The 47,129-nt window shown below is 61.6% G+C and carries 39 protein-coding genes and 1 pseudogene; 19 read left to right on the plus strand and 21 right to left on the minus strand.

All coding sequences use genetic code 11. The features are described 5' to 3' along the window. Positions 1-1,066 (minus strand): hypothetical protein (locus tag ACROHD_RS16125; protein ID WP_432679312.1); only part of this gene is annotated, 1,066 nt, incomplete at its 3' end. Between the two features lie 133 nt (positions 1,067-1,199). Between ACROHD_RS16125 and ACROHD_RS16130 the strand changes: the two genes are divergently transcribed. The 3 genes from ACROHD_RS16130 to ACROHD_RS16140 all read left to right on the plus strand — a co-directional run bounded on the left by ACROHD_RS16130 (position 1,200) and on the right by ACROHD_RS16140 (position 4,111). Then, entirely contained in the window at positions 1,200-1,502 is a 303-nt protein-coding gene (locus tag ACROHD_RS16130) for a DUF4389 domain-containing protein (RefSeq protein ID WP_432679314.1), read from the plus strand. Positions 1,503-1,658: 156 nt separating this feature from the next. After that, positions 1,659-3,629: an AsmA family protein gene (locus tag ACROHD_RS16135; RefSeq protein WP_432679316.1), complete on the plus strand. Its 1,971-nt coding sequence runs from the start codon at positions 1,659-1,661 to the stop codon at positions 3,627-3,629. Between the two features lie 2 nt (positions 3,630-3,631). Beyond that, positions 3,632-4,111, plus strand: coding sequence for a transglycosylase SLT domain-containing protein (locus tag ACROHD_RS16140; RefSeq protein ID WP_432679318.1), 480 nt, complete (start codon positions 3,632-3,634; stop codon positions 4,109-4,111). A 117-nt stretch (positions 4,112-4,228) separates the two neighbouring features. Here ACROHD_RS16140 and ACROHD_RS16145 read toward each other — a convergent pair whose 3' ends face one another. From ACROHD_RS16145 to metF, 8 genes are all read right to left on the minus strand, one after another. Continuing rightward, entirely contained in the window at positions 4,229-4,813 is a 585-nt protein-coding gene (locus tag ACROHD_RS16145; protein WP_432679320.1) for a GcrA family cell cycle regulator, read from the minus strand. Positions 4,814-4,895: 82 nt separating this feature from the next. After that, entirely contained in the window at positions 4,896-5,792 is an 897-nt protein-coding gene (locus ACROHD_RS16150; protein ID WP_432679322.1) for a DMT family transporter, read from the minus strand. 32 nt (positions 5,793-5,824) lie between these two features. Further along, positions 5,825-6,277 (minus strand): c-type cytochrome, encoded by a 453-nt coding sequence (locus ACROHD_RS16155; protein WP_432679324.1) that lies wholly within the window; start codon positions 6,275-6,277, stop codon positions 5,825-5,827. Between the two features lie 32 nt (positions 6,278-6,309). Beyond that, complete coding sequence (locus ACROHD_RS16160) at positions 6,310-7,260, minus strand: alpha/beta hydrolase (RefSeq protein WP_432679326.1); 951 nt, start codon at positions 7,258-7,260, stop codon at positions 6,310-6,312. Positions 7,261-7,442: 182 nt separating this feature from the next. Beyond that, positions 7,443-8,369, minus strand: coding sequence for an ornithine carbamoyltransferase (argF, locus tag ACROHD_RS16165; RefSeq protein WP_432679328.1), 927 nt, complete (start codon positions 8,367-8,369; stop codon positions 7,443-7,445). 97 nt (positions 8,370-8,466) lie between these two features. Continuing rightward, positions 8,467-9,669, minus strand: coding sequence for an aspartate aminotransferase family protein (locus ACROHD_RS16170; RefSeq protein ID WP_432679330.1), 1,203 nt, complete (start codon positions 9,667-9,669; stop codon positions 8,467-8,469). Positions 9,670-9,861: 192 nt separating this feature from the next. Continuing rightward, the gene (locus ACROHD_RS16175; RefSeq protein WP_432679332.1) at positions 9,862-10,350 is read right to left on the minus strand and encodes a PaaI family thioesterase; all 489 of its coding nucleotides are present in this window, start codon (positions 10,348-10,350) and stop codon (positions 9,862-9,864) included. A gap of 130 nt (positions 10,351-10,480) precedes the next feature. Continuing rightward, positions 10,481-11,353, minus strand: a complete 873-nt coding sequence (gene metF, locus ACROHD_RS16180; RefSeq protein WP_432679334.1) for a methylenetetrahydrofolate reductase [NAD(P)H] — start codon at positions 11,351-11,353, stop codon at positions 10,481-10,483. A gap of 96 nt (positions 11,354-11,449) precedes the next feature. On the opposite strand from metF, the gene ACROHD_RS16185 reads away from it, so the two are divergent. From ACROHD_RS16185 to ACROHD_RS16200, 4 genes are all read left to right on the plus strand, one after another. Further along, positions 11,450-12,358, plus strand: a complete 909-nt coding sequence (locus tag ACROHD_RS16185) for a LysR family transcriptional regulator (protein ID WP_432679336.1) — start codon at positions 11,450-11,452, stop codon at positions 12,356-12,358. Between the two features lie 280 nt (positions 12,359-12,638). Continuing rightward, positions 12,639-19,715, plus strand: a complete 7,077-nt coding sequence (locus tag ACROHD_RS16190) for a choice-of-anchor L domain-containing protein (protein ID WP_432679338.1) — start codon at positions 12,639-12,641, stop codon at positions 19,713-19,715. Between the two features lie 144 nt (positions 19,716-19,859). Continuing rightward, positions 19,860-20,660, plus strand: a complete 801-nt coding sequence (locus ACROHD_RS16195; RefSeq protein WP_432679340.1) for an inositol monophosphatase family protein — start codon at positions 19,860-19,862, stop codon at positions 20,658-20,660. Between the two features lie 80 nt (positions 20,661-20,740). Further along, positions 20,741-20,992, plus strand: coding sequence for a Flp family type IVb pilin (locus ACROHD_RS16200; RefSeq protein ID WP_432679342.1), 252 nt, complete (start codon positions 20,741-20,743; stop codon positions 20,990-20,992). 644 nt (positions 20,993-21,636) lie between these two features. Here ACROHD_RS16200 and ACROHD_RS16205 read toward each other — a convergent pair. Further along, positions 21,637-21,759, minus strand: a complete 123-nt coding sequence (locus ACROHD_RS16205; RefSeq protein WP_432679344.1) for a hypothetical protein — start codon at positions 21,757-21,759, stop codon at positions 21,637-21,639. 405 nt (positions 21,760-22,164) lie between these two features. Beyond that, entirely contained in the window at positions 22,165-22,854 is a 690-nt protein-coding gene (locus ACROHD_RS16210; RefSeq protein WP_432679346.1) for a CDP-alcohol phosphatidyltransferase family protein, read from the minus strand. 142 nt (positions 22,855-22,996) lie between these two features. Here ACROHD_RS16210 and ACROHD_RS16215 point away from each other — a divergent pair, with 142 nt between their 5' ends. Further along, complete coding sequence (locus ACROHD_RS16215) at positions 22,997-23,653, plus strand: hypothetical protein (protein WP_432679348.1); 657 nt, start codon at positions 22,997-22,999, stop codon at positions 23,651-23,653. Between the two features lie 6 nt (positions 23,654-23,659). Here ACROHD_RS16215 and ACROHD_RS16220 read toward each other — a convergent pair whose 3' ends face one another. The 3 genes from ACROHD_RS16220 to fsa are packed head-to-tail and all read right to left on the minus strand — an operon-like array spanning position 23,660 to position 26,008. Beyond that, positions 23,660-24,583, minus strand: a complete 924-nt coding sequence (locus ACROHD_RS16220) for a tyrosine recombinase XerC (protein ID WP_432679350.1) — start codon at positions 24,581-24,583, stop codon at positions 23,660-23,662. 5 nt (positions 24,584-24,588) lie between these two features. Then, the gene (locus ACROHD_RS16225; protein WP_432679352.1) at positions 24,589-25,302 is read right to left on the minus strand and encodes a DUF484 family protein; all 714 of its coding nucleotides are present in this window, start codon (positions 25,300-25,302) and stop codon (positions 24,589-24,591) included. A 52-nt stretch (positions 25,303-25,354) separates the two neighbouring features. Further along, on the minus strand, positions 25,355-26,008 hold the full coding sequence (gene fsa / locus ACROHD_RS16230; protein WP_432679354.1) for a fructose-6-phosphate aldolase: 654 nt from the start codon (positions 26,006-26,008) through the stop codon (positions 25,355-25,357). An 89-nt stretch (positions 26,009-26,097) separates the two neighbouring features. Here fsa and ACROHD_RS16235 point away from each other — a divergent pair, with 89 nt between their 5' ends. Then, complete coding sequence (locus tag ACROHD_RS16235) at positions 26,098-28,305, plus strand: primosomal protein N' (protein ID WP_432679356.1); 2,208 nt, start codon at positions 26,098-26,100, stop codon at positions 28,303-28,305. Between the two features lie 129 nt (positions 28,306-28,434). Here ACROHD_RS16235 and ACROHD_RS16240 read toward each other — a convergent pair whose 3' ends face one another. The 5 genes from ACROHD_RS16240 to ACROHD_RS16260 form a co-directional block, all read right to left on the minus strand. After that, the gene (locus ACROHD_RS16240) at positions 28,435-29,352 is read right to left on the minus strand and encodes an ABC transporter permease (protein ID WP_420397183.1); all 918 of its coding nucleotides are present in this window, start codon (positions 29,350-29,352) and stop codon (positions 28,435-28,437) included. Continuing rightward, positions 29,345-30,355, minus strand: a complete 1,011-nt coding sequence (locus tag ACROHD_RS16245; RefSeq protein ID WP_432679359.1) for an ABC transporter permease — start codon at positions 30,353-30,355, stop codon at positions 29,345-29,347. Before ACROHD_RS16245 ends, ACROHD_RS16240 begins: the two co-directional genes overlap by 8 nt. Positions 30,356-30,447: 92 nt before the next feature. Next, a complete protein-coding gene (locus ACROHD_RS16250; RefSeq protein WP_432679361.1) occupies positions 30,448-32,154 on the minus strand; it encodes a peptide ABC transporter substrate-binding protein in 1,707 nt (568 codons plus the stop codon). A gap of 68 nt (positions 32,155-32,222) precedes the next feature. Further along, positions 32,223-33,215 (minus strand): ABC transporter ATP-binding protein, encoded by a 993-nt coding sequence (locus ACROHD_RS16255; protein ID WP_432679363.1) that lies wholly within the window; start codon positions 33,213-33,215, stop codon positions 32,223-32,225. Continuing rightward, positions 33,208-34,215, minus strand: coding sequence for an ABC transporter ATP-binding protein (locus tag ACROHD_RS16260; protein ID WP_432679387.1), 1,008 nt, complete (start codon positions 34,213-34,215; stop codon positions 33,208-33,210). Before ACROHD_RS16260 ends, ACROHD_RS16255 begins: the two co-directional genes overlap by 8 nt. A gap of 224 nt (positions 34,216-34,439) precedes the next feature. On the opposite strand from ACROHD_RS16260, the gene argE reads away from it, so the two are divergent. From argE to ACROHD_RS16290, 6 genes are all read left to right on the plus strand, one after another. Then, positions 34,440-35,603, plus strand: a complete 1,164-nt coding sequence (gene argE, locus ACROHD_RS16265) for an acetylornithine deacetylase (RefSeq protein ID WP_432679365.1) — start codon at positions 34,440-34,442, stop codon at positions 35,601-35,603. Further along, positions 35,600-36,946: an NAD(P)/FAD-dependent oxidoreductase gene (locus tag ACROHD_RS16270; RefSeq protein WP_432679367.1), complete on the plus strand. Its 1,347-nt coding sequence runs from the start codon at positions 35,600-35,602 to the stop codon at positions 36,944-36,946. The genes argE and ACROHD_RS16270 overlap by 4 nt, the downstream gene beginning before the upstream one ends. Positions 36,947-37,047: 101 nt before the next feature. Continuing rightward, on the plus strand, positions 37,048-38,217 hold the full coding sequence (locus ACROHD_RS16275; protein WP_432679369.1) for a M20 aminoacylase family protein: 1,170 nt from the start codon (positions 37,048-37,050) through the stop codon (positions 38,215-38,217). A gap of 18 nt (positions 38,218-38,235) precedes the next feature. Beyond that, a complete protein-coding gene (locus tag ACROHD_RS16280) occupies positions 38,236-39,402 on the plus strand; it encodes a M20 aminoacylase family protein (RefSeq protein ID WP_432679371.1) in 1,167 nt (388 codons plus the stop codon). 20 nt (positions 39,403-39,422) lie between these two features. Continuing rightward, positions 39,423-40,586 (plus strand): M20 aminoacylase family protein, encoded by a 1,164-nt coding sequence (locus ACROHD_RS16285; protein ID WP_432679373.1) that lies wholly within the window; start codon positions 39,423-39,425, stop codon positions 40,584-40,586. Then, positions 40,547-41,188 (plus strand): class I SAM-dependent methyltransferase, encoded by a 642-nt coding sequence (locus ACROHD_RS16290; protein ID WP_432679375.1) that lies wholly within the window; start codon positions 40,547-40,549, stop codon positions 41,186-41,188. Before ACROHD_RS16285 ends, ACROHD_RS16290 begins: the two co-directional genes overlap by 40 nt. Here ACROHD_RS16290 and moaA read toward each other — a convergent pair whose 3' ends face one another. Beyond that, the gene (moaA, locus tag ACROHD_RS16295; RefSeq protein WP_432679377.1) at positions 41,189-42,199 is read right to left on the minus strand and encodes a GTP 3',8-cyclase MoaA; all 1,011 of its coding nucleotides are present in this window, start codon (positions 42,197-42,199) and stop codon (positions 41,189-41,191) included. A 74-nt stretch (positions 42,200-42,273) separates the two neighbouring features. Here moaA and ACROHD_RS16300 point away from each other — a divergent pair, with 74 nt between their 5' ends. From ACROHD_RS16300 to ACROHD_RS16310, 3 genes are all read left to right on the plus strand, one after another. Beyond that, the gene (locus ACROHD_RS16300) at positions 42,274-42,735 is read left to right on the plus strand and encodes a D-galactarate dehydratase (protein WP_432679379.1); all 462 of its coding nucleotides are present in this window, start codon (positions 42,274-42,276) and stop codon (positions 42,733-42,735) included. 1 nt (position 42,736) lies between these two features. Beyond that, positions 42,737-44,356, plus strand: a complete 1,620-nt coding sequence (locus tag ACROHD_RS16305) for an AMP-binding protein (protein ID WP_432679381.1) — start codon at positions 42,737-42,739, stop codon at positions 44,354-44,356. 192 nt (positions 44,357-44,548) lie between these two features. Further along, positions 44,549-45,004, plus strand: a complete 456-nt coding sequence (locus ACROHD_RS16310) for a hypothetical protein (RefSeq protein ID WP_432679383.1) — start codon at positions 44,549-44,551, stop codon at positions 45,002-45,004. Between the two features lie 276 nt (positions 45,005-45,280). Here ACROHD_RS16310 and ACROHD_RS16315 read toward each other — a convergent pair whose 3' ends face one another. Further along, a complete protein-coding gene (locus ACROHD_RS16315; RefSeq protein ID WP_432679385.1) occupies positions 45,281-46,564 on the minus strand; it encodes a DUF3422 family protein in 1,284 nt (427 codons plus the stop codon). Positions 46,565-46,863: 299 nt separating this feature from the next. On the opposite strand from ACROHD_RS16315, the pseudogene ACROHD_RS16320 reads away from it, so the two are divergent. Continuing rightward, positions 46,864-47,129: pseudogene (locus ACROHD_RS16320) on the plus strand (Re/Si-specific NAD(P)(+) transhydrogenase subunit alpha); the annotation flags it as partial.

A 47,129-nucleotide genomic window follows, 5' to 3' on the forward strand; every position in this document is an offset into this window, starting at 1 on the left:
CCTTGATTTCTTCTAGCGCTCCCCTTGCGTCGCCACAATTGACCATACACTGGGCCAGCAAGTGCCTGCTGGACAACACATGAGGGTGTCGGGTTCCCTGCATCTCAGTTCGTCGTCTCAGCAAGTCCCTGATTTCGGGCAGGGCCCCACCGGCGTCTCCGGCGTTCACCCGGCATTCGGCCATCAGTTCGAGCAGATACAAGGTTTCCGGATCATCTGGCCCGAAAACACTTGAAAAGGAGTCGGTTAGAGAGGCGAGCAGGGATCGTGCTTCGTCGTTTCTTTCTAGAAAGAACAGGGCTTCCGCACGGTGCCTTGCGAACAAGAGATGTTCTTTAGAACCCACTCCAAACGGGGGGCGTCGGGCAATTGTCTGTCCATGCTCTGCCAGAAACTGCATCAGCCGAAATTCCCCCTGACTAAGGGCAGTGAAATAGGCGGTGCTCAGAGCCTCTAAATCCATTGGCAGGCGTTCGTTGCGGGCCAGCCGTTTGGCGCGGTTGTCGTCGTCTTTCAGTTTGACGCGGGCACCTGATGTGGCAGCGGAGGCGGCGCTTTTCAGGTCTTCGATCAGCATCAGCAGTTGCCGGTCTTGCGGGTCGAGTGCCTGGGCCGCCCGCGCCCAGAGGAGCGCGGTTTCAAAGGCCGGTGCTCCGTCTTGCGGGGATTGGCGGATGGCCTCGTCCATGCGGGTGCGGAAGGCGAGCGACAGAGCGTCCTGCTGCTCAGCAACATAGCTTTCCGCCAGTGCCATGGCGCGTTCCTCGTTGTGGTCGCGCATTTCGGTGGCATGGGCGGTCAGGAATGCCTCCGGCAAACGGACCAGTGCGGCATCCCGCTCGGTCGTCAGCCGTTTGTTGGCGGCCTCTGCCGTTTCGGCGCGGCCCTGAAGCTGTTCGATCTTGTTCAGAGTCGATTCCGCCCGGCGGCGCATCCGGCGCACCGGAAAAATGAAGATCGCTGATAGCAGGCCGATGAAGCCAAGAACGCTCATTACCTGATTGATCAGCGACGCCGCGCGCAGTTCCGTCAGAAATGCGCTCAGAAGATCGAACAGCCATGTCATGCATCACCCCTTACCCGTGGTCCGGCAACTGTGGCAAAGGGGACGCCACCCGGCAATGCTGTTAGCTGCTCTCTTGCGCTGCCGTTTGGCTTGCCCATGTGTTAGGGTCAGGACAGTTTGGACGGGGATCAAGATGACCGGCGACGACGACGACAGATATCAGGGCCGCATTCACGGCGAGCAGTTCGAGGCCGAAGAGGATTCGATCGGGATGCGGCTGCTTTACATGATCCTCATCTGGATCATGATCCAGTTTGCGCAGACGGTTCTTGGGGTGGCCACGATCATCCAGTTCGTGATCCTTCTGATCAATAAGCAGCCCAATGAGCGGCTGGCCGATTTCGGCACCGATCTGGGGGTCTGGATCGCCAAGGCAGCGCGCTATCAAACTGCTGCCAGCAATGTGAAACCCTGGCCCTGGACCGAGCTGGACTAGGGCCGACGCGAATTGGCGGCGGCCAAAGGGGCCTGAAGATCAAAGATAAGCGCGTTTCGCGCAAATCCTTGCCTGCGCGGGGCTTTTCCATTTTTGGTCTGTCCCGACCCGGCCCGCCGCGCTACGCTTTTGCCAAAGCGACAAGGAGTGGCGGGCATGCGGTGGATCTTTCGGCTTCTCGGGCTGGTCGTGGTGCTGGTGGTGGTTGCCATCGGCACGTTGTTCCTGATCCCGACGGATCGCATCGGGGCTATTGTCGGCGACCAGTTCGAACGCGCCACGGGCCGGACGCTGGCCATTTCCGGCGATATCCGGCCCTCGCTTTACCCGACATTGGGTGTTCGCGCCGAAGGCATCGAGGTCGGCAATCCGGCCTGGGTTGAGGACGGCCCCATGCTACGCGCCGAGCGGTTGAATATCGGGGTCGATCTGTGGGCGCTTTTGTCGGGCAATGTCCGGGTACAGCGGTTTGAGGTGGTCCGCCCTGAAATCGTCCTGGTGACCCGCGCCGACGGTGCGGTCAGCTGGGATTTCTCGGATGGGGAAGGCGTGGCTGATGACGCTGACGAAACGGCCGGATCGGGGGGTGGATTGTCCGCGTTCAGTCTGGATGTGGCTGAAATTTCAGCTGGATCGCTGCTGTTTCGTAATGACGCGGCAGGAACCGAGGTGCAGGCCGACTCGCTGAACCTGACGCTTCGGTTGCCCTCTGCCGATGGCATGGCACGGCTGGAAGGCAGCGGCGCCATGAACGGCGCAACAGTGTCCGTGGAGGCGGTGATCGACGGTATTGGCCCGTTGCTGGAGGGGGATCTGCGCCCGGTGACGCTGGCGCTGAACTGGGAGGGTGGCGAAGCCGGGTTTGACGGGCGGCTTGGGCTGTCGCCCCTGGGTGTGGAAGGCACTGTCGCGCTGGATTCAACCGACCTTGGGCCGCTGATGGCACTGGCCGGGCAGACCGCGCCAGAGCTGCCCCGGGGGTTTGGCCGGGACCGGCTGGCGATGGAGGGCGATTTTACCCTGGCGTCGGAAGGCTCCGCGCATCTGCGCGAGGCGCGATTTACATTTGATGACAATGCGCTGACGGGCAGCGTGGATGTAATCCCTGGAGAGGACCGCCCGATGATCCGGGCCGTGCTGACCGGTGGAGCGCTGGATTTTTCGGGCCTGACCGAGGGCGCAGATAGCGGTGATGCAACCGCTTCGGCAACACAGGGGTGGTCGCGGGAACCGATCGACGTGAGCGGCCTGCACGCGGTGGATGCGGAGGTGGCGCTGGCCCTAGCCGGTTTGGACCTTGGTATTCTTCAGCTTGGCGCGTTTGACCTTCGCGCCACCCTGACTGCCGGGCGGCTGGTCTTCGACCTGCGCGAGGTATCTGCCTATGAAGGAGCGATCACCGGGCAATACGTGATCAACGGTCGCGGCGGTTTGTCGATGGGGGGCAATCTGAGTGTGGCGGGCGTGCGGCTTAACCCGCTGCTTTCAGATTTCGCGGGCTGGGACAGGCTGGAGGGGACAGGGAATGCGGAGCTGAGCTTTCTTCTGGTTGGCAACAACCTGAACGCTCTGATGAACTCGCTGGATGGGTCCGGGTCCATCAACTTCGGGCAAGGGGCAATCCTTGGCCTCGACATCGGCGGAATGATCCGCAACTTTGATACCTCTTATCGAGGGGAAGGTCAGCGAACCGTCTATAACAGCATCACCGCCAGCTTCACCATGGATGGAGGTGAGGTCAGTAATGAGGATCTGCTAATGTCGGCTCCCTTTGGGGAGCTGACGGGGGCGGGCACGGTCGGCTTGGGTCAGCAGGTGCTGGATTATACCGTGGTGCCACGGGTGCTTTATGGTGAGGGCGAAGACGGCGGGGTCCGTGTGCCGCTGCGCATATCCGGCCCTTGGGATGACCTGAGTTTCAGCCTCGACCTGGAGGCGTTGGCCCGACAGGAATTGGAGGAGGAAATCGACGCACTCGAGGAGCGCGCGACAGAGGCGGCGGCCGACGCTCTGGGTATTGAACTGGAGGAGGGACAATCGGTTGAGGAGGCAGCGCAGGACGCGCTGGAAGACCGATTGCGCGATGAAGCCGCACGGCAATTGGAACGCCTGCTCGGAGGGAATTGATCATGCGGTGGATGATGGTCGGGCTGCTTTTGTTCCTGACGGCTTGTGGCGGTGCTCGGGACGAGCCTGCAACACGGCGGGGAGAGCCGCCGCTATACCCAAATGAAACCCCGGAATTGCGGCGGCTGATCAATCAGTACGCGGATCATTATGATGTGCCGGCGGAGCTGATCCACCGGCTGATTGACCGGGAAAGCGACTATCGCCCGCATCTGCGTGCGGGTCCATACTATGGGCTTTTGCAGATGCTGCCGGAAACGGCCCGCACGATGGGCCATCGCGGCCCGGCCTCCGAACTACTGGATCCGGATCAGAATCTCCGGTGGGGCGTGAAATATCTGCGCGGGGCGTATCTGTTGTCTGGTGGCGATTTCGATGGTGCCATCATGCGCTATGCCCGTGGCTACTATTACGAGGCTCGGGACCGATGCATGTTGGTGGAAACCGGGTTGGCGGAACGCGAGATGCGGGGATGCAGATGAAAACGAAGAAGAATTTTCTGGAAAATTCTTCTATCGTTTTTAGGGAAGAGTTTTCTGGAAAACTCTTCCCTGCTTTGCGGATCTGAAAATTCTTCGGGAAGAATTTTCTTGCCGCGATCAGCGGCGGCGGTCCCGGCGCGAAGACATCGGCTGGAAGGCCACGCCCACATGCGCCTCGCAATAGGGTTTGCCCTGCTGCACCGGCAATCCGCAGAAATAGAAATCATCTGTGGCAGGATCACCGATCGGCCATTTGCAGGTGCGTTCCGTTAGCTCCATCAGGCTGATGCGCTTGGCGTGATTTTCCACTTCGCGCACCTTGGCCAGTGCCTCGGGGCTGATTTCATTGGCCGACGGCTGCGGCGGCAGGGGCTGTCCTGCGGGCACGATTGGCTTGCGCAGCGGCGTGACGTTGCTGGGGCGTGCGACGGGCTCGGGCGCTGGTTCCGCTTTTTCGGTCTTGGCGGGTTCCGGCTTTGGGGCTGGCTCGGCGGGTTTTGGCGCGGGCTTTGGCGCGGCCTCTTTCGCAGGAGCAGCTGGTTTGCTGCTGCCGGTAGTGCGGTTGGACAAGCCAAGGCGATGAACCTTGCCGATCACGGCATTCCGGGTCACGCCGCCCAGTTCCTTGGCGATTTGAGAGGCCGATTGACCCTCGCTCCACATCTTCTTGAGAAGTTCGACCCGCTCGTCGGTCCAGGACATCTGTGTCCCTCCTGATCCTTAGCCCCAAGTGCAGCGTTTAGTTATATGTGTCCCCGGACCGGAAGGGAAGGCCCGGCGCGTGTTATTCTTGCGTGATTGGCTGTGGTTTGGCGCGTCGCGCCTCGCGCCAGGCCAGCAGGGCAGCGCCCCCGATGATGATGCCCGCCCCAGTGATGCTGACGGAGTCCGGCTGCACGCCGAAGATGAGCAAATCGTAAACCGCCGCGACCACAAGTGTGAGATAGGAGAAGGGCGTGATGAAGCTTGCGTCCGCCCGTGCCACGGCATTGACGAAACAAGCCTGTGCACAGGCCATGGTGCCGCCTACACCGACGAGTGCCGCCCATTGCGCAGGCGTGGGCATCTGCCAAACGAACAGAACAGCGACGCTGGCCACGATAAGGCCAAGCGCATTGTTAATGAAGAGAATCGAGAGAGGGCGTTCTCGGCCCGAGAGTTTCTTGATGAAAATGAGTTCAAGCCCGAGCGTCATCGCCGCCCCTAGTGCCAGAAGGGCAGCGGGCTGAAAGCTGTCGGGGGTCGGACGCAACAGCACCAGCGCCCCCACAAGGGCAATCGCTGCGGCGGACCAGCGGATGCGACCCACGCGTTCCCCCAGAAGCGGGATTGCCAGCATCATGCCGAAGACCGGGTTGAGAAAGCTGATCGCGGTGGCATCGGCCATGGGAATGAAGGCCACGGCGGCAAACATCAGTGACACGCCAGCCCAGCCACAAAGCGTCCGCCCGACATGGATGGGCAGGTTTGCAAGGGACAGAGTCGGGCGCATGAGCGCCACGGTGCCGCCGATCAGGATAAACGCAAAAAGGAACCGCCCGTGGCTGATCTGAAGCGGGTGCAGCGGCGGGCCTAGCGTGTCTGTTCCAAGAAGCTTCGCCATCAACATTGACCCCGCAATGAAGAGCGTGGCGGTCAGCATGAAAGCGACGGCAAGAGGCGGATTGTGGGCGGGCGTCATGACGCAGTCGGTGCGCCCGCTCGAGACAAATGTCAATCGCGATTGATGCGGTAATCCTCGTGACAGCCGCTGCAGGATGCCCCCACGCGACGCAGTGCATGAACCAGCGTGGATTGATCTTCAATCGTGCCGGACAGTTCAGCCGTCAACAGCTCGAGCTCCTGCGCCAGGCTGCTGAAATTTGTGAAGTTATCCCAAATGCCAGCCCGCGCTTCGGATTGCGGATCGGTTTCCGGGGCCTCGAAGAGATCTATGACCTGATTGGCCTGCCCTGAAATCATGCCAAGCGCGGCGTTTGCGGCTTCTGCATCGAACGCGGCCTGACCCCGTGCCATATTTCCGATCACTTCCATCTGCCGGGCCATTGCGGTCATGTTGTCCATCCGGGCTTGCACGGCGGGATTCTGAACGTTCTGGTGGGCAAGGGCAGCCGTTGCCAAGGCGATCAGGCCGAGGGTTGCGCTGAGACGGGTCAGTTTCTGCATCGAGGTGTGTCCTTTCTATTGGGCGGTCCGGCTTACTTGGATTCGGATTGCACCGGTTCTGAGGGCTGCGCAGCGGGGGTTTCGGGCGCAGGGCCGCCTATCATAAACTGAGTGAGCAGCGGCACAAGTTCTTCATGCAGGGGCGCATTCGGGTCCGCATAGGTGGCAAGGCTTGCCTGAGTGAAGGCCTCATTGCTTGGCGCCTGACTGCGGGGAATGGCGCGTTTGAGGACATGGGTCATGCCGCTTAGAACATGGGCCTCGGCATCCGGGCGCGCGGCGACAAGCGGGGCTGCCTCGGAAGGTGGGGCCTGCACATCGCCATCGCCATGCAGGATGATCACAGGGGATGTCGTCTCGGCCAGAAGGTCTCCCGGATTAGCGGCGATCAGGTCACGCATGTAGCGTGCTGTTTGCGGTGCAAAAAGCGCGTGAAGGCCCGGGTGCAAGCCAGAGAGGTCGGGGGTGCCACCGGCTGCGAATTCCTCTAGCGCGATATCGAACGCTTCTGCCGAAGGCGCGATAAGGGGCTGAGAGGCAACCTGCTCGCGGAAGAGATCACCGACATTGCGCCCCGGCGCGGCGATAAGTGCGATGCCGCAGACATCATCCCGTTCGGCCAGCATTGTGGCGATGATTGCCCCCTCTGAATGGCCCAGTAGCCAGACACAGTCCCGTTCGGTCTGGCGGCGAAGCTCTGCAATCCAGGCGGTGGCATCCTCGGCGTATTCCGAAAGAGTCACGTCGTTGGGGTCGCCCTGGCTCGCACCAATTCCCCGTTTGTCAAAGCGCAGAGTTGTTATCCCTTCAGCAGCCAGATCCTCCGCCAGCAACCTGTAGCTTGCCGCGAATAGGCCCAGAGGATTGTTGCCATTGCGGTCGGTCGGGCCAGAGCCGGGCAGGATCAGCGCAGCGGTATGGGATTGGGACTGTGGGATTGCAATGGTTCCGGCCAGCTGCCCCGCGGGTCCTTGAACAGTCACATCGACCGGGGTTGCAACGGCTTGGGAAGCCAGAAAAAAAAGAAACAGAGTAACTATGAAATGCTTCATGGACATAACGCCTGACTGATGAAATTCACGTCAGCATCGTTTCTGAGTTCTGGCATTGCAACCCGAAATGGGGTGACCGGGAGGATGGTTCCGCTCCCTCCCGGTCAAGAGGGTCAGACGCCGAGACACCAGCGCATGATCGCCTTCTGGGCGTGCAGGCGGTTTTCGGCCTCGTCGAAAATCACCGAATGCGGGCCGTCCATGACGGCACTGGTGGCCTCGTCATCGCGATGCGCGGGAAGGCAGTGCATGAACAGGCTGTCAGGCTTGGCATGGGCCATCAGCGCCTCGTTCACCTGATAGCCGCGCAGCTGGTTGTGCCGCCGTTCGCGCGCCGATTGCGGATCGTGCATCGACACCCAGGTATCGGTGACGACCAGATCAGCACCTTCGACGGCCTTTTGCGGGTTGCGCTCAATCTCTACCTTGGCGCCGCGTGCGCGGGCCTCGTCGATGAACACCTGCTCAGGGTCCAGCGGCGGTGGGCCAGAAAAGGTGAGGTCAAAACCGAACTGCCCCGCCGCATGGGCGAAGCTGGCGAAGACGTTGTTGCCATCGCCGCACCAGGTGACCTTCTTGCCTTTGATCGGTCCGCGATGTTCCTCGAAGGTCATAATGTCGGTCATGATCTGGCAGGGATGACTGCGGTTGGTGAGCCCGTTGATGACGGGCACGGTCGCATATTCCGCCATTTCCAGCAGCGTCGCCTCTTCGAAGGTGCGGATCATGATCAGATCCACATAGCGGCTGAGCACGCGGGCGGTATCGGCGATGGTTTCGCCATGGCCAAGCTGCATGTCGCTGCCCGACAGGACCATGGTCTGACCGCCCATTTGGCGAACGCCCACGTCGAAGGACACGCGGGTTCGGGTCGAGGGCTTCTCGAAGATGAGGGCGACCATGTGGCCCGCCAATGGCTGTTCGTCATCGGGCGTACCCTTGGGGCGGCCATAGCGCGCGTCTTTCATCTCGCGGGCGTGGTCGATCATGTGCCGAAGGTCGGTGGGATCGGTGGTGTTGATGTCCAGAAAGTGTTTCATGTCAGTGCCTTGTTTTGGGCCACCACGTGGAGGCCCCGAGAATTGGGAAGGGGTGAAAACCTGTCCCTATCCTCGTCGGTGGCCGAAATAGGCGGGCTCAAAAAAATGACGTTTGGGCATTGCAATAGCCTTCCAGCGCGGTGGCGGCCGCATCCAGCCGGGTCATCGCTTCGCTGATTTCATCTTCCGTCAGGAGCAGCGAAGGCAGCAGGCGCACGACGTTGTCACCGCCGGGAACGGTTAGCACAAGCTGGTCATATCCGGCCTTCACCACGTCCATATTTGGCACCTTGCACATAAGGCCGAGGATGAAGCCCTCGCCCCGGACACCTGCGAAGATGTCGGGGTGGGCGGCGACAAGGCCCTCCAGCCTTTGGCGCAGAAGAGCGGCGCGGCGGTTCACGTCGTCAAGAAAGCCGTCCTTGGTGATCTCATCCACGACGGCGCAGCCAACGGCACAGCCAAGCGGATTGCCTCCATAGGTGGAGCCATGGGTGCCCGGGGTCATGCCGCAGGCCGCCTCTTCGGTGGCCAGCAGCGCACCGAGCGGGAAGCCCCCACCAATGCCTTTGGCGACCATCATGATGTCGGGCGTGATCCCCGCCCATTCATGGGCAAAGAGCTTGCCGGTGCGGCCCATGCCGCACTGGATCTCGTCGAGGATCAGCAAAAGCCCATGTTCGTCGCAGAGATCACGCAAACCCTTGAGGCAGGCATCGGGCAGCGGGCGAATGCCGCCCTCGCCCTGTACCGGCTCGACCATGATCGCGCCCACCTCGGGGCGCGCGGCTGCTTCACGCAGCGCGTCGTGGTCGCCGAATGGAAGGGTGACGAAGCCGGGCAGCAAGGGGCCGAACCCCTTGGTCAGCTTCTCCGACCCGGCGGCCGAGATCATGGCGATGGAGCGGCCATGGAACGACCCTTCGAAGGTCAGGATGGTTGTGCGTTCAGGCTGGCCCTTCTCGTACCAGTATTTGCGCGCCATCTTGACGGCCAGCTCTCCCGCCTCGGTGCCGGAATTGCAGAAGAACATGGTGTCGGCAAAGGTGTGCTCTACCAGCCGTTCCGCCAAGGCTTCCTGCTGGGGCACATTGTAGAGGTTCGAGGTGTGCCAAAGCGCGTTCGCCTGATCCGTCAGCGCCTTGACCAGCGTCGGATGCGCATGGCCAAGCGCGGTCACCGCGATGCCGCCGCCGAGATCCAGAAAACGTCGGCCATCCGCTTCCACGAGCCAGGCCCCTTCGCCCTTGACGAAGGAGAGAGGTGCACGGGAATAGCTGGGAAGAACCGGCGTGATCATGGCGATCTCCTTGGGGGTGAGTTGAAGAAACGGCCATGCCCCAAAGCCCCGGGGAAGTCAACGAAATCAGGGGGAGCCGGAAGAGTTTTCGGGAAAACTCTTCCTTTCGCGGCACAGAAAAATCTTCGGGAAGATTTTTCGGGTTGGAAAAGTGCTGAGGGAAAAATCTTCTCGAAGATTTTTCCCTGCGGATCAGGACAGTGACATGATTATGCAGGTCGTGGAGCCGGTCGCGTATAGCTTGCCGTCCTCAACGCCGAAAATTGTGCCCTCGGCCACACCCGTGGACCGGCCCGAATGGGACACGATGCCCTCGGCGATGATCTCGGTGCCGAGCGGAATGGGCCGGGTGATGTTCACCTTGTATTCAAGCGTCGTATAAACCGAGCCTTTTGGCACCTTGGTCATCACAGCACAGGCCATGCAGCTGTCGAGCAGCGTCCCGTACCAGCCGCCATGCACCGTGCCCATCGGGTTGCAGTGATCAAAAAGCGGCGTGCCGCGAAAGACCACCTTTCCCTCTTCCACCCTGTCCACACGATAGTTGAGCGTTTTCGCAATTGGCGGGTTCGGGAGGTGTCCGTCACGCATAGCCTCCATAAAGGCCAGACCGGACATGGACAGAAGCGTGTTGCGGTCCGCAAGTTCGGCAGGGGAGGCGGCGAAGATCGGGTTGGGCATGATCAGTCCGGTCTATTTGAAGTCCGGGACAGGATGCCCGTCTGGCTTGCGCCGCCGCAATCCTGCTCTGACTGCGGCGGCGCGAGGTGACGTAACGTTTTCAGGTGGTCCAGCGGAAGACCGTGGGGCGTTACGCGACCTCTGCCAGGGTGACACGCGGTGTGACGCCTAGGGCGGCGCAGACATCGCGGGTCAGGTCGGGGCTGTTAAGCGTGTAGAAATGCAGGTCTTCCACGCCCTCTTCCAGCAATTCCGTGCAAAGCTCGGCGCAAAGCGCGGTGGACAGAAGCTGTTCGCGTCCATCGCGGATGGCGGCGGCATAGGCGTCGTCCAGCCAGGAAGGGACCACGGTGCCGCAGCGGCTGGCGAAGCTACGCACGCGGGTCCAGTTGTTCACCGGCAGGATGCCAGGGGTGAGCCGCGCCGTGATCCCTGCATCGGCGCAGGCATCGCGGAAGCGCAAGAAGCTGTCGGCTTCGAAAAAGAACTGGGTGATGGCCGTAGTCGCCCCGGCATCCATCTTGCGCTTGAGATAGTCTACGCAGGCTCTGAGATCTGCGGCTTCGGGATGTGCTTCTGGATACGCACCGACTGCAATGTCGAAATTCCCGGTTTTTGCAAGTGCCGCGACCAGATCGACGGACGAGGCAAAGCCATCGGGGTGGGGCTGAAACCGATCTGCGCCTTTCGGCGGATCGCCACGCAGCGCAACAATGCGGGACACACCGGCCTTGGCGTAGCTGTCTGCAATCGCCAGCGTATCTTCGCGGGTGGCGTCGACGCAGGTCAGATGGGCAGCAACGGGTACGCCGTAGTTGCCGTGGATCGTCTTGACCGCGTCGTGGGTCAGGTCACGGGTTGTGCCGCCGGCGCCATAGGTCACGGACACGAATTGGGGGGCCAGCGGTGCAAGAGTGCCGAGCGTCTCCCACAGGCGAAAGGATGCCTCCAGCGATTGCGGGGGAAAGAACTCGAAGGAAACATTGGGGGTCGGCAGGGTCATTTTGGGCTACATCCTCGATGCTGTTGCACAAGGATGTGACATGGATAGAATGCTGAGACAAACTCATAACATTCATCATGAACATGAGCCCGACTAATGCACATTGAATTTCGCCATCTGCGCACCATCAAGGCCATCCATGACGAAGGGGGGCTGGCAAAGGCAGCCGACCGGCTGCACATCACCCAAAGCGCGCTGTCCCATCAGATCAAGGGGCTCGAAGACCAGGCGGGGATGGAGCTGTTCGTGCGCCGGTCGAAGCCGATGAAGTTGAGCCCCGCCGGTTTGCGGATGTTGCGTCTGGCCGAGCAGGTCTTGCCGCAAGTTGCTGCGATGGAAGAAGAATTCCGTGCCATGCAGCAGGGTAAGACGGGGAGATTGCACATCGCGATTGAGTGTCATGCCTGTTTCGAATGGCTCCTGCCAGTGTTGGAGCGGTTCCGGGTGGCATGGCCGGATGTTGACGTGGATATCCGCCCGGGCCTGCAATTCGATGCCCTGCCTGCGTTGATGCGCGAGGAGGTGGACCTCGTGATCTCGTCCGATCCGGAGGATCTGCCGGGCGTCGATTTCACGCCACTTTTTGACTACGAGCCGGTCTTTGTCGCCTCGTCTGAACATCCGCTGGCTGCCAAGCCCTTTATCGTGCCAGAAGATTTCGAGGATGAGCTGCTGATCACCTACCCGATGGAACGCACCCGCCTGGATGTGTTCAGCCAGTTCTTGAAACCTGCGGGGGTGGAGCCCCGGGCGGTGCGGCAGGTAGAGTTGTCGGCGGTGATTTTGCTGCTGGTCGCGTCCAATCGCGGGGTGACGGTGCTGCCCGACTGGGTGGTGCGTGAACAAAGAAACAATTCCAGTTACGTCACGCGCCCGCTGACTGAAACCGGCATGACGCGGCGCATGTATGGCGCAACCCGCTCAGATGAAACGACAAAACCTTTTATGGCGCATGTCCTGAAACTTGCCCGAACGGAACCTGTGAAACTGCAAAGGCGTGGCTGACACCGGTCAAATGAGGCGGGGATGTGTCAGCTTTTCGGCAAGTTTCGGGATATTGTTCACACCCCGCCAACAATCGCCGTTTTCTTAGCGGGAAATTGCCCGGGCCTTCCCTGAAATCCGTCCCATTCGAGCTTTAGCACAATCTCAGAAAAAGAATTTGAGAGCAGTGCAATGCAGGTCGAACACCGAGTATCGCTTGGGGCGCTTTCCCCTTTTGTCATTCCTGTGGTCCGTCCTTTGAGCGGCAATGCCCTCTGCGCGCAGTGCGGGGGCCTGACATATGCCTGACGCACTTGAACTGAACGTCACCACGACGACCGACGCCACAACGCTTGCCGACAGTATTTTCGGGGATGGCATTCAGGTTGTCTCTGCAACGCTAAGTGGCGCAACCGGGCAGGCGGGAACATACACGGGTGGAGAAACGACGTCCGGCGGTGTTGTGCCAAGCGATTCCGGTGTGATCCTCTCGACGGGGAACGTCACCGACTTCACGACCTCGGGCACCGGCACGAACACCAACACAAGCGCCGGCACCTCTACCAATCACGGTGGCGCAGGCGATGCAGATCTCGACGCGCTATCGACCGTGTCGACGCGCGACGCAGTGGTGTTCGAAGCGTCGTTCATCCCCGATGACGACTATATCACGATGCAGTTCGTGTTCTCGTCCGAGGAATATCTTGAATACGTGAATCTGGGCGTCAACGACACGCTCGGGGTCTGGGTGAACGGCAGTTTTGTACCGCTGACAAGCTCTGGTGACACGGTGTCCATCGACACGGTGAACGACACGTCGAATTCCAACCTCTACGTGGACAATCCCGCCAGTCTCGACGCCTACAACACCGAAATGGACGGCTTCACGCTGACGCTGTCGTTCAAGGCGCCTGTCAATCCGGGCGAAGTCAATACGATCAAGATCGGCCTCGCCGATGGCGGCGACAACGCCTACGACACCAATGTTCTGATCGCGGCTGACAGCATCCAGACCGTGGCGTTGGCCTTCGAGGATCACGTCACGCTGGAGGCCAATACCACCGCCGTGATCGACGTGCTGGAAAATGATCGCGACTCTTCGGGCAACGGGCTGACCGTCACGGAAATCAACGGGCAGGCCGTGGTTCCGGGGGATTCCGTCACACTCAACACCGGTGAGATCGTGACGCTGAATGACGATTACACGCTGTCGGTCCAGACCGATGGTGACCTTGGTGAAACGGTCTTCACCTACACGGTCGAAAACAGCGATGGCACCACTGACGTGGGCTACGTGAACATCGAAACCGTGGCCGACGCGCCGCTTGACGGGATAGTCGAGGGATCGGGCGGGGCCGACGTGATCGACGGCAGCTTCACCGGCGACCCCGAGGGCGACATGGTCGATGCCAATGATGCCATCGGCGTGGGTGGCACCACCGGCGACGATGACTACATCCAGGCCTTTGGCGGCGACGACACCGTGCAATCGGGCGCGGGCGACGACATCGTCGAGGCGGGCAGCGGCGACGACGTGGTCGCAGGCGGAGAGGGCAGCGACACGCTTCTGGGCGGAAGCGGCAATGACACGATCAGCGGCGGGCACGACCCTTCGCTGACAGCCACTCCGCAACCGCTCACCATCAGCAACAGCAGCTTCGAGCAGACCAGCCATTCGAACGGCTCCTATTCTCAGGGCATTCCCGGCTGGTCCGTCTCGGTCACCGGGTCGGGGCAGGCCGGGGATTACAACCCAACCTCGTCCGAGGTGGACAATGGCACCATCGACGGCACCGATGTCGCCTATCTTTATCAAAGCGGCGGGTCGAGCACGGTCGCAATCTCGCAGACCCTGTCGCAGACCTACACTGCGGGCGACACCTATTCCTTCTCGGTCGATGTGGGCGATGGCAACTACAGCTACAGCGGCGACGTTCCCTATCAGATCAACATCTACGCCGGTACGACCCTGATCGGCACCACCAGCGGCAGCACCGGCAACATCAACGCGCTGACCAATGTTTCCGTCGACTCAACAGTCGAAAACCCGGCGCTGAATGGGCAGGCGATCACCATCGAGATCGTCCAGCCGGCCAGTTCTTCAGGCGGCGAATTGCTGGTCGATAACGTGGTCGGCACCGTCACCCCGGGCGCCCCGGCCGAGGACCTGTCGGGCGATTCCATCGACGGCGGCACCGGCGACGACGTGATCTACGGCAATGGCGGGGATGACACCATTGCCCTGTCCAACGGGTTCGGCGCAGACACGATCACTGGCGGCGAAACCGGCGAAACCAATGGCGACACGCTGGACATGTCGGCGGTCACGGCGGGCGTGCAGCTGGACCTGACAGCGAATGACCCCGAGGCAGGCAGCGTTTCTGAGAACGGCTCGGCAGGGGGGGCAACCCAGTTCTCCGAGATCGAGAATATCGTACTTAGCGCCGGGCGCGACACGGTTGTTCTGGCCGATGGTGGCGGACAGGATGCACTATCCGGCTTCAATATCTCTGACTCTGGCGATGGCACGGCGGTCGATCAGCTCGACGTGTCGCGTCTGACCTCGGACGGTGGCACCACGCCTGTGACCACGACCGATGTCACGGTCAGCAGCGACCCCTATGGAAACGCGGTTCTGACCTTCCCCGGCGCTGAAAGCATCACGCTGGAAGGCGTCAATCCGCTGAACCTCTCCACGGTTGATGACCTCGTGGCCATCGGTATCCCCGACGGGCGGGACTACATCGTTGAGGGGACCTCCGGCGCGGACACGATCGACGCGGGCTATGCAGGTGACCCAGAAGGCGACATGGTCGACAACTCCGACCATTCCGACGGGTCCAACGATGATTCCATCGAGGCGGGCGCGGGCGATGACTCGGTTCTTGCAGGGGCCGGATCCGATACGGTTTCCGGCGATGCCGGATCCGATACGATCGAAGGTGGCGCGGGCGATGACGTGCTCGATGGCGGTGCGGATTCCGATGCGATCTACGGCCAGGATGGCGCGGACTCGATCGTGGGTGGCGCGGGTGCCGACACGCTGGATGGCGGCATTGGCAATGACACGATTCTCATGGGCACCGGCGACGATGTCGTGTCCGGTGGCGGTGGCAATGACCTGATCGACGATATCAGCGGGTCCAACCACACCGGTGCCAACATCATTGATGGCGGGGCAGGCGACGACACCATCTGGGCAGGCGGCGGCGACGATTCCGTCGATGGTGGCGCAGATGCGGACCGGATCATGGGCGAGGATGGCGACGACACAATCGCGCTGTCCGACGGGTTCGGCAATGACACGATCTTTGGCGGCGAAACCACCGAAGCCGATGGCGACACGCTGGATCTGAGCGCCACGACCACGGGTGTCACCGTTGACCTGACCTCGTCCGATCCCGAGGCGGGAACGGTCAGCGACGGGACCGACACGGCGACATTCACGGAGATCGAGAACATCATTCTGGGTGGTGGGCGCGATACGGTTGTTCTGTCCGATGGCTCTGGCGCGGATAGCGTTCAGTCCTTCGACCTGACCGATAGCGGCGATGGCACCTCCAACGATCAGCTGGATGTCAGTGGTCTGACCTCTGACGGCGGCTCCACTCCGGTGACGACGACCGACGTAACTGTTGGCGATGACGGCAACGGCAATGCGGTTCTGTCTTTCCCCGGCGGTGAAAGCATCACGCTTGTGGGCGTCGCGCCGAACCAGTTGAATTCGGTGGACGCCCTTGTGTCCATCGGTATCCCCGACGGGCGGGACTTCATCGTCGAGGGAACCTCCGGCGGGGACACGATCGACGCGGGCTATATGGGCGACCCCGAAGGGGACCTGGTCGATGCGGGCGACGCAGCGGACGGATCGAACGATGACGTGATCGAGGCCGGGGCCGGCGACGATTCCGTTCTTGCGTGGGCGGGCGATGACTCGGTTCTGGCCGATACCGGCAATGACACGGTCGCGGGCGGCACTGGGGCCGACACCATTCGCGGCGGAACAGGCGAGGATTCAATCGACGGCGGCGATGGCGCGGACGATCTCTATGGCGATGAAGACAATGACACGATCCTTGGCGGCGCGGGCGATGACACGATTGACGGGGGTCTTGGCGCAGACCGCATAGAAGGCGGTGACGACAACGACTCGATCAGCGGCAATGATGGCGACGACACCATTCTTGGTGGCGCGGGCGATGACTGGCTGCGCGGCAGTGTCGGCAATGACGAAATGTGGGGCGGCACCGGTGACGACTATATCTGGTCCGGCTTCAATGACGATACGATCCGCATCGAGAACGATTTTGGCAATGACACGATCGAAGCGGAAGGCATAAACGAGGTCACTGGCGACGTTCTGGACCTCAGCCTTGTCACCGACGACCTGACGATTGACCTGACCGGTTCCAACCCCGAGACGGGCACGTTCAGCGACGGCATCTCTACCGCCCAGTTCAACGAGATCGAGAATATCATTCTTGGCGGCGGGCGCGATACGATCCAGCTGGCCGATTTCAGCGGTGCTGATGCAGTCCAAGCCTTTGACATGACCGATAGCGGTGATGGCACGACCAACGACCAGTTGGATGTGTCGGGCCTGACCTCTGACTGGGGCACGACACCGGTCCATGCGGGCGATGTTACCGTCAGTGATGACGGCAACGGAAATGCGCTGCTGAGCTTCCCCGGCGGCGAAAGCATCACGCTTGTGGGTGTTGCCCCTAGCCAGCTGGCCACCCAGGCCGACCTTGTGTCCATCGGCATTCCGCCTGCCCCTGATTTCATTGTCGAGGGCACATCCGGCGCGGACACGATCGACGCTGGCTACATCGGCGACCCCGAAGGCGACAGGGTCGATGCCAACGACCATTCCGACGGATCGAACAATGACAGTATCGAGGCGGGTGGTGGCGATGACAGCGTCGTCGCAGGCGACGGGAACGACACGGTTTGGGGTGGCAATGACGCTGGTGCGGATACCATCCTTGGCGGGGCTGGCAATGATCTGATCAACGGTCAGGGCGGCAATGACAGCATCGACGGTGGTGCGGATGACGACAGCATCGCAGCGGGCGCGGGCGATGACTTCGTCACCGGGGGCAGCGGCAATGATACGATCAACGGCGGCACCGGCACCGACACGCTGGATGGTGGCACCGGCGACGACCTGATCAGCGGCGCGGGCGGCGGTGACAGCATTCTGGGTGGCGATGATGCCGACACCGTCATGGTATTCGACGGCTATGGCGCCGATACCATTGCAGGTGGCGAAGGTGGCGTCGATGCTGACGTTCTGGATGCCTCCTGGATTGGTGCGGATCTGGAGCTGGACCTCTCGGCCAACGGTGCGGCGGATAATGAAAGCGGTCGCCTGACCTCCACCACTGCGGGCGACGTGGTTGACTTTACCGAGATCGAGAGCGTGGTGCTTGGGTCTGGCAGTGACAGCGTCACGGGATCTTCCGGCAATGACAGCGTCGCCACCGGCGCGGGCGCTGACACCGTTGCAGGCGGGCAGGGCGACGACATCTTCGCGCTTGGTGCAAACGATGGTGCACAGGATGTCGTGGTTCTCTCGGATGGCGACGGATCTGACATCGTTCAGCAGTTTGAAGCACCGATCGACAATGGCAATGGCACCTATACCGGGCAGGATCAGCTGGATGTCAGCGGCCTGACCTCGGATGGCGGCACCACACCGGTCACAACCAATGACGTGACGGTCAGCGACGATGGCTTCGGCAACGCAGTGCTTAGCTTCCCAGGCGGCGAAAGCATCACCCTTGTGGGCGTCGCCCCCAGCCAGGTAGACGGGGTCAGCGAACTGGTTGCGATCGGCATCCCTGACGGGCGCGATTTCATTGTCGAAGGAACCTCCGGGTCGGACACGATCGACGCGGGTTATACCGGCGATCCCGAAGGCGACATGATCGACGCGCTGGACCATTCCGATGGCAGCAACGATGATAGCGTGCTGGCTGACGCGGGCGATGACTCGGTCGTGGCCGGGCTTGGCGATGACACGGTGTTCGGTCAGGACGGCGCCGACACGATCCTTGGTGGCGCTGGCAATGACAGCCTCGATGGCGACGATGCTTTCGTAACCGGCGGGGCCGACAGCATCGACGGTGGTATCGGCAATGATACCCTTATCGGCGACAGCTTTGACGACACACTGATTGGCGGCGAAGGGGACGATTCCATCTTCGCGGGCGCCGATGATGACCTGGTTTATGCGGGCACCGGGAACGATCAGGTCTTTGGCGAAGGCGGTGATGATACGGTGATCGTTGAGGACGGCTTCGGCAGTGACTTCCTGTCTGGTGGCGAAACCGATGAGACCGATGGCGACACGCTCGACCTGAGCAACCTCACCGTTGATACAGTCATCGACCTGACCAACGTGAACCCGGAGAAGGTGACCATCACCGATGGCACCGACACTCTGGCTGCGGAAGAGTTCGAGAACCTGATCCTTGGCGGTGGTGAAGACACGCTGACGCTTGGTGATGGTGGTGGCAGCGATGTCGTTTCCGGCTTCGACATGGGTGATCGGGGCGATGGCCACACCTTCGACCAGCTTGACGTGACGGGGCTGACCACGGATGGCTCTACCCCCGTGACGGGCTGGGACGTTGTGGTGACCGACACCAATGGCGATGGCAGCGGTGATGCAATCCTGACCTTCCCCGGTGGGGAGAGCATCACGCTGGAAGGCGTTGCACCCTCCCAGGTCGACACGATCCCCGAGCTTTTTGCCATTGGTATTCCCTGCTTCACCCCCGGCGCGATGATTATCACCGCCGACGGTGAACGCCCGGTCGAGGACATTCGCCCCGGTGATAAAGTACTGACCGCCGATAACGGTTTTCAGCCGGTTCGGTGGGTGGGTAGCCGCACGCTGACGGGTGAAGAGCTTGAGGCTCAGCCTGAGCTGAAGCCCGTGGTGATCCGCAAAGGCGCCTTCGGCAATGACCGCAGGATGCTGGTCTCTCCGCAGCACGGGTTTGTCATGAAGACAGATACCGGCGAGCGACTGATCCGGGCCAAGCACGCAGCGGAGCTTTATGGCGGGCAGATCGCGCGGATAGACCGGAATTGCGAAGAAGTGACCTATGTCCACATCATGTTCGACCAGCACGAGATCGTGTTTGCAGAAGGGGCGCGGACCGAGGCGTTCTATCCCGGCCCGCAGGCGCTGAAATCCATTGAGCCCGATGCAATGGCTGAACTGCTGACGCTGTTCCCGGAACTGGCCCATGTGGCCTTTGGGGAAGACGGCTGTGCCGACCGTTATGGTCCTCCCGCCCGCGACTATCTGCTTGGGCGTGATATCCGGGCCATGGCGAAAAGCGGCCATGCGCGGGCGTCCTGAACCGTCTGGTCTGATCTGATTGCACCACGCTCCGGCCGGTTCGGGGTGCGGCAGCCTTGTGGTGCCAGAAAAACTGTACTTCCCAACTTTCCTTTGGCGCGGACTAGGGGTATACGCCGCTTTCGTCTAGCCGAGGAACACGCCATGCAGGGCAGCGCAAATCTCAACATCATGATCAAGGCTGCCCGCAAGGCAGGCCGCAGCTTGGTTAAGGATTTCCGAGAGGTCGAGAACCTTCAGGTCAGCTCCAAGGGACCGGGCGACTTCGTGTCCAAGGCCGATATGGCGGCGGAAAACATTCTGCGCGAGGAACTGCTGACGGCCCGCCCCAACTATGGTTGGCTTGGCGAGGAAACCGGCGTCACCGAGGGCACCGATCCGACCCGTCGCTGGATCGTGGACCCGCTGGATGGAACCACCAACTTCTTGCACGGGATGCCGCATTGGGCGGTATCCATCGCGCTGGAACACAAGGGTGAGATCGTCGCGGGCGTTGTCTTTGACGCGGCCAAGGACGAGATGTTTTATGCCGAAAAAGGTGCCGGCGCCTGGCTGAACGACTCACAGCGCCTGCGGGTGTCCGGTCGTAACCGGATGATCGAATGCGTGTTTGCAACGGGCGTCCCTTTCGGTGGCGGCAAATACCTTCCCGCGACGCTGCAGGACCTGGCGCGATTGATGCCCGCTTGTGCCGGCGTGCGCCGGTGGGGGGCGGCAGCGCTCGATCTCGCTTATGTGGCGGCGGGGCGCTATGACGGCTACTGGGAACGCGGCCTGAATGCGTGGGACATCGCTGCCGGGCTGCTGATCGCGAAAGAGGCGGGCGCCATTGTTCAGCCGATTCGTGAGGGACAGAACCTGGTGGAGGACGGACATGTCCTGGCTGCCGCGGAGCCGATTTTCGATCAGTTCGCCAAGGTCATCCGCGACCGGTCCGAAGACTGACCCGAAGCGTCGGACACCCGGTCAAACTTTTGACATAGGCGTAAGGCATTCTCACGCTTGGATGATTCCGAGGGGATGCAATGACCTGCCTTCAACGGTTCTGGACTGATGAAAGCGGCTCGGCCACGGCCGAGTGGGTGGTTATGACAGCCGCCTCTGTCGCTATGGGTATGGCGGTCATGTCTTATGTCAGCGAAGGCGTGGAAAGCCTGTCAAACGAAGTCAGCTCGGCGCTTAGCGGGTTCGAGATCATGACGAGCTTTGACCAATGGGACGAATTCCGGGCCCAACAGGCAGCAGCTGCGCAAACCAGCGAAGCCCCGAGCGAGTGATCCGATCGCTATTCGGCGCATAGCCGATGCCCTTGGATGGGGCATTGCATGGCTGAACAAGCCGCGGATTCTGATTAAGTTTGCCGTGCCCGACCGGAAGCCACCTCCGCCATTCCGCTTCTTCTTAAAAGCTGCACAAACAGCGCGCTAAAGCCATTCTGTCTGGCGCGGCTTCTGTCCGGGTTCAGATCGAAGTATCGCGGCATGGTTTCAGGGGCAGGGCGTGCGACCAGCAACAAGACCCGTCCCGCGCGCGCAAGGTAAGTGATCTGCGCAAGATCAAGCATGAAGGCGTGGCACGACCGGGAACGGAATGATCTGTGCCTTCGCACCATCGCGAGGGGCGGTTGTCTGACGAGGGCGTGGGGCAAACAGGATGACAGCGGCTAGATGAGGGGGAAGGGACATTGCGTCGGCTTTCTTTTGCAAAAGGGTTTCAGGTGAAGTCGGGGCTTTGAAATGGTGCTGGAATTTGGGGCAGGGCAGAACCGCACAGTCCGATTGGAAAATGACGGATGGCCCTGCCACTCTCACGGTCGCAGCAGGACCATCCGTCTGAAAATGTTTTGGTAATGAAAACCTGGGTGTCAGGCCCGGCGCAGGGAGGAGGGAGGGGAGGAAGGTCGCCGGACCTGACGAACGAGTTAGCCCCGATCTGCGATGGCCCCGAGGGGGAAGGGCGCTTTCGGCAGGGTCACCGGCTTGGCCCGGCGGGAACGATCTTCGCGGGCAAGAAGGGCGGCGGCGGTGCGGGGCGAGAAGGACATGGGCTTGAGTTCCGTTGCTGTGTTTCTGTAAGTGTAGTTGTGACACATATTAAAAGGGCGCGCAAGTAAAAAGTGTCGATCAGACACTAAAATTTATGGAAAGGCCATTTTCTCCCTTTCCGGCCCCCGTCCCGCCACAGAAACAGACCTGCCAGCCAAGGTGACTGACAGGCCCGAACACGATGTGACTGGCAGATTAGTTGCGCAGGATGTCCAAGAGGGGCTCGTGGAACCGGTTCAGAATGGCGGATTGAAGCGTGGCGGCAGAAAGCAGAGTCATCGTACGAACGGGTCAGATTGCTGGGTTTGAGGGCGATTGCTGTTTGTCTGTGCTGAACACAAACAAACATGGCTCCAAGTCAATCCAAGCGGTCCCTGGCAGGGCCATGGCCAGGTAAACAGGCCTTACCGTTCTTTCAGAACCTGCTGCGCGATTCCGGCAAAGGCAAGGTAAAGCGAGGTGGCCATAAGCCCCCACAGCGCCCAGCTTTCGGGGTGAAAGTCGACCCACGCCGCCCACCCGGCAAACCCGATCCAGCCAATCGCGACGGGCAGTGACAGGGGGCGCCAGCGTTCTGTGCGCACCGGATGTATGAACTTCAGGTTCAGGAACATGCTGACGGCGAACAATGCCACCAGTGCGAGAATCACGTAGAAGTTCGGGCTCAGCGCAAACAGCACCAACACAACCATGTTCCAGCACCCCGGAAAGCCGGAAAAAGAGTTGTCCTTGGTCTTCATCCGCGTGTCCGCGAAATAGACAACGCTGGCAAAGGTGATGACAATGATCGCCAGCCAGCCGGTCCAACCGGGCAGAAGGCCCGACTTGAACAACGCGTAAGCAGGGATGAAGACATAAGTCAGGTAGTCGATGATCAGGTCCATCAAGACCCCATCGAATTCCGGTGCGTTTGTCTTGACCTGATAGCGGCGTGCCAAAGGCCCGTCGATGCCATCTACGATCAAGGCAACCACCAGCCACAGAAACATCAGTGACCATTTCTCCTCGACCGCAGCCAACATCGCCAGCATGGCAAAGACAGCGCCAGTGGCGGTGAACAGGTGAACCGAGAGGGCTTTCATACGCAATGTCATGCGCCTGACATGAACCATCGCGCGCGCTGAGGCAACCGCCCGAAGCTCAGGAATTGGGTGCGGGGAAGCCGGTCCACGGGTTTTTTCGGAATTGGGAGGAAATGTGATAAGGTGAGCAGGGATATGAGACGGAGGTTTGGCGATGACGGTGGCTCAACGTTTGGGTGCGTTTTTGGGTTCCATTCTGCTGGCAACTGCCACAATTGCCTATGGGCAAGAGGCTACGCTGATTGTTCACAACAACACTGGTGCGACGCTGACCATTGTCACCCAGAACAGCCATAGCTCCGGGACGGAAAGCCAACCGATAGTCGTTCCGCCTGAATCCACAGGTCAGGGGCGTGTTCCGATGGGACAAAGCGTCATACTGGCAGAGGCGATCTACATGAACGGCTCGCCTGATGCCGCGTGGAACTACAACTTCCACACCTCTGGCAGTCACGAACTGGAGATCTTTGCATCAAATTTCGGATTTTCCGTCATGTTCGATCCACCGGGCTCCGGGGCTGGCGCAGCGCAAGCAACGGAATTGGAGCCACGCACCCCGACACCCAGTGAACTGGCGGCCATTCGGGCGTTAGGATTGCTGGAAGAACCCACCCGTGGAAACGATTGCAGGGATGGAACGGTGGACCCAAGCTACTATCTTGTGCAGTTCGTAAACAATTGCCCCGCTGGCTATATCACGCGTGGGCGGCATCCCCCGGGCAGTTCCGAAGCAAGATGGTGCGCCTATTGTGGGGCAGGATATGAGTCGCGGCTTGATCGGGCCGGATGCTGTGTGCCGAGCACTGAGTGACGCAGTCTATGCCTTGGGATGCGCGTTGCGATAGACCTCCATCAATCGCGCTGTATCCACCGCCGTATAGGCTTGCGTGGTCGACAGAGAGGCATGACCCAGAAGCTCCTGTATCGCGCGCAGGTCGCCGCCGGCGTCCAGCAGATGCGTGGCGAAGCTGTGGCGCATGGCGTGGGGGGTGGCCGTGGCAGGCAGGCCGAGCTGCATCCGGGCGGCCTCCACCACCTTGGCGACCTGCCGGGGGCCAAGCGCACCGCCGCGCACCGCGCGGAACAGCGGCTCACTTTCTGTCAGGTCATGGGGGCACAACGCGGCATAGCGCTCTACGGCACGTCGCGCGGCAGGCAGAACAGGTAATTCGCGGTCCTTGTTGCCCTTGCCCCTGACACGCAGCACATCGCCAAGCGGCAGGATAGCGGCGGTCAGTCCAAGCGCTTCGGATATCCGCAACCCGCAGCCATAAAGCAAAGTCACCACAGCCACATCCCGCGCCGCGATCCAGTCGCGGGCGTCCTGTGCGCCGACCCTGTCCAACAGTTCCTGCGCGGCAGGTTCCGACAGGGGCCGGGGCAGCTTGCGCTGATACTTCGGTGCACGAGTGGACAAGACCGCCGTCGCGTCAAAGCCCTCGCGGTCCGCCCACCAGCGATAAAAGCTTCTCACAGCTGACAGTTTGCGTGCCAGGGACCGTGCGCCAAGGCCCGATCCCCGTTCAGCCGCCATCCAGGCCCGCATATCCCTGGGACCAAGCGCGCGTAGGGGCGCAAGCCCCAGTTGGGCGCCATGGTGACCGGTCTGAAACCCCAGAAAGTCCCGCAGGTCCGCCCCATAGGCAGTGACGGTGGCAGGCGAGCCGCCCCGCAAGCTGCCCACATCCGCAAGCCACGCTTCCATCAGGTCGCGTGCGGCGGGGCTGAGGGCGAGGCTCATCCGACCTACCCCAGGAACCGTTTCATGCTGCGTTCAAAAACGCCGGTGAAGAAGGTCAGCAGGTCCGTGCCCTGACTGGGACGGAACTGGTGCGGGTCTTCTGAGCCCATGACCAGCAGCGCCGGCAGGCGGCCCAGGCCGAGATCGAGCCGCAGCAACGCCTCTGACGCAATCCAGTCGGCAGCTTCGCCATAGATGCAGGCTGCCCCCGTTCCAACCTGCCTGAGCGTTACCGCCCGTTGCGGCATGTTGCGCCCGGCGGTCAGGTAGTCGTCGACGAAACCCGGCGCGACCACGGTCAGTACATCTTCCAGCTTTTGCACCTTGGGGGCGCTGGTTTCGGTGGCTTCCGGGCTTTCCAGAACCAGACGAATGCGGTCCACCCGAAGGATCGCGGCCACATCAGTGCCGAGCACCTTGAGGAAATCCTCGAACTCTGCCTGATCCAGAAGCTTCAGGATCGCCCGGTGAATCTGGTTGGTTCCAGCCAGGTTTTCGTATGCCGCCGCAATGACCGATCTATGCGTGTCTTCCAGCCGGTCCAGCCGATTTTCCAGCCGTTCCATGGCGATGCCGCGCATGTCCACGATATTACCACCCATCTGGCGGTCATTCGCGGTGATCAGCGCCCGCATCACATCGCGGTCGTCGAGAATAAGATCCGGGTCCTGCAATACCCGCTCGCGCCAGTCTTCCAACGCGTCTGCCCTTTCGCCCATAAGTGGTCTGCCCCTTGGTGTTTTTATGGTTGGGGCAGACCTTACACGATGTTTACAGGATTTTCTGCCCTGTTTTTGCCCAGTCCTTCATAAAGCCGTCGAGGCCCTTGTCAGTCAGGACATGAGAGGCCATCGCCTTGATCACATTCGGCGGCGCAGTGGCCACGTCTGCACCGATCAGGGCAGCGTCTTTCATGTGGTTGGCGGACCGGATCGACGCGGCCAGGATCTGCGTCTCGAACCCGTAATTGTCATAGATGGTGCGGATATCGCCGATCAGCTCCATGCCATCGATGTTGATGTCATCCAGACGCCCGATGAAGGGCGAAATGTAAGTCGCGCCAGCCTTGGCGGCCAGCAGTGCCTGGTTAGCAGAGAAGCACAGCGTCACGTTGGTCTGGAACCCTTCGCCGGTCAGGGTTTTGCAGGCCTTGAGCCCGTCCCAGGTCAGCGGCAGCTTGATGCAGATATTCTCAGCGATCTCTGCCAGCTTGCGGCCTTCTGCGATCATTGCATCGGCTTCCAGTGCCACCACCTCGGCAGAGACGGGGCCATCGACCATGGCGCAGATTTCGCGGGTCACTTCGATAATGTCACGGCCAGATTTCATGATCAGCGACGGGTTGGTGGTGACACCGTCGACCATCCCGATATCATTCAGTTCGGCGATGGCGTCCACTTCGGCGGAGTCGACAAAGAATTTCATTGGTCTATCCCTCAGGGGTTGATGGCGGGCTCGAGCGTGTCTTACCCCAGCTTCGAACCGGCGGAAAGCCCAACTATGATTGCGATAACATGAACGGCAAACAGGCAGAGCAGGAATATTTTGAAGAAGGCAGCCTTGTCGGCGTGCTGACCGCCGAGCCTTTGGACCGGGTTCTGGATTACAAGGCACCAGAGGGCGGGTGCTGGATGGGGGCTTTCGTGCAGGTGCCGCTTGGGCCGCGCAAGGTGCTTGGCGTGGTCTGGGGGGCAGGGCGCGGCGATTGGGATCCGGCAAAGATCCGCTCTGTTCTGAAGGTGTTGGACGTGGCCCCAATGCGCGCAGAGATGCGGGAGTTTCTTGCGCGTGTAGGGTCCTACACTCTGACGCCGCTGTCGCAGATGCTGCGGCTGGCCACCCGCGCGCCGGGGCTCGCGGACCCGCCCTCGATGCGCAAGCTTTACCGAATGGGCTATGGCGAACCCGATCGCATGACCGATGCCCGCACCCGCGTGATTGCGGTGCTGGAGGAATATGGCGGGGTCAGCTTCACGCTTGGCGAGCTGTCCGAGATGGCGGGCGTGACGTCCTCGGTCATCAAGGGGCTGGTGAAACAGGGCGTGGTGGAAGAGTTCGACACGCCACGCGACGCGCCCTACTTGCCGCTCGATCCAGAACGCGACGGAAAAGAGCTGACCGAGGCGCAGGCGGGGGCCGCTACTGCGATCTGCGAAGGCATCCGCGCGGGTCGCTATGGGACCACGTTGCTAAAAGGCGTCACCGGATCGGGTAAGACCGAGGTTTATCTGGAGGCGGTCGCGGAATGCCTGCGGCAGGGGCGGCAGGCATTGGTGCTGTTGCCAGAGATTGCCCTGACATCCGAGTTCCTGACCCGTGTAAAGGCCCGCTTCGGCGCGGAGCCCGCCGAATGGCATTCCGGCGTCACCATGACCGAACGCCGCCGCTGCTGGCGTATGGTGGGGCAGGGGGCCGCGCAGCTCATTGTGGGCGCGCGCTCGGCGCTCTACCTGCCGTTCCGCGACCTTGGGCTGATCGTCGTCGATGAGGAGCATGACACCTCCTACAAGCAGGAGGATGGCGCGCTCTACAATGCCCGCGACATGGCGGTACTTCGGGCCTCGTTGAATGACGCTCAGGTGGTGCTGGCTTCGGCCACGCCGTCACTGGAAAGCTGGTGGAACGCAGAATCGGGGAAATACACGCGGATCGACCTGACCGACCGGTTTGGGCTTGCGGTGATGCCGGACATGCGCGCGATCGACATGCGTGGGGAGGACCTGCCTGGGAACCGCTGGATTTCCCCGACCCTTCAAGGCGAGGTTCGGGCGCGGCTGCAAGTGGGCGAACAGGCTCTTTTGTTCCTCAACCGCCGGGGCTATGCGCCTGTCACCATCTGCCGTGCCTGCGGGGAGCAGGTGGGCTGCGACCATTGCGATGCGCGGATGGTGGAACACCGGTTCCTCAAACGGCTGATGTGCCACCAATGTGGAGAGACAAAGCCAATGCCAGAGGCCTGCCCGTCCTGCGGGGTCGAGGGCAAGATGGCTGCCGTCGGGCCGGGAGTGGAGCGGTTGGCCGAAGAGGCGGCGGCGCTGTTCCCAGAGGCCAAACAGGCGGTGCTGTCATCAGACCTGTTCGGGTCTGCCCGCGCGCTCAAGGCGCGGATCGCCGAGATCGCCGAGGGCGACACCGACGTCATAATCGGAACGCAGCTGGTGGCCAAGGGGCACAACTTCCCCCGGCTGACTTTGGTGGGCGTGATCGACGCCGATCTTGGCCTGCAAGGATCAGACCTGCGCGCGGCGGAGCGGACCTTTCAGCTGATGCGGCAGGTGGCGGGCCGCGCTGGCCGCGCGGAGAAACCGGGCACGGCCCTGTTGCAGAGCTTTCAGCCTGACCACCCGGTGATCCGTTCGATCCTGTCCGGGGATGAGGAGGGGTTCTGGCGGGCGGAGGCGGATGAGCGTCAGGCGACGGGGATGCCGCCTTTCGGGCGACTGGCAGGGATCGTGATCTCGGCGCCGGAGGCGGCGGCTGCGTTTGACCTTGGCACCCATCTGGCGCGGTCGGACGCCCCCATTCGGGCTATTGACGGACTGGTCTACGGCCCTGCGCCTGCGCCGATTGCGCGGATCAGGGGACGGCACAGGGTGCGACTGCTGGTGAAGGCCCCCAAGGGCGCACCGATTCAGACTGCGTTGCGGCAGTGGTTGGGGGGGCTGAAGCTGCCGAACAACCTGCGGGTGTCGGTGGATATCGACCCGCAGAGCTTTTACTGAGGGAATTTCGCCGCCTTACGGCGTTGATCCGCGGGGGTGAGCAGGTAGCAGCGCCATTGGTTCGAGCGCGCCTGCGAACGCTCCCCCCCGCACCCCCTGGAGTACTTCCGCCAAGAAGAAGCGGAGGTTCTAGCGCCCGCGGATCCTCGGGTCGAGCGCGTCGCGCAGCCCGTCGCCGATATAGTTCACGCTAAGCACGGTGAGCGAGATGGCGAGGCCCGGCCAGATCACCCGCTCGGGGTTGCGTTGCAGCCAGTCGGTACCGTCAAACAGCAGCCGCCCCCAGGTCGGGAAATCCGACGGGAAGCCAAGGCCCAGGAAGGACAGCGCGCTTTCGGTGATGATCGCGTTGGCGATGCCGAGAGTTGCCGACACCATGATTGGCGACAGCACATTGGGCAGAACGTGGCGGGTGATCATCCGATAGGGCGGTGTGCCGATCGATCTTGCGGCCAGCACGAACTCGCGCTCTTTCAGCGCCAGCACGTCGCCCCGCACAATCCTGGCGGTCTGCATCCAGCTGGTAATGCCGATGACGAAGACGATCAGGATGAAGATACCCTTTTCAGGCCCGAACTGCGCGCGCAGCGTGTCGCGGAAGAGCATGATGATGACCAGGAGCAGCGGCAGCAGCGGCAGTGCAAGGAACAGGTCTGTCAGGCGCATCAGAATGCCGTCAAGCCGTTTGAAATAGCCCGCCAGCACCCCAACCAGAGTACCCACGATCAGCGCCAGCAGCATCGCGGTCAGCCCCACCAAAAGCGAGGTTTGCCCACCGACCATGATCCGGGCCAGCGTATCGCGGCCCAACTGGTCGGTGCCCATGGGATGGGCCCAGGACGGGCCCTGGCTGCGGGCGCGGATGTCGATGTACTGCGCGTCCAGCGTCCAGAAAATCGGGCCAAGGAAGACGAAGATCAGCACGAAGATGAAGAAGGCCGCGCCGATCAGGGCGCCTTTGTGGGTTTTGAACTGGTCCCACACATCCCACCACTGGTTGCGGGGCTTTTGGTAGGTTTCCGCTTCGAGCGTGGTCAGATCAGTCATAGCGGATCCTCGGGTCAAGAATGCCGTAGAGCACATCGGCAATCAGGTTGAAGAGCACGATAAGCACCGCGAAGATGAAGGTCAGCGTCTGCACCGTGGGGATGTCGCCGCCCTGGATGGCGCCGATCAGCAGATGGCCAAGGCCATTCACCTTGAACACCTGCTCGGTGATGATGGCGCCGCCGAAGACCTGCGGCACGCCAAGGGCGATGACGGTCACAACCGGGATCATCGAATTGCGCAGCACGTGAACCATGACCACGACGCTTTCGGTCAGGCCCTTTGCGCGGGCGGTGCGGACATAATCCTGGTTGAGATTGTCCAGCATCGAGGCGCGCATGAAGCGGCTGATCTGGCTGGTGATCTGGAGCGCCAGCACCATTACCGGCAGGATCATCTGCTTGAGCTGAATAACGAAACTGTCCCAATCCACCACCACATGGGTGGTGTCATAGACAGACGGGAACCAACCCAGTTGCACCGCAAAGATCACGATCACCAGAACGCCCGAGAAGAAAGGGGGAACTGAGAAGCCGACCATGGTGATGAAGGTACCGGCCTGATCGAAGATCGAATACTGGCGGTAGGCCGAGTAGATGCCAATGGGCAGCGCAATCAGGATGCCGACCACATAGGCGGTGCCGACAACCCACAGGGTCTGGGGCATACGCTGCGCGATGATGTCGACAACGGGGCTGCGGGTTTGCCAAGAGATCACGCGGGTGCGGTCGCCATCGCCGATGGTCCAGCCGGTCCATTGTTCGATGAGGTTCAGCGGTTCGTTCACGAAGAACTGCTGCAGCCAAAGCGCGAAGCGGATGTGAATGGGTTCATCAAGGCCAAGCGAAGCCCGGATCTCGGCCCGCACCTCCGGCGGGATGGTCAGGGGCAGGCTGGCCGTGGGATCGGATGGGGCCAGATCGAGGATCAGGAAAATGATCAGGCTTATGAACAGAAGCGTCGGAATTGCCATGAGCAAGCGACGGATCGTGAAAGTCAGCATGGGCGGGCGCCTCGGTTCAGAAGTCTGTTTTACGTGGAGTCTTTGGGTGGCCGCACCCCCGAAGGGATGCGGCTGCGTTGATCAGGTCGCGATCAGTCGATGCGATACCATTCTGCGATGTTCCACAGCTCGGAGTCCCAGTCGGACATGCGCACACCGCCAAGAGTGTTTGCATGGGCCGAGACGCCGCCACGGTGGATCAGCGGGATGATCGAGTAGGACTGCATCAGCATGTCGTTCATCTCGCGCGCCAGGCGGCCACGCTCTTCGAGCGGTGCGGTCTGGCTCATCTCGGTGACGAGGGCGTCGTACTCTTCCGAGCAGAAGCGCTGGATGTTCGAGCCCTGCCACTGCGAGTCGGGGCCCGGGATCTCGTTACAACGCCAGTTGGCCATGTAGGCTTCGGGGTCCACACCAGCGAAGTTGTTGGTGTACATTTCCACGTCTGCATAGAACTTCTGGAAGGTGTCGGGCGACGCCGGGTCACCACCGAAGAACACGGACGCGTCGATGTTGCGAAGCTCGGCGTCGATGCCAATCTCGCTCCACCACTGCTTGATCAGCGCCTGAGTGTCCTGACGGACGGCGTTGGTCGAGGTCTGGTAGAGAACGCGAAGCGGCACACCGTTATATTCACGCACGCCATCACCGTCGGTGTCGAGGATACCCGCTTCATCGAGCAGCGCGTTGGCGCCGGCGATGTCCTGGGTCAGACAGCCATCATTGGCGGTGGAGGCATAGAGCGCCGGAGCCGGCAGCACGTTACAGGTGGGCTGACCGCCTGCGCCATAGCCAACTTCAACCAGCAATGCGCGGTCGATAGCCATGGACATCGCCTGACCGATGATCGGGTTGGTCAGGAACGGGTGCGGTCCGCCTTCTGCGGTCGAGCGTGCGTCGCCAAGGGCCGGATCGGGGTTGAACTGGTTGAGGTGCAGACGCTCAACCGACGTACCGAACGCGGTTACGACGGTTCCGATGCCATTGGCTTCCATCTCGGCCAGAAGGGTCGGGTCGATCTGGAGGTTCCAGGCGTAGTCGAATTCACCGGTTTCCAGAACCGAACGGGCCGCAGAAGCAGCGTCGCCGCCACCTTTGAACACCACGCGGGCGAAGGCCGGCTGGTCGGGGTTACGGTAGTGCTCGTTTGCCACGAAGGTGATCACGTCGTTCGGGCGGAATTCTTCCACGACGAACGGGCCGGTGCCGATCGGGCCAAAGTTGGCCTCGGTGCACTCGGGTGCGGCAGCGCCAAGGCAGTCAGCGAACTGCGCGGCCTGAATGATCGGGCTCTCGGAGCCGACGAAAGCAGTGTAGGGGAAGGGCTTGGGCGCCGCAAAGTTCACGCGAACGGTGCGGTCGTCAATGGCTTCCACGCTTTCCACGCCGTCAAAGTAGCTGGCCTGAGCACAGCCGCCTTCAGGGTGGGTACAGTACTGCCAGGTGAATACCGCGTCATTCGCGGTCACGGGCGTGCCGTCGGACCACAGCAGGCCCTCGCGCAGCGTCCATGTGATCGAGGTCAGGTCCTCGGCCACGCCGCCGTTTTCAACGGTCGGGATATCTTCGGCCATGAACGGCACAAGGTTGCCGTCGCTGTCGAAGCGAGCCATCGATTCCAGCACCAGCGAGGCGGACTCCACCTCTTTCGTGCCGCCCGAGAGGTACGGGTTCAGCGTCGAAGGCGCCTGCCAATAGATGATGTTGAGCTGGCCATCTGAGCCACGCTCGGCCATCGCGGCCACGGGGGCGAGGGCAAAAGCCGCCGCGGCCCCTAGCATGAGATGTCTTAACTTCATGTTGTCTCTCTCCTTGTTGGTCTCTTGAGCTCTTGTGACCTCATGGTCGTCGCCGCTTTTCGGCGATCTCATTGATTATACAGGTGGCAGGCGACGAAGCGTCCCGGTTCAATTTCACGGAACTCGGGGTCTTCCTGCTTGCAGATATCCATCACTTTCGGGCAGCGGGTGCAGAAGTTGCAGCCCTGCGGCGGGTTCGACGGGCTTGGCACATCACCTTGCAGAATGATGCGGTTGGCAGTGTCATGGGCCGCTGGATCCGGCTCCGGCACTGCCGACAGCAAGGCAACGGTATAGGGATGCTTGGGATCGTCGTAGAGCTCCTCGCGCGGGGCCAGTTCCACCACCTTGCCCAGATACATCACCGCCACCCGATCCGCGATATGGCGGACCATGGACAGATCGTGGCTGATGAACAGGTAGGTTAGCCCAAGCTCGGACTGCAGGTCTTCCAGAAGGTTCACAACCTGTGCCTGGATCGAGACGTCGAGGGCCGCAATCGGTTCGTCGCACACGATGAATTTCGGATTCAGCGCCAAGGCGCGGGCAATACCGATCCGCTGTCGCTGGCCGCCCGAGAACTCGTGCGGATAGCGATTAGCAAAGTCGCGGTTCAGGCCCACGGCATCCATCAACTCATAGATGCGATCCAACCGGGCTGCCTTGGACATTCTGGTGTGTTCGCGCAGCGGTTCGCCGATGATATCGGCGACAGACATGCGAGGATTGAGGCTGGCCTGAGGATCCTGGAACACCATCTGCATAACCGGGCGCATCTTTCGAAGATCGCCTTGCGACATGGTGGAGATATCGGTTTCGTCAATCGTGATCGTGCCAGCAGTCGGATCATAGAGCCGCAGAACCGCCCGCCCGCAGGTGGATTTCCCACAGCCGGATTCGCCCACTAGGCCAAGCGTCTCGCCCTCGTAAATATCGAAACTCACACCATCTACCGCCTTCACGTCACCGGTGTGGCGACGCAGCAGGCCGGTGTGGATCGGAAAGTACATCTTCAGCCCGTCGACCGAGACCAGCTTTTTTCGGGCGGCAGAATCAAACATCGCGCGGGCCTCCGGTTGCAGGATCCCAGAAGCAGGCCACGTCGTGAACCGGGCCGACAGAATAGCGCGCCGGATTTTCCTGTGCGCAGCGATCGAATGCGTGTTCGCAGCGGTCGCGGAACGGGCAGGCCGTGGGGTGGGCGCGCAGGATCGGCGGTTGCCCCTCGATCACCTCCAGCCGGTCGGCCCGTTCGCCGCGCACATGCGGCACGGTTTCGAGAAGAGCGCGGGTATAGGGGTGCTTGGGGTTGGAAAACAGTTCCCGCACCGGGGCATGTTCAACGACCTGACCACCATACATGACCAGTACACGATCAGCGATGCCGGCAATGACGCCAAGGTCATGGGTAATCCAGACCACCGCCATTCCCAGCTTGTCGCGCAGGTCTTTCATCAGTTCGAGGATCTGCGCCTGGATTGTCACATCAAGCGCCGTCGTGGGTTCATCCGCGATCAGTACCTTCGGATCACAGGCGAGCGCGATGGCAATCATCACACGCTGCCGCATACCGCCGGAAAACTGGTGCGGATAGTCTTTCAGCCGCCGCTCCGCGTCGGGGATGCCGACCAGTTCCAACAATTCCTTGGCCCGAACCCGGGCCTGAGCTTTCGACATACCCATGTGCTTGCGCAGAGGCTCCATCAACTGGAAGCCGACATTGAACACGGGGTTCAGTGAGGTCATGGGATCCTGAAAGACGAACCCGATCCGGGCGCCGCGCACAGCGCGCAACTGCTCATCCGTGGCGGTCAGCAGATCCTGACCTTCAAACATGACGCCGTCGCCCGTAACCACCGCAGGCGGCGCCGGGACAAGCCCAATCAGGGACATCATCGTGACGGATTTTCCAGAACCGCTTTCTCCGACAACCCCCAGAAGTTCCCCAGCCTTCAGGCTGAAGCTGACGTTGTTCACAGCGTGAACTTCCCCACGCCGGGTTTTGAAAACGGTCTTGAGGTCCTTGACATCAAGGACAGAGGGCTGTGCCCCATCAAGCATCACCAGACGCTCCTCACCGGTTGGACTTCGCCCCACCTCTAGACGGGTAGGTGCGTTCATTGGCGCTCACGGTATCAGGAAATTCACCCCCCGCAAGCGCTTTGACGCTGACCTTGCGTTCGATTTTGACCATGTGGGTAAACTTTGTGCAATTGTCTGGGATAGGCTTGACGAGGTGGCGGGGCAGGAACACGTTCACCCTCGACGCAGAAAGGACACGGCCCATGAGCACTGAGATGACATCACGTGACCTGTTGGAAAAACTGGTTTCGTTTCCGACGGTTAGCCGTGACAGCAACCTTGATTTGATTGATTGGGCAGAAGATTTTCTGACCGGCATCGGGGCGCGCTGTTTTCGCGACTACAATGAGGACAGGACCAAGGCGAGCCTCTATGCGCATATAGGGCCGGAGATTGATGGTGGTGTCATTCTGTCGGGCCATACCGACGTTGTGCCGGTTGACGGGCAGAACTGGTCCACCGATCCGTTCACCGTGGTGGAACGGGACGGAAAGTTGTTCGGGCGCGGTTGTTGCGACATGAAAGGCTTCGATGCGCTTGCGATGTCGGCGATGGCCAAGGCGGCAAAGCTGACCCTCAGAAAGCCCTTGCAGATATGCCTATCACGCGATGAAGAGATCGGTTGTACCGGCGCTCCCCCTATGATCCGGCACATGCAGGGGACCCTGCCGAAAGCGCAACTGGCGATCATTGGCGAGCCCACGATGATGCAGGCTGTTACCGGCCATAAGGGGGGAATCGGTTACGACACCCACCTGCGCGGCTTCGAGGTGCATTCTTCCATGATCGACGATGGTGTCTCTGCCATCATGGAAGGCGCCAAGTTGATCGACTGGGCCAACAAGATGAATGACGAGAACCGCGCGAAGGTGCCCCAAGGGGCCGATGCACTGTTCGACCCGCCCTTCACCACACTGCATGTGGGCATGATCGAGGGCGGCACCGCACATAATATCACCGCCAAAGACTGCCATTTCGTCATGTCCTTCCGCTGTGTGCCGGGGGAGTCGATGGATGACTGGGGTGCGCGCTATGAGGCCGAGGTGCGCCGGCTAGAAGCCCAGATGCAGAAGGTGCATCCCTCATGCTTCATCGCGATCGATCGCAGATGGGACGTGCCGGGCCTGAAGCCCGAGGAAAACGGCCCGGCAGAGGAACTTGTCCGTCGTCTGACCGGTGACAATGCCACCCATGTGGTCAGCTATGGCACCGAGGCAGGGCAGTTTCAGGACGGTGGCTATTCCGCCGTTGTCTGTGGCCCCGGTGATATTGCGCAGGCGCATCAGCCCGACGAATTCCTGACCGTAGAACAATTCGAAGCGGGAGAGCGCTTCATGGACAAGCTGCTGGAGACTCTCTGCGAATGACGGTCTTTCCGCTCGGGCTGCATCGGCCTGTCGAACATGCCGGCCCTCTGCCTGAGGCAGCGGATGTGGTGATTATTGGTGGCGGTGTCATCGGGGTGATGACGGCCTATTACCTTGCCGAAAAGGGTCTTCGCCCCGTGGTCCTCGAAAAGGGCCGGGTTGCAGCGGAACAAAGCAGCCGCAACTGGGGCTGGGTTCGGCAGCAGGGGCGCGACCCCGCAGAACTGCCGATCATGATGGAAGCGAACCGGCTGTGGAAAGCCCTTGCCGCCGAGGTGGGAGAAGACCTTGGCCTGAAGCAGTGCGGGCTGACCTATCTCGCAAAAACTGACTCCGAGATGGACGGATTCCAGGGCTGGCTGGATGAAGTGGCAGGATCGGGCGTGGATAGTCGCCTGCTAAGCGCCCGCGAAACCGCCGGTTTGCTGCCGGGCGGGCAGACGCCCTGGGCCGGTGCGTTGCACACGCCAAGCGACATGAAGGCCGAGCCCTGGATCGTGGTGCCCGCTCTGGCGCGGGCCGCCGTGCGCAAGGGTGCGGTGATCGTGGAACACTGCGCCGCAAGGCTGATCGATGTGGAGGCCGGAAAGGTTGCGGGCGTGGCCACCGAAAAGGGCCGCATCCGTGCGCCTGAGGTTGTGGTTGCGGGTGGGGCATGGTCGTCGCTGCTGCTGCGCCAGCATGGCATCCGTATCCCGCAACTGTCGGTCAAGGCCACGGTCGTGGCCACCAAGGCGCTGCCCGAAGTGCATGGCGGCGGCGCCACCGGGCAGAGCCTCGCGTTCCGCAGGCGCGACGACGGCGGCTACACGCTGGCCAACGGGGGATTTCATGAGATCTTCCTGGGCTGGGACGCGTTTCGCCATATGCCGAAGTATCTGCCGCAACTGCGCCGCGATCCCTGGGGCCGGGTCTATCACCCGACCGCCCCGCGCGGTTATCCCGATAGCTGGTTCACCCCACGCGTCTGGCGCGATGTGGATGAAACCCCGTTCGAGCGGATGCGTGTCCTGAATCCTGAACCGCATCGCAAGACGGTCGGCCGCCTGCTGCGTCAGTTTGGACAAGAGTTCCCTTCGCTCGGTCGGGTCGAGGGCGCGCTGGCTTGGGCGGGGATGATCGATACGATGCCGGATATCGTTCCAGTGGTGGATCGCGCTGCCAGCCTGCCGGGCTTGTCGATCTGCACCGGTATGTGCGGGCACGGCTTTGGTATCGGACCGGGTTTTGGCCGGGTCATGGCGTCGATGATCACCGGCGAGGAGCCGGGTCACGACCTGACACGCTTCCGCCTGTCGCGCTTCTCCGACGGCTCAAGGATTGAGCTCGGCCCGGATATATGACGCAATGTCCCGTCAGTTTGGCGGAACGGCCCCTTGTGGGCATTTGAACAATCGGTCAGGTTTCGCCTGAACCCATCATTGCTTTGGTAAGGAATCTGCGAATGCCCGTGAAGAATCGTCTTGCCGAACTTCTGCCCGAGATCACCGAATGGCGGCGTGACCTGCATGAGAACCCCGAGATCCTCTATGACCTGCCCCGCACCACGGCACTGGTCGAGGAAAAGCTGAAGGCGTTCGGCTGTGACGAGGTCGTGCCCGGTGTTGGCCGGTCGGGGGTGATCGGCGTGATCAAGGGCAAGTCCGATACCAAGGGCCGGGTGATCGGGCTGCGCGCTGATATGGACGCGCTGCCGATGGATGAAAAAACCGGCCTGCCCTATGCCTCCAAAACGTCCGGAAAGATGCATGCCTGCGGTCATGATGGTCATACGGCGATGCTGCTTGGCGCCGCCAAGTACCTGTCCGAGACGCGCAATTTCGACGGCACCGTGGTGCTGATCTTCCAGCCCGCCGAGGAAGGCGGGGCCGGAGGCAAGGCCATGGTTGACGATGGCATGATGGAACGGTGGGGCATCCAGGAAGTCTATGGGATGCACAATGAACCGGGCCTGCCCGTGGGCGAGTTCGGCGTCAGCCCCGGCCCGATCATGGCCGCTGCCGACGAGATCGAGATCACCATTCGCGGCCGTGGGGGCCACGCGGCGCAGCCCCACAACGTGATCGACCCCGTTCCCGCCGCCTGCGCCACCGTCATGGCCCTGCAAACCGTGGCCAGCCGCAACACGGACCCGATCAAATCCGTCGTGGTCTCGATCTGCGTGATGAACACTGAAAGCGCTGCGACCAACGTGATCGACGACGCGGTTCATCTGGCAGGAACCGTCCGCACGCTTGATGAAGATGTGCGCGACATGGCCGAGGTGCGGATCATCGAGATCGTGAACGCCACCGCCGCCGCCTATGGTTGCACCGCTGAGATCCAATATCACCGGGGCTATCCCGTGACCGTAAACCACGAGGAAAACGCCGAGATTGCAGCCGAGATCGCGCGCGCAGTGGCAGGCGACACCCGCGTCCGCTATGGCCGTCCTCCGCGTATGGGGGCCGAGGATTTCAGCTACATGCTGCGCGCCCGTCCCGGGGCCTTCATCAATGTGGGCAATGGCGACAGTGCCAAGGTTCACCACCCCGAATACAACTTTAACGATGAGGCGATCCCCTACGGGTGCAGCTTCTTCGCCGAACTCGTCGAACGACGAATGCCCGCCTGACATAAAGGAGCCCGCGCCATGCCCGTGAAAAACAGCCTTGCTGAAATGCAGCCCGAAATCGCGGGCTGGCGCCGTCACCTGCACCAGCACCCAGAACTGATGTACGAGGTGCATGAAACCGCCGCTTTCGTCGTGGACCGGTTGAAAGAGATGGGCGTCACAGACATCACCCCCGGCATCGGCAAGACCGGGGTCGTGGCCGTCATCAAGGGCAAGACCGACACCAAGGGCCGGGTGATCGGGTTGCGCGCCGATATGGACGCGCTGCCGATCCACGAGGCATCCGGTGTCGACTATGCCTCTCAGACACCGGGCAAGATGCACGCTTGCGGCCATGACGGGCACACTTCCATTCTGCTCGGGACTGCGAAGTACCTGGCTGAGACGCGGAATTTCGACGGCACCGTGGTGCTTATCTTTCAGCCCGCCGAGGAAGGCGGGGCTGGTGGCAAGGCTATGTGCGACGATGGCATGATGGACCGTTGGGGCATTCAGGAGGTCTATGGGCTTCACAACATGCCCGGCCTGCCCACGGGTGAATTCGCGATCCGGCCCGGAGCTTTGCTGGCGTCCTCAGATGAATTCGAGATCGTCGTGACCGGCAAAGGCGGCCATGCCGCTGCCCCGCATATGGCGGTGGATACCACGCTTGTGGCGTCCCAGATCGTGGTATCCCTGCATTCCATCGTGTCGCGCAATGTGGACCCGATCAAGCGCGTGGTGCTGACCGTAGGCACATTCGAAACCGACAGTACGGCTTCCAATGTTATTGCCCATTCTGCGCGTCTGAACGGCACCGTCCGCACGCTTGACCCGGAATACCGGACGATGGCCGAAGAACGGGTGCGCCAGGTGGCCGAATCTACCGCCGCTGCCTTTGGCGCCACGGCAGAGGTGACCTGGACGCCGGGCTACCCGGCCACGATCAACCACGAGGATGAAACCCGGTATGCCGCAGAGGCTGCCGCCGCTGTCGCGGGGCGGGTGATCGACGATGTCGATCCGATCATGCCGTCAGAAGATTTCGCCTACATGCTGGAAGAACGCCCCGGTGCCTATATCTTCCTTGGTAACGGCGATACGGCCATGTGCCATCACCCAGCCTATGTCTTCGACGATGATGCAATCCCTGCCGGGTGCAGCTTCTTCGCGGAACTCGTCGAACGCCGGATGCCGGCGAAATAGACCGAAACAGGAGAGACCCAATGCCCGTCAAAAACCGCTTCGCGGAACTGCTGCCCGAAATCACCGAGTGGCGGCGTGACATCCATGAAAACCCTGAGATCCTGTTTGAGACGCATCGGACCTCCGCACTTGTGGCTGAGAAGCTGAAGGAATTCGGCTGCGACGAGATCGTGACCGGCATCGGGCGCACGGGTGTTGTTGGTGTTATCAAGGGCAAGTCCGACAGCAGCGGCAAAGTCATCGGGCTGCGCGCCGATATGGATGCGCTGCCGATGAATGAGGAAACCGGTCTGCCCTATGCCTCCAAGACACCGGGCGCAATGCATGCCTGCGGCCATGATGGCCACACGGCGATGTTGCTTGGCGCCGCGAAATACCTTTCTGAGACCCGGAATTTCGATGGCACCGTGGTGGTCATCTTCCAGCCCGCCGAAGAAGGCGGCGGCGGCGGCAAGGAGATGTGCGACGATGGTATGATGGACCGCTGGAACATCCAGGAGGTGTATGGGATGCACAACTGGCCTGGCCAGCCCGTCGGCAGGTTCGCCATCCGCTCCGGCGCGTTTTTCGCCGCGACGGATCTGTTCGAAATCACCGTTACGGGTCGCGGCGGCCACGGCGCGAAACCACATGAAACCATCGACCCGACGGTGACGGCGGCGCAGGTCGTGACGATGCTGCAAACCATCGCCAGCCGCAATGCCGACCCGGTGGAAAACATCGTCGTGTCTGTGACTTCGATCGAAAGCAGTTCCAAGGCGTTCAACGTGATCCCGCAAAGCGTGCATCTGAAGGGCACTGTTCGCACCATGTCGCCCGAGATGCGCGATCTGGCAGAAACGCGCCTGACTGCGATTGCCGAACAGGTCAGCGCCGCCATGGGCGGCAGCGCCGAGGTGCGATACCAGCGCAATTATCCGGTGATGGTGAACCACCCCGAGCAAACCGAATTCGCCGCCGAAGTGGCGACTGCCGTTTCTGGCGGTTGCGATGAAGCGCCGTTGGTCATGGGCGGCGAGGATTTCGCCTTCATGCTGGAGGAGCGCCCCGGTGCCTATATCCTCGTCGGCAATGGCGATACAGCGGCGGTGCATCACCCGGAATACAATTTCACGGATGAGGCGATACCAGCAGGTTGCAGCTGGTGGGCCGAGATCGTGGAACGCCGGATGCCGGCGGCCTGACGCGCATGTGGGAGGACCGATACAGATCGGCCGGGGACTATCTGTTCGGTATCACCCCTGCCGGGTTTCTGACCGACAATCCCGGCTGGATGCAGCCGGCGCAGCGCGCGCTTTGTGTCGCGGACGGTGAGGGGCGCAATTCCGTGCATCTTGCCGAGCGGGGGTTGGAGGTCTCGGCCTTCGACATGGCCCCTACGGCGGTGGAACGGGGCCGGGCCCTGTCGGCTGCGAAGGGCGTGGTGGTGGATTACCATGTTTCGGACTGGGCCGGGTGGGACTGGTCTCGGACCTATGATCTGGTGGTCGCGATCTTCATCCAGTTCGCCGATCCCGCCGCCCGGGTGGGTCAGTTCGCGGATCTGCGCCGTGCCGTGGCCCCAGGGGGCGTGCTGATGCTGCATGGATACACGCCGGAACAGGTCGACTACGGCACCGGAGGGCCGGGCAACCGGGCGCATATGTACACAGCCGATCTGTTGCGAGAGGCGTTCGGGGATTGGCAGGTGGAGCGGCTCGCCGCCTATGAACGTGATGTTCAGGAAGGCCGGGGCCATTCCGGGCGCTCGGCGCTCATTGACCTGATCGCGCGCAAGCCCGCCTGATCAGCCGCCCGTGTGGCTCATGTGGCGGGTCATCTGGCCGTCTACCTTTTGCCGGGAATAGTCGAAATCATGGCCCTTTGGCTTCAGCGCGATGGCCGCGCGAATGGCGTCCTCCAACACCGCATTATCCTCTGACGCGCGCAGCGGCGCACGCAGATCGGCCATGTCTTCCTGTCCGAGGCACATGTAAAGCTCACCCGTGCAGGTCAGCCGCACCCGGTTGCAGCTTTCGCAGAAGTTATGCGTGAGCGGCGTGATGAAGCCGATCTTCTGGCCGGTTTCCTCGATCTTAACATATCGGGCCGGGCCGCCTGTGCGTTCTGCCAGATCGGTCAGCGTATAGCGTTCCGCAAGGCGCGCGCGCAGATCCTTGAGGCTCCAATACTGATCCAGCCGGTCTTCGTTGCCCAGGTCACCCATTGGCATGACTTCGATCCAGGTCAGGTCCATGTCACGGCTCGCGCACCAATCCTGAATGGTGAACAGCTCCTCCTCGTTGAAGCCCTTCAGCGCCACCGCATTGATCTTAACCCGCAATCCGGCCTTCTGTGCCGCGTCGATGCCGTTCAGCACCTGCGGCAGGCGACCCCAACGGGTGATATCGGCAAACTTTTTCTCGTCCAGCGTGTCGAGTGAGACATTCACCCGCCGCACCCCCGCCGCATACAGCTGATCTGCGAAGCGGCTTAGCTGGCTGCCATTGGTGGTCAGCGTCAGTTCTCGCAGCGCGCCACTGTCCAGATGCCTGGTCATGGAGTCAAAGAACGTCATGATCCCCTTGCGCACCAAGGGTTCGCCGCCGGTGATCCGCAGTTTCTTCACGCCGAGCCGGATGAAGGAGGAACACATGCGATCCAGTTCCTCCAGTGTCAGAAGCTCTTTCTTCGGCAGGAAGGTCATGTTTTCGGCCATGCAATAGACACAGCGAAAATCGCAACGGTCGGTAACCGAGACGCGCAGATAGTCAATTGCGCGGGCGAACGGGTCGATCAGGGGGGCGGGTGTGTCCATGTGAATAAGGTAGTTTGCGAAGGCAGGCGCGGCAAGCGTTGATGCGTATGAAAATTGCGCCTAGGCTTCGCGTTATGACACAGATCATTCGCGCCATATTGGCCTTCACCCTCATCGCCTCGCTTGCCGGGTGCGGTGGTGGGTTCCGTCCCTTGTCTTTCCTCAACCGCGATAGGGCCGCAAGTGCAGTGCCGCCGCCTATTGTCGCCAGCGAAACGGTTGACGCGGAAGCGGCGGACGATGCTGCCGATACATCGGAAGACACGCCAGAGGCGGTGCCGGCCTCGGGTAATCTGGGCACGACCATTGCCTCGCTTGGTGATCCGACGCAGCCGGGATTGTGGCTGGAAACTCCGCTGGTCACCTCTGAGATTCTGGGTCGGCTGGAGGCTGAGAACGGATCGTCCGTAGAGGTAACTCTGCGCCCGAGCGGCGGCGCACCGGGGTCCGGCAGCCGCATCTCGATCATGGCCATGCAGGCTTTGGGCCTTGGGCTGACGGATCTGCCGACACTGACGGTCATTGCTGGCGGCTGAGATGTACCTGCGTCTGTTCCGGGCAGAGGCCCGGTGGGAAGATCTGCGGGCAGGCTTTCGATGGGATATCCCCGAGCGGATGAATATCGCGCGGCTCTGCTGTGACGACTGGGCATCGGCGCGACCCGATCAGGTGGCGATCATTCACCTGGGCCAGGATGGCAGCCGGCAGGAATGGACCTATGGCCAGCTCAAACGGGGCTCGGACGGGTTAGCCGTAGCATTGGCTGCAAAGGGCGTGCGTCGGGGCGACCGGGTGGCGGTGCTTTTGGCGCAGCATCCCCTTGTTCTGCTCACCCATATGGCGGTGATGAAGCTGGGGGCCGTCGTGCTGCCGCTGTTTACTTTGTTCGGTGAAGACGCGCTGCGCTATCGCCTGTCAGACAGCGGTGCCAAGGCGGTGGTGACGGACCCTGTGAACCTGGATCGCGTGGTGGCGTTGCAGCCAGATCTGCCGGAACTGGAGGTTGTGATCTCGACCGGGGCCGCGCCCGCGCCAATCCTGTCGCTGCCCGATCTGATCGAGACGCCCGCGCGCGGATTTGTTCCAGCCGACACTCTGGCCGAGGATCCGGCGATGATGATCTACACCTCGGGCACCACGGGCGACCCCAAGGGCGTGCTGCACGCGCATCGGTTCCTCTACGGTCATCTGCCCTGCATGGAGATTAGCCAGGGCCTGTTCCCGCGTGTCGGCGATGTGGGCTGGACGCCCGCGGACTGGGCCTGGATCGGCGGCTTGATGGATATGGCTATCCCTTGTCTTTACTATGGAATCCCGCTGATCAGCCACCGCTTTGCCAAGTTCGAGCCAGAGGCCGCGTATCGATTGCTGGCGGCAGAGCGGGTGACAAATGCTTTCATTCCGCCGACGGCCCTGCGGCTGATGAAACAGGCCCCGGTGGGGCAGGGGCAGGGGCTGTGCCTGCGCGCGGTCAGTTCCGGGGGCGAGCCTCTGGGCGCGGATATGCTGGAATGGGGCGAGGCGCGGCTCGGGGCGGAGATCAATGAGCTCTACGGGCAGACAGAGGCCAACCTGATCGTTGCGGCGCGGTCCGCGATGATGACCCGTGTTCCGGGCGCGATGGGGCTGCCGGTGCCGGGGCACGAGGTGCGGCTTCTGGGCGCGGATGACCGGGAAACCGGTACGGGCGAGGTAGGGGAGGTCTGCTTGAAGATGCCCGACCCGGTGGCCTTCCTGCGCTATTGGAACAAGCCGGAAGCAACGGAAAAGAAAGTGAAAAACGGCTGGCTGCGGACCGGAGACCTGGCCACGCGCGGGGCCGATGGACAGATCACCTTCCACGCCCGCGACGATGATGTGATCACCTCTGCGGGCTACCGGATTGGGCCGAGCGAGATCGAGGCAGCACTGGTGCGGCATCCGGATGTGCTGATGGCCGCCGTGGTGGGGGAGCCAGATCCGATCCGCACAGAGATCGTCGTGGCGCATGTGGTTTTGCGCGATGGTGCGGATTGGGAGGGGATGGAAGAGGCCCTGAAAACATTGGTGCGAGAGCGTGTCTCGGCCCATCTGGTGCCGCGCAAGGTGGTCCGGGCCGAGAGCCTGCCGATGACCGCCACAGGCAAGATCATGCGCCGCGCTTTGCGGGGTCAGTGAGGCGAAAATCAGGGGGGTGCCATGCGTACACCCCCTGTGCACCCCCGTACACCCCCCGTGCATACGGAATGAGGGAATGGGTCTGGGTATATGTTTGGCAATAGGGTTGACAGAAGCCGGAAGCCGAAGTGGTGTGTGGATGACGCGGCCGCTCGGTTAGAGTAATTTGGATGCGCCGCAAGGAGGGCCAACGTGGCAGGGCACCCAATTCGACGACTTGGTTCGGGCGGTTTCCATGAGGGTGAATATTTCGGGATGATGATATTGGATATTTCGAGGCGATTTCTCCGATGGGTACGTGACGGAGCGACAGTTCTGCGAGTGTGTATATCAGGAGCTATCTGCATCGCGTTGATTTGTGCATCAAGTCTAGTTCAAGAACTGAGACTTCTTTTTGTTTGGATATCTCTTCCCTTCGCTGGCTTCTTTTTCTTCTCCATATTTTTTTCGCTATCTGCTTATCGCGGTGACTTGGCCTCTTCCTATTTGATTGGTCAGGGAGAGGAACAAAAGAGAATAAGGGTGTTCTATTCAAATGTGATCAATCCTGACGGGGATATCGGCCCAACAGGCTTTTTCGTCGTTAAGGAGCTGAGGTCAAAATTGATTGCTGACGCGAGAGTTACTTTCAATGGCAAAGGCGAGTAAGCCAACTATCGTAGGGTGGACTGTTCTGCCCATCCTATGGGGGCGATGGAGGCTTGACTGCCGGCAACACACCGGTTTCGCCGCCTCAGGCGTCGACCCGCGAGCGGCTCTCGTCAGGCGCCTCTGGCGCCCTCCTCGGGCCGCGTTGCCACGGATGTCTGGTGAGGGAGTCGCGCCGCTGGGCGGGGGTGCAGTTGGATGGGTCTGGATGCCTCCGGCGGAGGTATTTGTCACCAAGATGAAAGAGGAGGGGGGCAGGCATGTCGCTGCGCGCGGTCAGTGCACCATCTTCTTGATCCGCCGAGTCATCAGCCAGACGCCTGCGATCACCGGCAGGACGAGGGCGGCGGTGACCCAGGGTTTTTCGATGCCGAATTCGTAGGCCACGGGGGCCAGAAGGTAGCTGAGCAGGCTGACGGCGTAGTAGCTGATCGCGACGACTGAGAGCCCTTCGACCGTTTCCTGCAGGCGCAGTTGCAGGGCGGCGCGGCGGTCCATGCTTTCCAGCAGATCCTGGTTCTGGGCGGAGCGGCCAACCTCGACCTTGGTGCGCAGAAGCTCCCCGGCGCGGAAGGCGCGGTCGGTCATCGAGCGGAGCCGGGTTTCGGTGCTTTTGACCGTGCGCATGGCGGGGTCAAACCGGCGCAGCATGAATTCGGCAAAGGTCTGACGCCCTGAGAAGCGTTCTTCACGCAGCACCTCAATGCGCTGGTGCACGATGGCCTCATAGGCGCCGGTTGCGCCGAAACGGAAGGAGGCGCGGGACATGAGGTTCTCAAGCTCGGTGGCATAGGTCAGAAGCTGGTCGAGCTGTTGATCCGGCGCGGTGCTGTCACCGGTCATGTCACGCAGAAGCGCCGAGAGGCCCGAGTCGATCTGTGCCATGCGGGCGTTGAGCTCGCCTGCCTTGGGAAAGCCGAGCATCGCCATGGCCTTGTAGGTCTCAATCTCGCACAGGCGCTGAACGATGCGGCCAATTCGCGAGGGGCCCGCTTCTGACCCCGGAAAGATGGCAAAGCGCATATGGCCCGCTGGGTCGATGCGGAAATCGCTGGCGAGCACCGCGTTGCCGTCGAGCACCCGGTTCGCGGCGAGGCTTTCGGGTTCGAACCAGTCCCTGAGACAGGCGGATATGGCGTCATCATCCGTGATGCATTCGGATATGCGGAAATGGGCCGAGGTGATGCGGGGGCCGGGGGCGGCGGCCATCCAGTCCTCGGGAAAGAGATCCCAGATCGCTGAATCGAAGGGGCGGTCAGAGAGCCCCTCGCCATGAACCAGGTAGGTTACGAATTCGGTGTGCTGTTCCCACTTGAGGTGATAGCGCCCGAGTTTGCCGGAAAAATGCGTGGCGCCGGGCTTGGGATGCTGGGCGTCGTAGCGGTCGAGCAGGGCGATCAGATGGGCGCGGTCGGCATCCCTGTCGCGGGCGGCGGCGTTTTTTTCGGGCTTGAGCGCGATAATCGCGGCCTGGCTGCCATGGCTGATCGACGGGAAGGGCCGCGCATGCAGCTCATTCGCCAGATCATAGCGCAGGGGGTGGTCGGGAAAGCTGGGCATGGGTGGTCCTTCGGCGCGGTTGTCTAGCGATAGCCGGTCTGGCGGGGTTTTCAAGAATAAAATGAATGAAAATAATGGGTTGGGCGTGTGCAACGGTATACTTTGCGGGCTAACCCCCGGTGGGTGACGGAAAAATTGGCACAAGTTGGATGACGTAAGGTCAGATGGTCGCGCCGATGAGGCGTGTTGCCGTGTCGTAAATGCGCCCTGCGGCGTCCGTTCCGTTGTAGCCGGGCGAAACGCACTGTAAAACCGCGTGCAACGCCCGGGCAACGGGATCAAAGGGAAAGGGGATCAGTGTGAAGATAGGCGCTCCCAAGGAGATTGAAGCGGGTGAGAATCGCGTTGCGATGACACCGGACAGTGCCGCGCAGCTGCAGAAATTGGGCTATGAGTGCCTGATCGAGGCTGGCGCAGGTGCGAATGCAGGTTTTGCGGATGCCGATTACGAGGCGGCCGGTGTGACCGTGGTTAAGACCGCGGCGGCGCTTTGGAAAGAGTCTGACATTATTGCGAAGGTTCGCATTCCGAATGCCACTGAGCTGAAGCGGCTGACGTCTGATAA

It is taken from the genome of Nioella aestuarii (assembly GCF_050896395.1).
In the GTDB taxonomy this organism is placed as follows: Bacteria; Pseudomonadota; Alphaproteobacteria; order Rhodobacterales; family Rhodobacteraceae; genus Nioella; species Nioella aestuarii.

Excerpts from the sequence above, each read along its gene's own strand:
- ACROHD_RS16130 (WP_432679314.1), top strand. The coding sequence starts at position 1,200 with ATGACCGGCGACGACGACGACAGATATCAGGGCCGCATTCACGGCGAG.
- ACROHD_RS16135 (WP_432679316.1), top strand. The coding sequence starts at position 1,659 with ATGCGGTGGATCTTTCGGCTTCTCGGGCTGGTCGTGGTGCTGGTGGTG.
- ACROHD_RS16140 (WP_432679318.1), top strand. The coding sequence starts at position 3,632 with ATGCGGTGGATGATGGTCGGGCTGCTTTTGTTCCTGACGGCTTGTGGC.
- ACROHD_RS16145 (WP_432679320.1), bottom strand. The coding sequence starts at position 4,813 with ATGTCCTGGACCGACGAGCGGGTCGAACTTCTCAAGAAGATGTGGAGC.
- ACROHD_RS16150 (WP_432679322.1), bottom strand. The coding sequence starts at position 5,792 with ATGACGCCCGCCCACAATCCGCCTCTTGCCGTCGCTTTCATGCTGACC.
- ACROHD_RS16155 (WP_432679324.1), bottom strand. The coding sequence starts at position 6,277 with ATGCAGAAACTGACCCGTCTCAGCGCAACCCTCGGCCTGATCGCCTTG.
- argF (WP_432679328.1), bottom strand. The coding sequence starts at position 8,369 with ATGAAACACTTTCTGGACATCAACACCACCGATCCCACCGACCTTCGG.
- ACROHD_RS16170 (WP_432679330.1), bottom strand. The coding sequence starts at position 9,669 with ATGATCACGCCGGTTCTTCCCAGCTATTCCCGTGCACCTCTCTCCTTC.
- ACROHD_RS16175 (WP_432679332.1), bottom strand. The coding sequence starts at position 10,350 with ATGCCCAACCCGATCTTCGCCGCCTCCCCTGCCGAACTTGCGGACCGC.
- metF (WP_432679334.1), bottom strand. The coding sequence starts at position 11,353 with ATGACCCTGCCGACCCCCAATGTTTCCTTCGAGTTCTTTCCCCCGCAA.
- ACROHD_RS16185 (WP_432679336.1), top strand. The coding sequence starts at position 11,450 with ATGCACATTGAATTTCGCCATCTGCGCACCATCAAGGCCATCCATGAC.
- ACROHD_RS16190 (WP_432679338.1), top strand. The coding sequence starts at position 12,639 with ATGCCTGACGCACTTGAACTGAACGTCACCACGACGACCGACGCCACA.
- ACROHD_RS16195 (WP_432679340.1), top strand. The coding sequence starts at position 19,860 with ATGCAGGGCAGCGCAAATCTCAACATCATGATCAAGGCTGCCCGCAAG.
- ACROHD_RS16200 (WP_432679342.1), top strand. The coding sequence starts at position 20,741 with ATGACCTGCCTTCAACGGTTCTGGACTGATGAAAGCGGCTCGGCCACG.
- ACROHD_RS16205 (WP_432679344.1), bottom strand. The coding sequence starts at position 21,759 with ATGTCCTTCTCGCCCCGCACCGCCGCCGCCCTTCTTGCCCGCGAAGAT.
- ACROHD_RS16210 (WP_432679346.1), bottom strand. The coding sequence starts at position 22,854 with ATGACATTGCGTATGAAAGCCCTCTCGGTTCACCTGTTCACCGCCACT.
- ACROHD_RS16215 (WP_432679348.1), top strand. The coding sequence starts at position 22,997 with ATGACGGTGGCTCAACGTTTGGGTGCGTTTTTGGGTTCCATTCTGCTG.
- ACROHD_RS16220 (WP_432679350.1), bottom strand. The coding sequence starts at position 24,583 with ATGAGCCTCGCCCTCAGCCCCGCCGCACGCGACCTGATGGAAGCGTGG.
- ACROHD_RS16225 (WP_432679352.1), bottom strand. The coding sequence starts at position 25,302 with ATGGGCGAAAGGGCAGACGCGTTGGAAGACTGGCGCGAGCGGGTATTG.
- fsa (WP_432679354.1), bottom strand. The coding sequence starts at position 26,008 with ATGAAATTCTTTGTCGACTCCGCCGAAGTGGACGCCATCGCCGAACTG.
- ACROHD_RS16235 (WP_432679356.1), top strand. The coding sequence starts at position 26,098 with ATGAACGGCAAACAGGCAGAGCAGGAATATTTTGAAGAAGGCAGCCTT.
- ACROHD_RS16240 (WP_420397183.1), bottom strand. The coding sequence starts at position 29,352 with ATGACTGATCTGACCACGCTCGAAGCGGAAACCTACCAAAAGCCCCGC.
- ACROHD_RS16245 (WP_432679359.1), bottom strand. The coding sequence starts at position 30,355 with ATGCTGACTTTCACGATCCGTCGCTTGCTCATGGCAATTCCGACGCTT.
- ACROHD_RS16250 (WP_432679361.1), bottom strand. The coding sequence starts at position 32,154 with ATGAAGTTAAGACATCTCATGCTAGGGGCCGCGGCGGCTTTTGCCCTC.
- ACROHD_RS16255 (WP_432679363.1), bottom strand. The coding sequence starts at position 33,215 with ATGTTTGATTCTGCCGCCCGAAAAAAGCTGGTCTCGGTCGACGGGCTG.
- ACROHD_RS16260 (WP_432679387.1), bottom strand. The coding sequence starts at position 34,215 with ATGCTTGATGGGGCACAGCCCTCTGTCCTTGATGTCAAGGACCTCAAG.
- argE (WP_432679365.1), top strand. The coding sequence starts at position 34,440 with ATGAGCACTGAGATGACATCACGTGACCTGTTGGAAAAACTGGTTTCG.
- ACROHD_RS16270 (WP_432679367.1), top strand. The coding sequence starts at position 35,600 with ATGACGGTCTTTCCGCTCGGGCTGCATCGGCCTGTCGAACATGCCGGC.
- ACROHD_RS16275 (WP_432679369.1), top strand. The coding sequence starts at position 37,048 with ATGCCCGTGAAGAATCGTCTTGCCGAACTTCTGCCCGAGATCACCGAA.
- ACROHD_RS16280 (WP_432679371.1), top strand. The coding sequence starts at position 38,236 with ATGCCCGTGAAAAACAGCCTTGCTGAAATGCAGCCCGAAATCGCGGGC.
- ACROHD_RS16285 (WP_432679373.1), top strand. The coding sequence starts at position 39,423 with ATGCCCGTCAAAAACCGCTTCGCGGAACTGCTGCCCGAAATCACCGAG.
- moaA (WP_432679377.1), bottom strand. The coding sequence starts at position 42,199 with ATGGACACACCCGCCCCCCTGATCGACCCGTTCGCCCGCGCAATTGAC.
- ACROHD_RS16300 (WP_432679379.1), top strand. The coding sequence starts at position 42,274 with ATGACACAGATCATTCGCGCCATATTGGCCTTCACCCTCATCGCCTCG.
- ACROHD_RS16305 (WP_432679381.1), top strand. The coding sequence starts at position 42,737 with ATGTACCTGCGTCTGTTCCGGGCAGAGGCCCGGTGGGAAGATCTGCGG.
- ACROHD_RS16315 (WP_432679385.1), bottom strand. The coding sequence starts at position 46,564 with ATGCCCAGCTTTCCCGACCACCCCCTGCGCTATGATCTGGCGAATGAG.